General features: G+C 57.9%; 45 protein-coding genes, 4 tRNA genes and 1 pseudogene. 19 read left to right on the top strand and 31 right to left on the bottom strand.

Going from position 1 to position 57,671, the window contains the following annotated elements; translation table 11 throughout:
• Positions 1-251: 251 nt before the first annotated feature.
• The 3 genes from Ga0074115_RS10700 to Ga0074115_RS10710 all read left to right on the top strand — a co-directional run bounded on the left by Ga0074115_RS10700 (position 252) and on the right by Ga0074115_RS10710 (position 2,898).
• Positions 252-1,214 carry a hypothetical protein gene (locus tag Ga0074115_RS10700; protein WP_232433048.1) on the top strand — a complete coding sequence of 321 codons (963 nt, stop codon included), beginning with the start codon at positions 252-254 and terminating at the stop codon, positions 1,212-1,214.
• A 146-nt stretch (positions 1,215-1,360) separates the two neighbouring features.
• On the top strand, positions 1,361-2,161 hold the full coding sequence (locus Ga0074115_RS10705) for a CPBP family glutamic-type intramembrane protease (RefSeq protein ID WP_082626751.1): 801 nt from the start codon (positions 1,361-1,363) through the stop codon (positions 2,159-2,161).
• The gene (locus Ga0074115_RS10710) at positions 2,158-2,898 is read left to right on the top strand and encodes a lipoprotein intramolecular transacylase Lit (protein ID WP_232433049.1); all 741 of its coding nucleotides are present in this window, start codon (positions 2,158-2,160) and stop codon (positions 2,896-2,898) included. Before Ga0074115_RS10705 ends, Ga0074115_RS10710 begins: the two co-directional genes overlap by 4 nt.
• Before the next feature lie 15 nt (positions 2,899-2,913).
• Here the strand turns inward: Ga0074115_RS10710 and Ga0074115_RS10715 are convergent, their stop codons facing one another.
• The 3 genes from Ga0074115_RS10715 to Ga0074115_RS16310 all read right to left on the bottom strand — a co-directional run bounded on the left by Ga0074115_RS10715 (position 2,914) and on the right by Ga0074115_RS16310 (position 7,930).
• Positions 2,914-5,961 carry an efflux RND transporter permease subunit gene (locus Ga0074115_RS10715; RefSeq protein ID WP_060528506.1) on the bottom strand — a complete coding sequence of 1,016 codons (3,048 nt, stop codon included), beginning with the start codon at positions 5,959-5,961 and terminating at the stop codon, positions 2,914-2,916.
• Positions 5,962-6,003: 42 nt separating this feature from the next.
• Positions 6,004-7,026, bottom strand: a complete 1,023-nt coding sequence (locus tag Ga0074115_RS10720) for an efflux RND transporter periplasmic adaptor subunit (protein WP_057955532.1) — start codon at positions 7,024-7,026, stop codon at positions 6,004-6,006.
• Positions 7,027-7,669: 643 nt separating this feature from the next.
• A complete protein-coding gene (locus Ga0074115_RS16310) occupies positions 7,670-7,930 on the bottom strand; it encodes a hypothetical protein (protein ID WP_057955533.1) in 261 nt (86 codons plus the stop codon).
• 128 nt (positions 7,931-8,058) lie between these two features.
• Here Ga0074115_RS16310 and Ga0074115_RS10730 point away from each other — a divergent pair, with 128 nt between their 5' ends.
• Positions 8,059-8,502: a GspH/FimT family protein gene (locus Ga0074115_RS10730; RefSeq protein WP_057955534.1), complete on the top strand. Its 444-nt coding sequence runs from the start codon at positions 8,059-8,061 to the stop codon at positions 8,500-8,502.
• Positions 8,503-8,628: 126 nt separating this feature from the next.
• Here Ga0074115_RS10730 and Ga0074115_RS10735 read toward each other — a convergent pair whose 3' ends face one another.
• The gene (locus tag Ga0074115_RS10735) at positions 8,629-9,294 is read right to left on the bottom strand and encodes a peptidase M48 Ste24p (protein ID WP_082626756.1); all 666 of its coding nucleotides are present in this window, start codon (positions 9,292-9,294) and stop codon (positions 8,629-8,631) included.
• Positions 9,295-9,483: 189 nt separating this feature from the next.
• A tRNA-Leu gene (locus Ga0074115_RS10740) sits at positions 9,484-9,570 on the bottom strand.
• 418 nt (positions 9,571-9,988) lie between these two features.
• Here Ga0074115_RS10740 and Ga0074115_RS16825 point away from each other — a divergent pair.
• Positions 9,989-10,327 carry a hypothetical protein gene (locus Ga0074115_RS16825; protein ID WP_057955536.1) on the top strand — a complete coding sequence of 113 codons (339 nt, stop codon included), beginning with the start codon at positions 9,989-9,991 and terminating at the stop codon, positions 10,325-10,327.
• Positions 10,328-10,399: 72 nt separating this feature from the next.
• On the opposite strand, the gene Ga0074115_RS10750 is transcribed toward Ga0074115_RS16825, so the two are convergent.
• From Ga0074115_RS10750 to Ga0074115_RS10815, 14 genes are all read right to left on the bottom strand, one after another.
• A tRNA-Gly gene (locus tag Ga0074115_RS10750) sits at positions 10,400-10,475 on the bottom strand.
• 8 nt (positions 10,476-10,483) lie between these two features.
• Positions 10,484-10,557 (bottom strand) — tRNA-Cys (locus tag Ga0074115_RS10755).
• Positions 10,558-10,645: 88 nt separating this feature from the next.
• Positions 10,646-10,721 (bottom strand) — tRNA-Gly (locus Ga0074115_RS10760).
• 79 nt (positions 10,722-10,800) lie between these two features.
• Positions 10,801-11,385: a CDP-diacylglycerol--glycerol-3-phosphate 3-phosphatidyltransferase gene (gene pgsA / locus Ga0074115_RS10765; RefSeq protein WP_060528508.1), complete on the bottom strand. Its 585-nt coding sequence runs from the start codon at positions 11,383-11,385 to the stop codon at positions 10,801-10,803.
• 12 nt (positions 11,386-11,397) lie between these two features.
• Positions 11,398-13,230 (bottom strand): excinuclease ABC subunit UvrC, encoded by a 1,833-nt coding sequence (gene uvrC / locus Ga0074115_RS10770; protein WP_057955538.1) that lies wholly within the window; start codon positions 13,228-13,230, stop codon positions 11,398-11,400.
• 2 nt (positions 13,231-13,232) lie between these two features.
• Positions 13,233-13,862, bottom strand: a complete 630-nt coding sequence (locus Ga0074115_RS10775; protein ID WP_057955539.1) for a uracil-DNA glycosylase — start codon at positions 13,860-13,862, stop codon at positions 13,233-13,235.
• Positions 13,855-14,505, bottom strand: coding sequence for a response regulator (locus Ga0074115_RS10780; protein ID WP_060528509.1), 651 nt, complete (start codon positions 14,503-14,505; stop codon positions 13,855-13,857). The genes Ga0074115_RS10775 and Ga0074115_RS10780 overlap by 8 nt, the downstream gene beginning before the upstream one ends.
• 198 nt (positions 14,506-14,703) lie before the next feature.
• Complete coding sequence (locus tag Ga0074115_RS10785; RefSeq protein WP_005965270.1) at positions 14,704-15,195, bottom strand: DUF1249 domain-containing protein; 492 nt, start codon at positions 15,193-15,195, stop codon at positions 14,704-14,706.
• Between the two features lie 122 nt (positions 15,196-15,317).
• Positions 15,318-15,695: a thioredoxin gene (gene trxA / locus Ga0074115_RS10790; RefSeq protein WP_057955541.1), complete on the bottom strand. Its 378-nt coding sequence runs from the start codon at positions 15,693-15,695 to the stop codon at positions 15,318-15,320.
• 149 nt (positions 15,696-15,844) lie between these two features.
• Positions 15,845-16,489: an adenylate kinase gene (gene adk, locus Ga0074115_RS10795; RefSeq protein ID WP_060528513.1), complete on the bottom strand. Its 645-nt coding sequence runs from the start codon at positions 16,487-16,489 to the stop codon at positions 15,845-15,847.
• Positions 16,490-16,612: 123 nt separating this feature from the next.
• Positions 16,613-17,644: a M48 family metallopeptidase gene (locus tag Ga0074115_RS10800; protein WP_232433050.1), complete on the bottom strand. Its 1,032-nt coding sequence runs from the start codon at positions 17,642-17,644 to the stop codon at positions 16,613-16,615.
• A complete protein-coding gene (locus tag Ga0074115_RS10805; protein WP_057955542.1) occupies positions 17,641-18,702 on the bottom strand; it encodes a YjgN family protein in 1,062 nt (353 codons plus the stop codon). Before Ga0074115_RS10805 ends, Ga0074115_RS10800 begins: the two co-directional genes overlap by 4 nt.
• A gap of 43 nt (positions 18,703-18,745) precedes the next feature.
• The gene (locus Ga0074115_RS10810) at positions 18,746-19,054 is read right to left on the bottom strand and encodes a hypothetical protein (protein ID WP_057955543.1); all 309 of its coding nucleotides are present in this window, start codon (positions 19,052-19,054) and stop codon (positions 18,746-18,748) included.
• 234 nt (positions 19,055-19,288) lie between these two features.
• On the bottom strand, positions 19,289-19,933 hold the full coding sequence (locus Ga0074115_RS10815) for a PEP-CTERM sorting domain-containing protein (RefSeq protein WP_157292742.1): 645 nt from the start codon (positions 19,931-19,933) through the stop codon (positions 19,289-19,291).
• 558 nt (positions 19,934-20,491) lie between these two features.
• On the opposite strand from Ga0074115_RS10815, the gene Ga0074115_RS10820 reads away from it, so the two are divergent.
• The 5 genes from Ga0074115_RS10820 (at position 20,492) to Ga0074115_RS10845 (ending at position 27,933) form a co-directional block, all read left to right on the top strand.
• On the top strand, positions 20,492-21,298 hold the full coding sequence (locus Ga0074115_RS10820; protein WP_232433051.1) for a cupredoxin domain-containing protein: 807 nt from the start codon (positions 20,492-20,494) through the stop codon (positions 21,296-21,298).
• A gap of 351 nt (positions 21,299-21,649) precedes the next feature.
• Complete coding sequence (locus Ga0074115_RS10825; RefSeq protein ID WP_232433052.1) at positions 21,650-22,279, top strand: thiopurine S-methyltransferase; 630 nt, start codon at positions 21,650-21,652, stop codon at positions 22,277-22,279.
• A gap of 1 nt (position 22,280) precedes the next feature.
• Positions 22,281-22,811 (top strand): hypothetical protein, encoded by a 531-nt coding sequence (locus Ga0074115_RS10830; protein ID WP_057955546.1) that lies wholly within the window; start codon positions 22,281-22,283, stop codon positions 22,809-22,811.
• A 16-nt stretch (positions 22,812-22,827) separates the two neighbouring features.
• Positions 22,828-24,774, top strand: a complete 1,947-nt coding sequence (locus Ga0074115_RS16830; protein WP_232433053.1) for an efflux RND transporter periplasmic adaptor subunit — start codon at positions 22,828-22,830, stop codon at positions 24,772-24,774.
• Between the two features lie 237 nt (positions 24,775-25,011).
• Positions 25,012-27,933, top strand: a complete 2,922-nt coding sequence (locus Ga0074115_RS10845) for an efflux RND transporter permease subunit (protein ID WP_057955547.1) — start codon at positions 25,012-25,014, stop codon at positions 27,931-27,933.
• A 26-nt stretch (positions 27,934-27,959) separates the two neighbouring features.
• Here Ga0074115_RS10845 and Ga0074115_RS10850 read toward each other — a convergent pair whose 3' ends face one another.
• From Ga0074115_RS10850 to htpG, 12 genes are all read right to left on the bottom strand, one after another.
• A complete protein-coding gene (locus tag Ga0074115_RS10850) occupies positions 27,960-28,511 on the bottom strand; it encodes a type II secretion system protein N (RefSeq protein WP_232433054.1) in 552 nt (183 codons plus the stop codon).
• A gap of 2 nt (positions 28,512-28,513) precedes the next feature.
• Positions 28,514-29,104 carry a type II secretion system protein GspM gene (gspM, locus tag Ga0074115_RS10855; RefSeq protein WP_057955549.1) on the bottom strand — a complete coding sequence of 197 codons (591 nt, stop codon included), beginning with the start codon at positions 29,102-29,104 and terminating at the stop codon, positions 28,514-28,516.
• Positions 29,101-30,192 (bottom strand): PilN domain-containing protein, encoded by a 1,092-nt coding sequence (locus Ga0074115_RS10860; protein WP_232433055.1) that lies wholly within the window; start codon positions 30,190-30,192, stop codon positions 29,101-29,103. Before Ga0074115_RS10860 ends, gspM begins: the two co-directional genes overlap by 4 nt.
• Positions 30,185-30,964: a type II secretion system minor pseudopilin gene (locus Ga0074115_RS10865; protein WP_057955558.1), complete on the bottom strand. Its 780-nt coding sequence runs from the start codon at positions 30,962-30,964 to the stop codon at positions 30,185-30,187. The genes Ga0074115_RS10860 and Ga0074115_RS10865 overlap by 8 nt, the downstream gene beginning before the upstream one ends.
• Before the next feature lie 139 nt (positions 30,965-31,103).
• Positions 31,104-31,772, bottom strand: coding sequence for a prepilin-type N-terminal cleavage/methylation domain-containing protein (locus Ga0074115_RS10870; protein WP_157292744.1), 669 nt, complete (start codon positions 31,770-31,772; stop codon positions 31,104-31,106).
• A 14-nt stretch (positions 31,773-31,786) separates the two neighbouring features.
• On the bottom strand, positions 31,787-32,206 hold the full coding sequence (locus tag Ga0074115_RS10875) for a type IV pilus modification PilV family protein (RefSeq protein ID WP_232433056.1): 420 nt from the start codon (positions 32,204-32,206) through the stop codon (positions 31,787-31,789).
• Entirely contained in the window at positions 32,190-32,645 is a 456-nt protein-coding gene (locus Ga0074115_RS10880; RefSeq protein WP_057955551.1) for a prepilin-type N-terminal cleavage/methylation domain-containing protein, read from the bottom strand. The genes Ga0074115_RS10875 and Ga0074115_RS10880 overlap by 17 nt, the downstream gene beginning before the upstream one ends.
• A 10-nt stretch (positions 32,646-32,655) precedes the next feature.
• Complete coding sequence (gene gspG, locus Ga0074115_RS10885; RefSeq protein ID WP_087959765.1) at positions 32,656-33,093, bottom strand: type II secretion system major pseudopilin GspG; 438 nt, start codon at positions 33,091-33,093, stop codon at positions 32,656-32,658.
• A gap of 12 nt (positions 33,094-33,105) precedes the next feature.
• Positions 33,106-34,323 carry a type II secretion system F family protein gene (locus Ga0074115_RS10890; RefSeq protein WP_057955553.1) on the bottom strand — a complete coding sequence of 406 codons (1,218 nt, stop codon included), beginning with the start codon at positions 34,321-34,323 and terminating at the stop codon, positions 33,106-33,108.
• A 1-nt stretch (position 34,324) separates the two neighbouring features.
• Positions 34,325-36,079, bottom strand: coding sequence for a GspE/PulE family protein (locus Ga0074115_RS10895; RefSeq protein ID WP_057955554.1), 1,755 nt, complete (start codon positions 36,077-36,079; stop codon positions 34,325-34,327).
• Between the two features lie 83 nt (positions 36,080-36,162).
• A complete protein-coding gene (gene gspD / locus Ga0074115_RS10900; protein ID WP_232433057.1) occupies positions 36,163-38,211 on the bottom strand; it encodes a type II secretion system secretin GspD in 2,049 nt (682 codons plus the stop codon).
• A 1,072-nt stretch (positions 38,212-39,283) separates the two neighbouring features.
• On the bottom strand, positions 39,284-41,200 hold the full coding sequence (gene htpG / locus Ga0074115_RS10905) for a molecular chaperone HtpG (RefSeq protein WP_057955840.1): 1,917 nt from the start codon (positions 41,198-41,200) through the stop codon (positions 39,284-39,286).
• Positions 41,201-41,371: 171 nt separating this feature from the next.
• On the opposite strand from htpG, the gene Ga0074115_RS10910 reads away from it, so the two are divergent.
• The 9 genes and pseudogenes from Ga0074115_RS10910 to Ga0074115_RS10950 all read left to right on the top strand — a co-directional run bounded on the left by Ga0074115_RS10910 (position 41,372) and on the right by Ga0074115_RS10950 (position 57,601).
• Positions 41,372-43,006, top strand: a complete 1,635-nt coding sequence (locus Ga0074115_RS10910) for an alpha-D-glucose phosphate-specific phosphoglucomutase (RefSeq protein ID WP_057955841.1) — start codon at positions 41,372-41,374, stop codon at positions 43,004-43,006.
• 116 nt (positions 43,007-43,122) lie between these two features.
• The gene (locus Ga0074115_RS10915) at positions 43,123-44,865 is read left to right on the top strand and encodes a GTPase domain-containing protein (RefSeq protein WP_057955842.1); all 1,743 of its coding nucleotides are present in this window, start codon (positions 43,123-43,125) and stop codon (positions 44,863-44,865) included.
• On the top strand, positions 44,862-46,481 hold the full coding sequence (locus tag Ga0074115_RS10920; protein WP_057955843.1) for a GTPase: 1,620 nt from the start codon (positions 44,862-44,864) through the stop codon (positions 46,479-46,481). Before Ga0074115_RS10915 ends, Ga0074115_RS10920 begins: the two co-directional genes overlap by 4 nt.
• Before the next feature lie 106 nt (positions 46,482-46,587).
• A complete protein-coding gene (locus Ga0074115_RS10925) occupies positions 46,588-47,673 on the top strand; it encodes an HD-GYP domain-containing protein (protein ID WP_057955844.1) in 1,086 nt (361 codons plus the stop codon).
• 290 nt (positions 47,674-47,963) lie between these two features.
• On the top strand, positions 47,964-50,852 hold the full coding sequence (locus tag Ga0074115_RS10935; RefSeq protein WP_057955846.1) for a PAS domain S-box protein: 2,889 nt from the start codon (positions 47,964-47,966) through the stop codon (positions 50,850-50,852).
• Positions 50,853-50,856: 4 nt separating this feature from the next.
• Positions 50,857-51,252, top strand: coding sequence for a response regulator (locus Ga0074115_RS10940; protein ID WP_057955847.1), 396 nt, complete (start codon positions 50,857-50,859; stop codon positions 51,250-51,252).
• Between the two features lie 41 nt (positions 51,253-51,293).
• Positions 51,294-52,460 (top strand): annotated as a pseudogene (locus Ga0074115_RS10945) (GAF domain-containing protein); the annotation flags it as partial.
• Positions 52,461-52,530: 70 nt separating this feature from the next.
• A complete protein-coding gene (locus Ga0074115_RS16835; RefSeq protein ID WP_267887555.1) occupies positions 52,531-52,851 on the top strand; it encodes a PAS domain-containing protein in 321 nt (106 codons plus the stop codon).
• Between the two features lie 52 nt (positions 52,852-52,903).
• Positions 52,904-57,601, top strand: a complete 4,698-nt coding sequence (locus Ga0074115_RS10950; protein WP_087959766.1) for a PAS domain S-box protein — start codon at positions 52,904-52,906, stop codon at positions 57,599-57,601.
• Positions 57,602-57,671 lie beyond the last annotated feature (70 nt).

Raw genomic sequence — 57,671 nt, forward strand, 5'->3', positions numbered from 1 at the left:
TTCGCTGATTAAGAGTTTCTTCCGCATGTCAGATACAAAGTATATTTTGGCAAGTTCAAAAATAGACTGCCAATACTTTCGGAACGATTAATACCGCCGCCCAGCAAGAACTGCAGCAGAAGATCGACGCGGTCTCCCAATCCTCTCAGAAGCGCGACGACGTCCTCTCCCGCCGCACCGAAGAGGTCTCGAAGTATCTCAGCGACAGCCTTGAGCGGGTCACCGGCAAGCTCAAATCCTCGATGGAGAGCATGGGCGAGAAACTCTCGCAGCAGACCAGTGCCTTGGAACAGGGGCTGAAGCAGGCCGGCAAGCGTCTGACAAACCACGATCAGCAGATCGAGACCTTGCACACAGTGGATGAGGAGATAAAGCAGACCACCAGCAAGCTGGGACAGAAAACTCACCAGCTGAAGATCGCCACCGATAGCCTGGAGAACAAGAGCCAGGGCCTCTCACAGGCGGTCAACCAGCTGAATAGCGAGACCGACGCCCTTCAGGAGCGGAGCAATCAGCAGGAGCAGGGTATCTCCTCGGTCATCCAGGATGAGCGACACCACTTCAAGATGCTGGGGATCAGCCTGATCCTGGTGGTACTCGCGGTAGCCGTCTTCTCCAGCTACCAGCAATACCGCTGGCACCAGGAGAACAAACTGGATCAGCGCGTTGCTCAGCAGTTCGATCTGAATGCACAACAGCAGGTCGCCATGGCACAGCAGGTTGCCTCCCTACAGCAGCAGCTGAGCGCACAGCACGCCGCCGCCAGCGCCCATCAGCAAGATAGTGAGGCGATGGCCCAGCAGGTCAAGGTTCTGAAGCAGAAGATCACCCGCCTGAAAAGTGAGCTGGCCAACATGGGGGACAGCGTCGAGAGTCTGGATGGTCGGGTCGTCGCAATCGCACCGCTGCACCAATTCGGCAGCGACAATACCATCCACGGCCCCGAGTGGCTTGCCAGTCAGCCGTCAAACCACTATGCGATTCGTCTCACGAGTGTGGCCAGCAAGCAGCAGCTCTACAAGATCGCCGATCGCTACGGCCACTACCTGAAGCAGGATCTTGCCTATCTGAAGAGCGGCAACCACTATCAACTGATCTACGGCAGTTTCAACAGCTACCGGGCGGCCGCCAGCGCGATGCGCCGCATGCCCAGCCCTGACTACCGTAACCGTCCGCAGGTGGAACAATTGGCACGGATTCAGGCGAGGATCTGACCCGCAGGGTGCAGCCCACAAAGGATTGCGGACTGCATCCACCAGCACTGGGGACGACAGCTGATTGGAGTTATCATCAGCTCAATCTGCCGGATCCCGCCTCGGTTGTCGGCAGTAGATGACAACCAACCAAGGGGGAAGCCGGAATGCCGGAAAGCCGCTGGCGACAACGCATGCAAGTCGAGGCAACCAGGAGCGACAGATTCGACTGGCAGCCGGCGATCGCACTATCGACTGCGGCCTTCTGCCTGCTGCTGATCCACTACCTCAAATTCGACCATGTCTTTGTTACCGCCCTGCAGCAGTTGCGCGGCAGCGGTGAAGCCGGCCAGAGGCTGGCTGCCGCGCTTATCACCAGCCCGTTCTTGCCGCTCTTCAAGCAGCTCTGGTGGGGGTTCTGGCATCTGCTCGGCTATCTGCTGATCCCGTTGGCGGTGATCCACTGGTTGTTTCGCGAGCCGGTCGCCGAATATGGGCTGCAACTAGCCGAGACCCGCCGCTTCTGGCTCTGGTACCTCGCCCTGGCCACGCCGATTCTTCTGTTCGCCTGGTTCGCCAGTGCGCGTCCTGACTTCCTCGCCCACTACCCCTTCTATCGGCAGGCCTCACGCAGCGTTTTCGATCTGCTGGCGTGGGAGATCATCTACCTGTTGCAGTTCTTCTTTCTCGAGTTCTTTTTCCGCGGCTTTCTGCTGCACGCCTGCCAGCGCGCCTTCGGCCTGAATGCCCTGTTTGTGATGATGCTGCCCTATCTGATGATTCACTTCGCCAAACCCTGGCTGGAGGCGAGCGGGGCAATCTTTTTTGGCCTTCTGCTCGGGCTGCTGGCGCTGCGTTCCCGCTCGATCTGGGGTGGCGTGGCGGTCCACTCCAGCATCGCCCTGGGCATGGATCTGATGGCGCTCTACCGCAGCGGCACCCTACCCCAGCGCTGGTGGCCCGGATGAGTACGGGACACCCTGTGGCTGGGCGACTGCTGGGGATAGCGTTGGCACTGGCCCTGTTCCTGGTCGCCTCGCTGCTGGCATGGCGGGCGCTGGCGGCGGCCGACTTCCTGTTTCCGCTCTGGTACGACTGGATGGGGATCGATCAGACGATCCAGGTGTACGCCCCCCAGAACCATCTTCGCCCCGGCTTCGAGACGACAGGAAAGGCGGAGCGGTTACGCCTCTTCAGAGCTATCGTGACGGCCATCCACCGACAGGGCGCGGGGCTCGGCGCGCTGCGTTACCACGACCGAGACGGCCAGCCACTGGGGCACTTTCTCACCCCGCCAGAGCAGCAACATCTGGTGGATGTCGCCCGGCTGATCGATCGCTACCGGCAACTGGCCTGGGGCAGCGCCGGCCTCAGCCTGCTCCTGCTGTTGGCCCTGCGACGAGGCAGGTGGCGACTACCAGGGGGTCAGCAGCTGCTGCTCTGCTGGCTGACGCTCCTGTTAGCCCTGGCGCTGCTGATCCTGGGCATGGGGGCGGAACGGCTGTTCTATCTGCTGCACGAATGGGTCTTCCCGGCAGGCCATCAGTGGTTCTTCTACTACCAGGATTCGCTGATGAGCATGCTGATGCAGGCGCCGAATCTGTTCGCCTATATCGCTGTGGTCTGGCTCCTACTGAGCCTGCTGGCCTATCTGCTGTTGCTGTGGCTGGCACGACGCCTGCTCGCGCCAACCCAGACCGGATAGGGCCACAACCTGCGATCAGGCGTTTTCGGCATAGGGCACCCGGAACAGCAGCGCATAGAGCACCGGCACAAACAGCAGCGTCAACAGGGTAGCAAAGCCCAGGCCGGCCATGATGGTGATCGACATATTGACGAAGAAGACATCGGAGAGCAGCGGGATCAAGCCGAGAATCGTGGTGGCGGCGGCCATCGCCACCGGCCGCAACCGACTCACGGTGGCATCGAGGATCGCAGTCAGGGGCAGCTTACCCTCTTCGATCTGCTGGTCGATCTCCTCGATCAGCACGATGGCATTCTTGATCAGCAGCCCGATCAGACTCAGTGCACCCAGCAGTGCCATAAAATCGAACGCGCCGTTGAAGGCCAACAGACCCGCGGTGATGCCAACGATCGCCAATGGCACCGTGAGCCAGATGATCAGCGGCTGGCGCAGCCTGCCGAACAGCAGAATACTGACGAGGATCATCAACAGGAAGCCCACCGGCAGCACCGACAACAGTCCGTTCTGGGCATTCTTCGAGTCCTCATACTCACCGCCCCAAGAGAGGCTGTAGCCCGGTGGCAACTCGACCGCCTCAATCTGCGGCTTAAGACGGTTGAAGAGTGGTGTCGCCAGCTCCCCCGTTGGATTACAGGAGGTGATGATGGTCTGGATCCGGTCACGGCCACGGATCACAGTATTCTCAAACGCGGTTTCAAAACCACTCACCACCTGGGCCACCGGTACCGTCTTCTGTAACGCCGGGCTCCAGACGCGAATATCTTGGATATTCGCCACATCTTCCCGCTCATCCGCCGGTGGCCGCAGTTTGATCGGCAGCAGACGGATACCATCACGATAGACCCCCACATCCTTGCCCTCGAAGGCCGATTTCAAGGCGATCGCCAGATCTTTGCGGGTAATACCGAGTTGCCGTCCCACCTGCTCGTTGAACAACGGGCGAATAAACTGCACCGGACTGCGCCAATCGTCACGCACCTCTTTGGTCTCAGGATCGGCGCGCATGATCGCCTGGGCCTGCTCCGAGAGCCCGCGTAAAACTGCTGGATCTGGCCCCTGGAAGCGCGCCTCGATCTTGCCATCACGACCGGGGCCGATGCGCAGCGGTTTGATGATCGGATCGAGCTGCGGCAGATTGTTGCGCATGTAGTCGGCCACCGCCTCCCAGATTGGCCCGATCTGTTCCAGTTGCTCGGTCTGAATGATGATCTGCGCATAGGCGGAACTCGCCTCTTTGGGCTCATAGACCAGGGAGAAGCGGGCATCACCACCGCCGACGACGGAGGTGGTCTTCGTCACCCCAGACTGCTGGCGGACGAACTCGGCCACCTGCAGGGTATCATCGCGAGTCTTGCGGATATCTGTCCCCTCCGGCTCCCAGATATCGATAAAAAACATCGGTGTATTGGCGTTGGGAAAGAAGGCGTTTTTCACATAGCCGAAGCCCATGCCGGCAACCAGGAACAACCCGACCACCACCCCGACTGTGATCCAGCGAAACCGGATCACCTGTTTTAAGACCCCGCGAAAGGCACTGAAGAGGCCCTTGTCGTAGGGGTTGCCGGCACCGACTGCATCCGCTTTCGGCTGCATGAATAGTGCGCAGAGCAGCGGCGTGGTGCTGACTGCGGTGATCCAGGAGAGGGTCAAAGAGATCAGGATCACGTAGAACAGGGAGCTGGCAAACTCGCCGGTATTGTCGGTGGAGAGGCCAATCGCGGAGAAGGCGAGGATGCCGATAATAGTGCCGCCCAGCAGCGCCCAGATACTCTTACCCACCACCTCACCGGCGGCCTTCACCACATTCATGCCACCCTGGATGCGGATCAACATCCCCTCCGCCACCACGATGGCGTTATCCACCAACATCCCCAGCGCAATCACCATCGCACCCAGGGAGATACGCTGCAGTTCGATACCGTAGAGCTGCATGATAAAGAGGGTGCCCGCCACGGTAATCAGCAGCACCGCACCGATAATCAGGCCCGATGTTAGCCCCATGAAGAGCAGCAGCACAACGATGACAATGGCCAGAGCCTGACCAACACTGACGATAAAACTACTCACCGAGTTGTCGACCTCGGTTGGCTGGTTGTAGATCGCCTGCAACTCCATGCCCACCGGGATGATCGACTGCAGCTGATTGAAGCGTTTCTCCAACGCCTTGCCCACAGCCACCACGTTTTCCCCCTCGCGCATGGAGATGCCCAGGGTCAGGGTCGGCTTGCCATTGAAGTAGATCAGCCGTGACGGCACATCCTGGTAGGCGCGGCGGATGTCCGCGATATCTTTCAGATAGATCAGCCGCTTATCACTGGAACTGATCAGCAGGTCACCAATCGCCTTTACCGAGGCGAACTCACCGCTGGGGTGGATGCGGATATAGTCATCGCCGACCCGGACCTTGCCAGCATCTTCCACCAGGTTCTGCGAGGCGAGCACCTGGGTGATCTGCTCCATCGACAGCCCCAACTCGCCGAGCCGGGTACGCGAGATCTCCACGTAGACCAGCTCCGGCTGCTCGCCACCAATGACAATCTTCTTCACTCCCGGCACCAACACCAGCTGCTTCTTCAGCGCATCTGCAGTGTCTTTCAGATCGCGATAAGTGTAGCCCTCCCCCGTCAGAGCCAGGTAGACGCCGTAGACGTCACCGAAGTCATCGATGATCACCGGCCCCTGCACGCCCGGCGGCAGCTTCTGCTTCATGTCAGCGATCTTGCGTCGTAGCTCGTCGTAGATATCGGGGAAATCCTTGGCCTTGTATTCGTCCTTGAACTCAATGCTGAGGTCAGACATGCCGGGCCGGGAGATCGACATATTGATCCGCTTCAGCTGCCCCATCAGCTGCACCGCCTCTTCGATGTGGTAGGTCACCTCATCCTGCACCTCTTGGGCAGTGGCGCCGGGGTAGAGGGTGATGATCTTGGCCTGTTTGATGGTGAAATTGGGGTCTTCCAGCTTGCCCATCCGCTCGAAGCCGTAGACGCCGCCGGCCACCATGATGATGACCAGAAGCCAGGAGACAACCTTGTTGTTGACTGAATATTCGCCGATGTTCATTGCAGATTCCCGCGGGTCAGTTCGATTCGATCTGATTGCACCTTACTGTTTCTGCTGCATCAGCTGCAGGTCATCCGACCGAGGCTCAGCCTGCTCTGTCTCTTGCATCAAGCTGATCTTCATCCCCTCGGCAAGGTAGGCGGCCCCCACCGTCACGACCCGATCCCCCGGCTGTAGCCCTGAAATAACTTCAATATTCGCCCCCTTCATCACCCCCAATTCCACCCGCTTTTCATGTACCACCATCGCCTCTTCATCAACCACCCAGACGCGGGGATCGAGCTTCCGATCACCGCCGATGGCGCTCACCGGAACGAAGTAAACCACTTTCTCGTCCAGAGAGCGGGAGAGATCGACAGTGACGCTGACTGTCATACCTGGCAACACCACCAGGCCTTGCGGCGCCGGCATGGTATAGGTCGCCTCGAAGGTCTGGGTTTTGGGATCGGCTTTGGTCGCGATCTCTTTGAAGCTCAGCTCGAATCTTTTCCCCGGCACGCTATCGAACGAGGCCCAGGCGGGGATCTGTCCACTTTCATTCCGTTCAACCCGCTCCTGAGTAATCCGCAGAATAATATTTTCTGGTACATCGATCTTGACTTCGAGACTGCTGCTGTCCTGCAGTGAGAGCACCGGCTGTTTTGCCTGCACCTCTTCAAACTGCTCGACTTTGCGTTTCGCCACCACCCCGTCGAACGGAGCACGCAGGTCGGTGTAGCGCAGGTTCTGTTGTGCCTGCTCCAGCGCAGCCGATGCACTCTTGAATGTGGCTTCGAGCTTGTCGAAATCACGACGTGAGATATGCCCTTTCTCCACCAGATCCTTAGCTCGCTCAAAGTTGTTCTTCGCACTGTCAAAACTAGCCTGGCGATCCTTCAGAGTAATGCGGTAGTCGGTGGCATCCAGCTGGGCCAGAATCTGGCCTTTTTTCACCCGATCACCCTCGTTGAACTTGATTGCCACCACCTTGCCCGGCACCCGAAAAGAGAGTTCCGCCCGGTTAACTGCATCGATACGCCCAGGAAAGTTGCGGATGCCCCCTTGTTCAGGCGCTGCCACAACCATCGATTTGACTGGTCTAACCAGATCCGTCTCGGCAGTTGGCGGCGCTTCACTACAGCCTCCAATCAAAGCTGCAATAGCAAAGGCAAGAAAAAAAGGGAGTCGACCTAATGACAGATTCTTCGTATCCATTTTGGCTTCCAGATGCTGAGAGTGAAGTCGAAGACCGCCGAAGCCTAACACACTGCACTGAGAATTAAATGCCCTTATTAAGGTCGCCATGAAGAAGCAACAGCCCAAAACAAATGAAGTAACTTCCTTGCCACAAGAATCGTTCGACTTAAACCCCCGACAAAAGCGTATTACTAGGATTTTTATGAATTAACACACACCTATTGGCTTAAGAAGTCAGACCCCATCCCGATACCAAAATCAAGCAAAGGCTGATATCGAGCCTATTGGGGGTCAAAGCTATGAAATCAACCACATCTATCCAGCACTCCTTACGAAGCAAGGGGCGACTGCTCACCCACATCTTGTTAATCCTCTTCCTCAGCTTACTCGTCGTATCACCTAATACCTACGCGAGCAAACACAAGACCAATGACAAAGTAACAATCTGCCATATACCTTCTAGCAATCCAGGCAATGCTCATACCATCAGCGTTGCGAAATCTGCCGTTAAAGCTCACATGGATCACGGTGACTACAAGGGCCAGTGCCCGAGTAAAAACAGTGGCACAAAGGGCAGCAGTTCAGGCAAATCAAAGGGCTCTAGCGCAAGTTCAACCAATAATAAAGGCTCAAGTAAAAAGAAAGGTTCGAGTAAGAATAAAGGCTCGAGCAAGAAGAAAGGCTCGGGTAGTTCCAGCTCTGGCGGTTCCAGCTCTGGCGGTTCCAGCTCTGGCGGTTCCAGCTCTGGCGGTTCCAGCTCGACTAGTTCCACCCCTGCAGTCACGCCGACCATCGATTACAGCGAAGCCGACGCCGCTGTATTCACTCTGAGCAATGGCCGCGCCAAGAGCCGCAGTATTTCAGTCAGCGTAACCGGACGTGTAGCAACTTCGAATTAAGTAGGTAAAAAGGGAGAACGCCATGAAAAACAACTGTATCTATCAATCGTCAACGAGCACTAAAGGCATGCAGGGCTTTACGCTAGTTGAGCTGCTAACCACATTGACGGTCGCCCTGGTACTGCTGTTGGTTGGTGTCCCCGCTTACAACCAGCTGAGTGCAAACAATCAGATAACGGCAGAAAGCCACAATTTAGTTTCACATCTGCAATATGCCAGAACAGAATCGGTAAAGCGGGGACTGCCGGTCACCATCTGTGCGTCAGATGATGGGGCAACCTGTTCCGGTTCCGAGACATGGAATGTCGGCTGGATCGTATTTACCGATGGAACAGGCTCTAAGGGTGAAGCCGATGGTAGCGATACAGTGCTCCGCGCCTACCTGAGTGACAGTGACAATCTGACACTTAATGCCAATGTCGCTTACATTCAGTACCAACCTGATGGCACCATTGAGTTGAACTAGGCCTGTTAACACCCCCCGCCGGTTTATCGCCCCTCTTCAACGAGGGGGTTTTTCTGCGTCCTGGAACGACGACATGATCAGAAAAATAGTTTCTGACTTGCAACTCTACAACCAATCACAAAAAGATCAGTCAACCCGAAACTCGAGAGTAAATGCGCCAAGCCTTCTATTTATAAGGCCCGTTAGGGCATAGACAAACAGCACAATCCCTAACATCTCACAGAGCTCTTCAACCGTGTACAAAAAACTATAGAGAATAGTCGCTGTACCGTGCGCCTCGGCCTCCCTCGCTCCAATCAGTTCCAATCCAATCGCACCCAACAGAAATAATCCACCGGAAATAACAAATTGAATTCTTAGAAGCTTTGAAAGGGAAAATAGAAACTTTAGGTAGGAGATCAGAAAAACAAAAGCGGCAATTCCATAGGGTATTACCCAAGCAAAATAGAACACGCCTTCTGCTGGAACAATGTTAGAGACAAGATCACCAATCCCTTCATGAATCTGGGCACCCTCATCAAGCGAAAGAAACAGAAAAATCAACGCAAGCCCAAACCAATGATGGCGATATCGTTCCTTCTTCAGATAGTGATATCGGCTAATCACTGCAAGCAGGATTGCGGCAAACAGCAACGCAAAAGATGAGTACCAAGAGGGTAGATTCCCCTCATAATCGAAATCGAGCAACTCGATGAAATCAAACTGATCCGGATCATTGATCAGGAAATAGATAACCAACTGTCCAATGTGCAGCAATGCGAGCACAAAGATCGTGCCCAACATCAGCCGCATAACAACCTTTCTCGAGATAACGACATTCATGCGCAGTTTATAACTCGGATAATGTCTCTTTTCCAACGCTCAGCTGGTTAACAGGAAATCCGGCAACCCCGGCTCCATCCCTAATTCATCATAAACTCTTTACGTAGAGATAGGATCGCCAGTGTCAGTGATTCCTTCGCTGGAAGAGGGCGTTAATAGTGGTGCCCGGAGCCGGAATCGAACCGGCACGGGGTTGCCCCCGAGAGATTTTAAGTCTCTTGCGTCTACCAATTTCGCCATCCGGGCATGGACGAGCGACGCATTCTAGCGCATCGAACAGTCAAGGGAAATTTACATCGCACCAGCCCAGGGAAATTGCATCTGAGCCGCCATACCGTGTAGCTTTCCTCTGACGAGACCCCACCCAATTTGTCGCACTCGCCACACCAGGCAAGCCATGAGAACCCATGGGGCACTCACCACGACCAGAGAGACTACAGGGATGAAGCCACCATCAAGATCGCTTGGCGCCTGTCTGCTGATTGCATGCCTATGTATTACTGGCTGCCAGAGTACGCCACAAAAGCCGCCATCCGGAGCGACAGCCGAAGCAAGTCCGACACTGCCCCCGACTCAATCTCTTGCTACCCTCCCATCAGCGACAGAAAAACCGATCTCCCCCGCTGCTCACAAGATCCTCTCCATTGGCCAGGAGATGGCACTGGTGAAGCGGGAGATCATTCAGGGAAGTTGCTGGGACTATGCCAACGCGGTCTATAATCAGGCCGGTTACCCCAACCGAAACGGCCAGCGCATCACCATTTTTAAAGGTAAAAAGTCTGGCCCCTATGCCGCCATCGCCCTGATCGAGCCGGGCGACTTTCTCTACTACATCAACCACTCCAATTACGATGTAGAGCACAGCGCGATCTTTATCGAATGGATAGATATAAAGAGGAACAAGGCGCTGATGCTAAGCTATGGCGGTGAGCATCGCAAAGCGCCTGCGCGCTATCGCCTCTATGATCTCTCCAGCGTCTACCGGATCATCCGGGCCAATTAGCGCAAGCAGGACAGCGGCAAGCCAGGCCCGCAGGCACAAAAAAGCCCCGGATGTCCGGGGCTGATTGCCATTTGGAGCGGGAAACGAGACTCGAACTCGCGACCCCAACCTTGGCAAGGTTGTGCTCTACCAACTGAGCTATTCCCGCATTCTAGATGGAGGCTTGGGTCGGAATCGAACCGGCGTCCACGGCTTTGCAGGCCGCTGCATAACCACTCTGCCACCAAGCCTAAAACAGTTCCGGACGCTGCCTGAGTGGCGGCAGCAGCCGTGAATCTAACAAAAAAGCCCCGGTACTGCCGAGGCTCTTTCACAATTTGGAGCGGGAAACGAGACTCGAACTCGCGACCCCAACCTTGGCAAGGTTGTGCTCTACCAACTGAGCTATTCCCGCTGCGTCAGAACGAAGCGTATTGTAGCGGCGCGGATGTTGCTGTCAAGCATCAATCAACTGAAACAGCTGATTCCCCCTCCTACTTCTCCCTTGGCAACACCTCCACCACCGACTGCCCAGAGAGACTGGGCCAGGCCGCACGCAGATAGACCACCATCGACCAGAGCGTCAGAATAGCCGAAACATAGAGTAGCACAAAGCCGACCGTGAACACCGGGATCTCCCACAGTGGCTGCTTGATGATTAACAGCAGGATCGCCACCATCTGCACTGCGGTCTTGAACTTACCGATCATCGACACTGCCACCTGGGCGCGCGCGCCGATCTCGGCCATCCACTCGCGCAGCGCTGAGATGGTGATCTCGCGGCCAACGATGATCGCTGCCGCCAGCGCCAGCGCCGGGCTCGGCTCCGCCTCCACCAACAGCAGCAGCGCTGCCGCCACCATCAGCTTATCTGCAACCGGGTCGAGGAAGGCGCCAAACGGCGAAACCTGCTGCCAGCGCCGCGCCAGATAGCCATCCAACCAGTCAGTGACACTGGCCAGAGCAAACACCGCCGCAGAGAGCACCCTGGCCCCCTCGAACGGCAGGTAGAAGATCAACACAAACACCGGGATCAATAGGATCCTCAACAGCGTCAGGATATTCGGAATGGTCCACACAATAAGAATCCACTAACTCTCTTCATGAAAGGCCTGATAGATCAGTCGCGCCAGCTTCAGGCTAACCCCATCGACCCGTGCGATATCCTCGACCCCGGCCCGGGTCAGCTCCTGCAATCCACCAAACTGCTTCAACAGCCGCTGACGGCGCTTTGGACCGATCCCCGGCAACGCCTCCAGCACCGAGGTCTTACGACTGCGGGCACGGCGCTGGCGATGACCTGTGATCGCAAACCGATGTGCCTCATCACGGATCTGCTGCACCAGGTGCAGCGCCGGTGAATCCGCCGGCAGTATAATTGGCGTGCTATCGCCGAACAAGAAGAGCTGCTCCATGCCCGCCTTGCGGTCCGGCCCTTTCGCCACCCCCACCAGGGTCAGCCCGGCGATACCCAGCTCGACCAGAATCTCATGCGCCGTGCTCAGCTGCCCTTTGCCACCGTCAATGAAGAGGATATCAGGCAGCGCCACCTCCCCCTTCTTGATACGGGTATAGCGCCGCTCCAGCGCCTGGCGCATCGCCGCATAGTCATCGCCGGGTGTGATGCCATCGATATTGAAGCGGCGGTAATCCGATTTGAGCGGGCCCTCGGCATTGAACACCACGCAGGAGGCGACCGTTTTCTCTCCGCGAGTATGGCTGATATCAAAGCACTCCATACGCGACGGCGACTCATCCAGCCCCAGCGCCTGCTGCAGTCGCTCGAGCCGCCCCTGCATATCGATGCGGCTGGCGAGCCGCGCCTTCAGTGCCAGTTCAGCGTTGTTCAGCGCCATCTGCAGCCAACGCGCCCGCTCGCCGCGCAGCCGATGACTGATGCGCACTCGTCGCCCCGCCTGTTCACCGAGCACCTGCTCCAGCAGGGTCTGATCTTCACCAGCATGACTGAGGATGATCTCCGCCGGCACCGCCTTCTCCAGATAGTACTGGGCGACGAAAGCAGAGAGCACCGCCCCCGCCTCTGCGCCAGCGGGTATTGTGGGAAAGAAGGCCTTGTTACCCAGATTGCGACCGGCGCGGATAAAGAATACCTGGACGCAGGCGGTCCCCGCTTGCAGCGCCACCGCGACGATATCCAGATCGCCCCGTTCGCCGCTGACATACTGACGTTCCTGAATTCGGTTGAGAAGTTTGATCTGATCTCGGTAGAGCGCCGCCTGCTCGAACGCCAGCGCCGCAGAGGCCGCCTCCATGCGCGCCACCAGCGCATCCACCACCGTACTGGTCTTACCATCGAGAAACAGCTCGGCGTGGCGCACATCCTCGCGGTAGTCGGTCTCGCTGATCAGGCCGACACAAGGCGCGCTGCAGCGTTTGATCTGATACTGCAGGCAGGCTCGCGAGCGGTTGCGAAAGAAACCCTCCTCACACTGGCGCACCGGAAACAGCTTCTGCAACAGCTGCAAGGTCTCGCGGGTCGAACCGGCGCTCGGATAGGGGCCGAAGTAGCGTCCACCACCCTTGCGTGAGCCGCGTCGGAAACTGAGCGCCGGGAACGGCTGGTCGGTGGAGAGGTAGATGTAGGGGTAGCTCTTGTCGTCCCGCAGCAGCACATTGTAGCGCGGCTTGAGCGACTTGATCAGGTTGTTCTCCAGGATCAGCGCTTCGGCCTCGGTGTGGGTCACCGTCACCTCGATGCGTTCGATCTGGACGACCATGCGCTGGATGCGCAGATTGAGAGCGCGGGTGAAGTAGCTGCTCACCCGCCGCTTCAGATTCTTCGCCTTGCCGACATAGAGCACCTTGTCGTCGGTGCCGATCATACGATAGACCCCGGGCCTGGAGGTCAGCGTCTTGAGAAAGGCCTTAGCGTCGAAACAAGCTTTAGACGACGGTTCACTCATCGTCAGAGAGTCTGCAGCAGCTCTCTGGCACGCGCAAACACCTGCTCGAACATCGCTGTGGTGAGTCGTTTTGTCTGGGTGTTGTAGCGGCTGCAGTGGTAGGAGTCGAGCAGCCGGAGGCCATTCGGCAGGCGGTGTTCAGCCGCATGGCCGAAGGCAAACGCCTTCAGCTTCTGCCCGGATGCCTTGAGCACCGCGTTGTGGGCAATGCAACCCAACGCTAGCACCACAGCCCCCTTCTCCAGGCTTGCCAGCTCCTGGCTGAGGTAGTGGTTGCAGTTGTTAATCTCCACCCCCTGCGGTTTGTTCTGCGGTGGCAGGCACTTCACCGCGTTGGTGATGCGGCAGTCGAACAGCTGCAGGTCATCATCTGCCGCCACCGATTCGGCCCGGCTGGCAAAACCGTAGCGGTGCAGCGTCTGGTAGAGCAGGATGCCGGCGTGATCTCCGGTGAACGGGCGTCCGCTCGCGTTCGCCCCATGCATGCCCGGCGCCAGTCCCACCAGCAGCAGGCGAGCGGCAGGATCACCAAACGGCGCCACCGGACGACAGTGGTAATCGGGGTGGTCCTGCCGGGTCTGATCGAGGAACGCCGCCAGCCGATCACAACGGCAGCAGTGCAGATCAAACACTGTCGACCTTGTCGCTGAGAATGCCGTGGCGATAGGCGAGCCGCGTCAGCTCCACATCGTTGCGCACATCGAGCTTCTCATAGATACGCTGGCGGTAGGTGCTGACAGTCTTGGGGCTGAGGCTGAGACCATCGGAGATCTCCTGGTTGCGTTGCCCCTCCAGGATCATCAGCATCACTTGGGTCTCGCGGGAGGAGAGGCCTTGGAAGGGAGTGGCGGAGTGGCGCTTCCAATCGGTGAGGATATGTTTTCTTGCGACATCGGAGGAGACAAAGGGCTGACCGCGGAACACGCTGCGGATCGCCTGGATCATCTCATCTGCCGGGCAGCCTTTGGTCAGATAACCCATTGCGCCCACCTCGTTAAGACGAGCAGGGAAGGGCTCGTTATCCAGCATGGTCAAGGCCACCACCTTCAAATCGGGAGCAATCCTCAGCAGTCGGCGGGTCGCCTCGATGCCACCAATGCCAGGCATGTTCACATCCATCAGCACCACATCGGGCCGATCCTGCTGCACCATCTGGATCGCCGTTTCACCACTGCCCGCCTCGCCCACCACGCTGATGTCAGGCACCTGCGTCAAGATACTCTTGACGCCGGTACGCACCAGTTCGTGATCGTCAACCAACAACACTCTGATCATCTGATTCCTCGCTGTTCAGAGGTATCGCCCACACTGCTTGATATCGGCCTGCACGCAACTGACAGGCGCACATCGTCCCCAGCCTGGGGGGGGGTGCAAACTATTCCGCCGAAGAAGAGACCATCGAGTTTACAAGGGTGGCTTAGATTGAACAACGGAACCGCTCCCGAAGGCTTGTGGGCTGCAAAGCAGATCACATCAGGAGACCACCCAACGCTCTCGGCTGGATGCATACTCAGGCCCACCGGCGCCAAAGCCATGCCCCTGGATGACACAGAACGCCAGCCATTTGGAGAGGAACAGGTTCAACTTCCAACGCTGCTCCAGGGTCGGGTTATCGCCCCACTTTTTCAAGGGTAAGGCCGACTGGCGCAGGTCGACGATATCGACCTGTTTGGAGTCGTGATAGACACGCAGATTGGCGTCCGGATCAGGATAGTGGCCACCGGCATGGGGAAAGAAGTAGGTAAGATGGAGCAAGCTGGTGTAGGGGGTCTGTTCGAGCACCTCCAGATGGAGGTCCATACCATGATCGAGACAGGAGAGGGCCCGCCCCTGCATCAACCGAAGTTCTGGCGCAAGCCGCAGCAACAGCCGGTAGTTCTCCTCACTCAGATCGAGCAGCGCGCCCACATTCGGCCTGCCATTCAGCAGGCTCTTTAGACTCCAAGGGTAACAGGGGGCTCGCATCGCGTCGGTCCAGACCTCTCAATTCAACACAGGAGGCCATGATACAGCCACTTGCCCCTGCTGCGGACACAAAAAAACCCCGACAGGCCCTAACACCGCCGGGGTCTTTTCGGAATGACCGCTCAGGCGTCCTGGCCGCCCTTCTGCTCTGCTTCGATCTGCGCCCGCACCTCGTCCATATCGAGTTCACTGGCCTTGTCCAGCAGATCACGGAAGCCCGACTCCGGCAACGCACCCGCCTGGGAGAAAATGATGATGTTCTCACGGAAGATCATCAGGGTCGGGATCGAGCGCACCTGGAAGTGCATCGCCAGTTCCTGCTCGTCTTCGGTATTCACCTTGGCGAAGACCATATTCGGATTGTCTTCGGCAACCTTTTCATAGGTCGGGGCGAAGGAGCGACAGGGACCACACCAGGGCGCCCAGAAATCGATGATCACGAAATCGTTATTGGTGATGGTCTCTTCGAACGTGTCCTTGGTGAGTTCTACGACAGCCACAGCATGCCCCTTAACAATTTAGTAAAAAGTTGGCGGATTCTATCAGAATATTCTAATAAGTTCATCCAGCAAATTGCCCGCCATTCCCTCAACTGAATGCCATAAAAAAGCCGGGCTTAGCCCGGCTTTTCAGCATTCTTCAGTGAAGATCAGCCCAGTCCGCTGAAGATCTGGTCGCGGATCTCGTCCACCCCGCCAACACCGTTGATCTTAATGTATTTGCAACTACCGGCATCTGCCTCTTTGGTGTAGAAGGTGATCAGCGGCTCGGTCTGGTCATGGTAGACCTTGAGACGCGCCTTTACGGTCTCTTCCTGATCATCATCGCGCTGAATCAGATCCTCACCGGTCTCGTCATCCTTGCCCTCCACCTTGGGCGGATTGAAGGTGACGTGGTAGGTGCGACCGGAGGCGAGATGCACCCGACGACCGGACATGCGCTTGATGATCTCCTCATCGGGCACATCGATCTCCACCACTGCGTCGATCGGCACACCGGCCTCTTTCAGCGCTTCTGCCTGGGGAATGGTGCGGGGGAATCCGTCGAACAGGTAGCCGTTGGCGCAATCGTCCTGGGCAATGCGCTCTTTCACCATGCCCATGATGATATCGTCAGAGACCAGACCGCCCTCATCCATGATCTTCTTCGCCGCCTTGCCCAGGTCGGTGCCCTGTTTAACGTGAGCACGCAACATGTCACCAGTGGAGATCTGGGGAATGCTGTACTTCTCTTTGATGTAGTTTGCCTGGGTACCCTTGCCCGCACCGGGGCCGCCCAACAGAATCACGCGCATGTTCATCACTCCTTAATCTGGTGTAACACTCTTTTCATACCACTTGAGTCTGACACACTATGGCGCAAGCGGACTATTCGAGGCTATCAATGGGCGGATATAGCGACCTTATGCGTCACGTCACTAGCCTTCCCCTAGACCCCAGCGAGCGATCATCTCGATCCGCTCCTGGGTCATCGGATGAGTGGAGAGATAGCTCAGCGCTCCACTCTCCTCCCCCCCATGACTCTCCCCAAGGCGTTGGAGCATCCGACCCAGATGTTGCCGATCCAACCCGGCGCGCTGCATCAGCAAGACCGCATAGCGGTCCGCCTCGCTCTCGAACTCGCGAGAGTAGTGACTCTCGACCAGCAGCACCGGCAGTGCTGCCAACAGTGCCCCGCTGGAGGCGGCATCCCCCACAAATAGAGTGGTCAGCAGCACCAGCAGCGAATCCTGCAGCACATGGCGGACCCCGTGACGATACACCAGATGCCCGATCTCATGGGCAAACACCCCCATCACTTCTGCATCCGCCTGTGCTAGCTCGATCAGCTCATCGGTCACTACCACGATGCCCGAGGGCAGCGCGAAGGCGTTGGCGCCGATCGTGCCGCCAGCTCGGAACTGCAGCTGAAGCGGCGTCGCGGCATCGGCCTCCCGAACCATCCGCTGGAACAGTTGCCGATAGTGCTGCCGCTCTGTCTCTGACAGCTTAGAGGGTCCCAGCCAACGCTTGTCGAGCAGCGCCAGCACCTCCTCTCCCAGGATCAGGTCAAGCTGGAGCGGCGTGGCAAATGCGAGGTAACGTGACGCCAGCGGCACTCCCTGAGAGATCATCAACCAACCAAGCCCAAGTGCCAAAGACACGGCCAGAATCACATAGCGGTAGCGGCTCTCCAGATGGTGCAACCAGCGGCCTTCCCCTTTCCTATCAGTCAGCGCCTCCAGTTGCAGCATGAAGTCATGATTGGCCACTTCAAGCTTGCCGCCCTCGGGCAGAAAGACCCCCTGAGGCGCACTCCCCAGCTGAGGGGTGATACGCAGTTCCGAGGTCGGCCAGAAGCACTCGCCGGTGGCATACTCGATCCACAGGTCACGGCCATTCAGTGAGACACGAACCCGCCGTGCCTGTGACTGGCGACCATCGAAATAGAGCGCCTCGGTGGTGATCAAAGGCCAAGATCCACATCAAACACATCGCCGACACCCTCACCCGTGGCGGCCACCTGCTCTGCCTGATCGGCGAGAAAACCATCCAGGTCTCCCTGCGGAATAAACTGCAGCGTCTCCGCCCGGTAGCGGGCCATGCGGATCTTTGCCCAAGGGATCAGCAGACCCAGCGAGAGGATGATGGCCAGCGCATTGGTCAGCAACAACACAATCAACTTGCGTGCCTGCATATGGCTCTCAAAACGATGACCGTTAAGGTCGGTATGGTTCCAGATTAGGTTGGCGATGCGCGCCTTGATGAAACCATATACCAACAGATAGCCAACCAGGATTGGCAGCAGGCCCAGCGGGCTGCCACGCATCTCGACCGGCGGCTCACCGGCTGGCTGTGCCGACATCGTCATCACGCTTTCGAACAACCGGCTGCCGAGCATGCCACCCAGAAAAAATACCCCCAGCAACAGCAGTCCGGCCAGTAGATAGGTTTTATAGAACCTACCAAGCGGTGCCTCCATCGCAAATGCGCTCGTTCCATAGCGACTCTGGCCGAGGATGAAACGGCTGCGCCGCTGATCAAAAAATGGATAGAGCAGACCCAGACTGAGCGGCAGCAGAATCGGCAGACCGATAAACACTTTGATCGCCTTGGAGTAGTTCTGCTCGAAGCCAAAGCGGATGTTGCGATAGGCCGAGTTGTGCGCACGAAACGCCAGTGCCTTGTTGACGACCCAGGGCATCGCAATCAGAAACAGCAGCGAGGCAAGCAAATCAAACGGTGGTGCGATCGAGGTCAGGCCAAGATAGAGGATGAAAAAACCGACTGCGATCAGGCGCCCTTTGAGGATCATCATCGGCCCGGCCAGATAGTCGAAGGTCGCTCCCGCAAGCCGGGTATTGGCATAGAAATAACGCTGGGTACGCACCTTCGCCCACGCTGAATAGATGCCGAGGGTGAGGATCGTCAGCACCAGATTGACGATCCAGATACGAAAAAACTCTCCGAACTGGCCGGTAAATTCAAACGAAAGTGAAGAGGATGACTGCAGATCCTTTGTTTCCATGTCAGGTGGCTCTTTTGCTTTCTCCCTGTCTATAAAAATGCCTCTATTTCTTCTCCACTATCCGATCCAGTTTCGGCCGGGGGGAATCCGCCAGCCACTGATCAAGATGCGCCCCCTGCTCGTCCACCCGCATGGTGTAATCGAGACCGGGGCAAACATCCGGATACTGCTCATGGATCGCTTGACAAAGCTCCCACGCCTGCTGGTTACGCTGGAACAGTGCATTGTGCTGCGACACCTGACGCAACTGCTCCTTCACTTCCCGCCTGGTAGAGCGAATCTCCATCACTAGAAAAACCAGGATAACGACGAAAACCAGCAATGCCGAAAGTGTCGCAAAATCGAAAGACATGACTATTTTTCCTTGGGATATCAGAGCGGCATACACTAACCGATCAATTCCAGGGTGAGAACCTCAAACACCAACCAACCACGAAAAGTGGGGCCGATTGGCCCCACTTTCCACATACCATCTGACCTCCAGCCGCAGACAGAGGCCAGTAGAATGGCTGTTATTTTTCCGACAGATTCAACACCTTGATATTGAGCCGCCTTGTCCCTATGTCAAACACTCTGCTTGGCCCGTTCAGCTGGACTTTTTACGGAAGCCAAACAGACCACCCACCAAACCGATCCCGAGCAGAGTCAAGCTGCCAGGCTCCGGCACAGAGGCGTTCTCGGTCACCAAGTGAACATTGCTGACAGCGACAGCAGAATCGAGACCGCCATCACTCGGAAGGTTAGAGACAAGCTGAAACTCCATACCAAGCAGGGTCACGCCTGCATCAAGACCAGAGAGATCCCAACTGACGCTGCCAGCATCCGTCCAATTGACGGAAAAATCATCAATAAGAGCGCCTGTGTCCCCATTGAAGACGAATGCATAAAACTCATCATCATTGCCCGCAGGCTCAGAAAAAGAGAAGTCAAAGTCCAAGCTCAACAAACCAGTGGGAACATCGATACCAGGATCACCCATAAGAGGGTCGTTCGAAAGCAAGGTGATGCTGAAAGCTGGATTCTCCTCCATCAGAGCCGAGCCACCATCAACCGCCACGGATACGGTTGGGTCAGCATAAAAATCGTTCAGATCAAGTGGGATAACCGCGGCCTGAGCGGAGAAGGCCGCCATGGCTAAAGAGCAGAAGGCTAAAGTGATTTTAGTGATTTTTCTCATTTTTTTCGATCCCCATGCTTGATTTTTTTCATGATTGAAGTAGCGATTGGCCATGAGCATACTTCGTGCCAATTTTGTTTTTTTCTTGACTTCAAATACTTACAACAACCCTCTAAAAACCATACAAAAACTATGTAAATTTTACCGACACCACAAACACCCTTATTCAGGCACCTTGCTACGAGGCACGGCAAATACTTCTATTAGGCTGGACAACCACACAAATAGTAGGAATCCAAGTCCCGGTCGGTGGGAAAAAAAACCCATATCCAGGCCATTTCACAAGGGGAAATCAAACAAATCGCAGGCTCTGCTCCGTCATTTGTTGTAAAAATTTCCGACAATTGTCAATGCCATCCCGTTACTGTATAAACGCAAACGCAAACGCAAACGCCGCATGGGGTAGTAATTATTGCCAGGAACGGGTTCACAGATTCCATTGAACGACCTCAGAGTTTCCACAAAAAATCTCGAATTTTACTCAGGTTGGGGTATCTGTGCTGGTCGATGGGAACCTAAAGCATCCATCTTGGCAGCGGCGCCCGCACCGTTATTGGCCTTGCGTCAATACTTCGTTACTTATGCACTACATACAGGAAGGGGAAAACAACAATGAAAAAGCGAATGCTCGCACTTAGCCTTGCAATGACGATGCCACTCTTTTCCGGTCAGGCATCCGCACAGGTACGCCACCTCTATCTGGCGGCTACCGATGGCTATCACAACCTGCCCGACCACAACACTTATGGGATAACTCCCGCCACTCTCGCAGCCGCGCCGTACCGTAAGGTCTACATGCGCGGCTTCTGTGACGATGTCGATGGCACCCAGGCCGTACCCGGCTGTGCCAACATGCCGGCGCCGATCATCGACGTGACCCAGGGCGATGACGTCTTTGTCCATCTACGCAACATCGGCAATGCTAACCCCAACGCACCGGTCGATGCTCACTACAACGAACGCGTACTGATGCGCACAATAAACATTGGCTACGCCGAAGTGCCCTGGCACGCTCATGGCTGGCACTTCACCCGCGTCGGAAAGGACGCCAACCCCATCGCCCCCGCCAATCAAAAGCAGGAATACACCGTGCATATCGGCTCCGGTGAAACCCATGATTTGATAACTAAGTTCAAAGACCTACGTACAACTGGCAGCTACGCCAGTAACTCTATGATCTCCACTCAGGGTAGCGGTCTGAACGAAATTGCGGCTGCTTGGGGGGTCTATGGAGTTGATCCTGCAGCCCATGACAACAACCTGGATGTGCAGTGGTACCCCATACACAGCCATAACGACTACAACGTCACCAACAACGGCGCTTACCCTGGCGGGATGGCTGTACTGGTCCGCGCCTCAGTCGCACCACCACCAGCCGCATCGCCTGTCCGCCAGCGCGGTTCTGCCCCCCGTCGCTAGATTCGCCTTCAGCTAATCTATAGCCGTCGATACGGAGAGAGCGGCTTCGGCCGCTCTCTCCGCTTTCAATCGTGTTAGATCGAATTCCAGTGGGCCACACATTCCACCTGGCTATCGCGATGGAGCATTAATTATGCAACTACGATCATTTTTTTTAACTCTCCCCCTGCTCTCCCTCTACCAACCTGCCGCCATAGCGGACAGCGACCATGAGCCCCCTAAACACCAGCCTCCAGCCCGGCACGGTGCACCCAACCACACACAACGCCCCCCATCTTTGCGCAAGGCCCCCTCTTCGGGGCGACTCGCCGTTGAAAAGATCATCCTTTGCGGACGAGGACTACAATAGAGGTGCACTATCGCCTGATCGACGTGGAAGAGCTTCCCGCCCATCCGATGACCACATCAATCCTCGATGATCAGAGCAAACGCATCGTGCCGATCAGTAAACTGCCAATGCTGGTTGAACCAGTCTCTGCTGAAAAGGCCGCCTCGACTCCGCCCGGCAAGCTCTTTTTCTGGGACAAGGAGGGTCTGATCAAGCCAGGCAGCCAAGTTTCAGTCATGGTAGCGGGACTAGCCACCCTCCATCTCCCGGTCGAGGCCGGCCCTGACTACGACCCCACAGCCGCCGAAACAGTGGAGGCTGTGATTCAAAAACCACAGCTTCCACCAGACGCGACTTTGACGGTGCATCAAGCTAAAGACTCTGGCAACGGGCTACTCAACATCTGGTTCTCCACCACCGGGGTAAACGCCATCACCGCCGGTGCCGAACACACCTACGCAATCAATCAAAAGACCGGCGAGAAGCTGCCCGTTCTGCGCGTTCCCCGCATCGGGCTGCTGGCCCCCAAGCACTTGGGGCAAATGGAGGGCTCTTTTATGGTGGTCGACAATCAGCGCCAGCAGGTACAGCGCGGTGATCGCATCACTGTCGTCGTCGTTGGTCTCGAGCAACCTGATGTTCTGGTGGAATAAAATGCGGCCAACCAAACTGATACAGATACTCTGCGCCTTTACCCTGCTATCCAGTTACCTGCAAAACCCGCAGGCGGCGAAACTGGAGACGAACGTCAAGAACGATCCGCGGCTGCACGAAGGGGCTATCTACTACGGCAAGAACAATCAGATCGAGGATGTAGCCGTCCCTCTCGGGGGGCTTGTCGGTTCCGATACGGTGGACGGCGTCAGCGTCGGCCTCTATGTCTTCCAGGCCAGTTCCCCCGAACGCCATCAACCCGGTGCAAAGGGGCCAACTCACCTGTTCAACATCACCTTCACCGAAGAGGAAGATGGCAACCTCATCAACCAGGTACTCGGGGCGCTACTGATCCAGGGACCGGGGCCAAAAGCGGAGACCCGCTACCGCATCCACCCATTCAAGTCCCATCAGCAGGTGGCCGTGCGCCTCGACCATGAGGGTGAGTATCGACTCTCTGTCGAATACCTGGCTCGCAACCAGCAAGGAAAAACAAAAGCCTTTCCCTTCGTCTATATACGAAAAAAATAATAAGAGCAGAGCCAGCATGAAAACAATCAGAATCCGTCTTGCGCTCCTATTTCTATCACTAATCATCTCTTCGGCTAACGTTGCCCTGGCGCAGCAGATCGAAGACGCCAAGCAGCAGAAAATGGCGCATTCCACGACTACCATACCAGTACAGACGGCAACCCCACGGGCCGTCTATGTCTGCCCTATGCACCCGGATGAGACCAGCCGCGAGCCCGGTAACTGCAGCATCTGCGGCATGTTTTTGGTCGAAAAGCAGGCGAATAGCAAGACAAGTGGGATGTCCATGCAGCCGGGCAAAATTGACACTCAACACGCCCTAGACGCCGCCGCGGCAAAAAAGATGCCGAGTGAAATATGCGTATTCCCTGCGAAGAGACAAACCGGGGCTCCAGCAGATGGGATGGTGATGACCTCCGCTGCACAGCACAACCACTCTGATCATCAGCATGCAGCTGCCACCATGGTGGCGTCGATGTCCGCGCCGCAGGCCACCTACGTTTGCCCCATGCACCCGAATGAGACCAGCCACAAGCCCGGTAACTGCAGCATCTGCGGCATGTTTCTGGTCGAATCCACGGCAGCGGGTTCAGTAGAAGGGATGGAGATGGACCCGGCCATGGAGCATGATCATGCTGGTCACCAGCATGATCCGACGGCCATGCCGATGCCAGAGGCAGCACCACAGCCCAATCCTGCTGAACAACCCGCGCCCCAACTGCAGCCAAAGACGGCATCCAGCAGCCAAACCCTCTATGTCTGCCCCATGCACCCGAATGAGACCAGCCACGAGCCCGGTCGCTGCAGCATCTGCGGCATGTTTCTGGTCGAATCTACGGCAGAGGGTTCAGTAGAAGGGATGGAGATGGACCCGACCATGGAGCATGATCATGCTGGTCACCAGCATGCTCCGACGGCCATGCCGATACCAGAGGCAGCACCACAGCCCAATCCTGCTGAACACCCCGTTCCCCACCTGCGCCAGCAGACAACAGCCAGCGGCCAAACCCTCTATGTCTGCCCCATGCACCCGCAGATCGTTGCCAAAGACCCTGGTAGTTGCCCGATCTGCGGCATGGATCTGGAACCAGTTGAACGAGAAGCTGAGGCAGAGAGTGGCGCTCACATCAATGTCTCTGTCAGCCCGGAGATCATGCAGAGCCTCGGCATCCGTACCGCCAGGCTACAGCAAATGACCTTCAGCCGCACAGCTGAGACCATGGGATACATCGAGTATGACAAGACTCGCATGCGCCATGTCTACGCCCCTGCAAACGGTAATGTGGAAAATCTGAGTGTACGCTCTGAAGGCGAACGGGTGCAGAAAGGGCAGTTCCTATTCAAACTCTTCACCGCCGCCCTCTCCGACTACTACGATGATACCTTCGCTCAACTAGACGATATTGTGGTCGATCTGCCAATCATCGAGGGGCAGTATGTCATGCCCACCACCAAGGTGATGACATTGGCCGATCTCTCCAGCGTCTGGGTGCTGGCCGATGTGTTTGAATCCCAGGCAAGCTGGATCCGCCGCGGCCAACAGGCCGAGGTACGCACCCCCAACCATGCCGGTCGCGTCTGGAGGGGGGAGGTTGAATATATCTACCCCAGCCTGGACCCCGAGACCCGCACTCTGAAGGTGCGTATGCGTTTCGATAACCCCGACGAGGCGCTGATCCCAAACATGTTGGCCGAGATCACTATCCACGGTCCCCCGCAGCCCAACATCCTGGCCCTGCCCAAGGAGGCACTAATCCAGACCGGGCACCAGCAGCGTGTCATCCTGGCGTTGGGCGATGGCCACTTCCAGCCACATCCGGTCCAAACGGGCCAAGAGTTTGGGGATTGGATCGAGATCACTGCCGGCCTCACTCCCAGCGATGAAGTGGTCGTCTCAGGACAGTTTCTGATCGACTCCGAAGCCAGCCTCAAGGGCAGCCTCGCCCGCCTGCACACCCATTAATCAAACTAAAAACGAGGGCCGTCACGGATACCTGCTGTTTCTTTCGGAAGGGGCCATGAAGCGATTCCTGTGGACCTGGCCGCAGCCTATTAAGCAGGGAGCTATCGATGCCGCGATGAGGGGGCTCAGGGTAGCCCCGCCAGCGGCATTTTCTCTAGAGCCAGTCCATATCGGTGACTCAGTAACCAATCTGACATCGGGCTATATAACCACCTTAAAAACCAAACTGGAGCTAGCATGATTGCTGCAGTTATTCGTTGGTCCTTAGCGAACCGACCGCTCGTTCTTTTACTCACACTACTGTTGACTGGCTGGGGGCTGGTATCACTCCAAAAGACTCCGATCGACGCCCTGCCTGATCTCTCCGATGCCCAGGTCATCATCAAGACCAGCTACCCTGGCCAGGCCCCCGGGGTGGTAGAGGCGCAGGTTACCTACCCACTTACCACTGCCATGCTGTCGGTACCCGGCACTGTGGCAGTGCGTGGCTACTCCTACTTCGGCGACTCATTCGTCTACGTGGTATTCGAAGACGGCACCGATCTCTATTGGGCCCGCTCGCGGGTATTGGAGTACCTCTCACAGGTCAGCGCCAGATTACCCGATGGCGCCACCCCCGCACTCGGACCCGACGCCTCGGGTGTCGGCTGGATCTACCAATACGCCCTGGTGGACCGACAGCAGAAGCATGACCTGAGCCAACTCCGCTCGATCCAGGACTGGTTCCTCAAGTATGAGTTGCAGACTGTACCCGGGGTGGCCGAGGTGGCAACCGTGGGCGGCATGGTGCGCCAATATCAGGTGGTTCTTGAACCCAATCTACTGCGCCTCTATAACATCCCACTCTCCCAGGTAAAACAGGCAATCCAAGACGCCAACCGTGAGGTGGGCGGTTCAGTCATCGAGCAGGCAGAGGCAGAACAGATCGTCTACGCCACCGGCTATCTGCAGGGGGTGAAGGATCTGGCCCAGGTACCATTGGGACTCAGCTCCAAAGGCACTCCAATCTTACTGAAGGATGTGGCAAAGATCCGCCTCGGCCCACAGATGCGGCGCGGCATCGCCGAGCTGGATGGTCTGGGAGAGGTGGTTGGCGGCATCGTGGTGATGCGCTGGAAAGAGAATGCCCGCGCCACCATCGAAGCCGTAAAACAGAAGCTGGAGGGGCTCAAGGCGGGGCTGCCAGAGGGTGTGGAGATCGTCGAGACCTACGACCGTTCACGCTTGATCAACAGCTCGGTTGACAACCTGCAACAGCGGCTGATTGAGGAGTTTATCGTCGTCTCCCTGATCTGCATCCTGTTTCTGTTCCACCTGCGCACCTCGCTGATCATCATCACCAGCCTGCCCGTTGGCATCCTGGCCGCCTTCGGCATCATGCAGTGGCAGGGGATCAATGCCAATATCATGTCGCTCGGCGGCATTGCGATTGCCATCGGCACCATGGTAGACGCCGCCATCGTGATGTTGGAAAACGTTCATAAGCACGCGGAACGCAATGGCGGAATCTGCCGCTGGGAACAGATCGAGGCGGCGGCCATCGAGGTCGGATCACCGCTCTTCTTTTCACTGGTGATCATCACCCTCAGTTTTCTGCCGGTCTTCGTGCTGCAGGGCCAGGAGGGGCGGCTCTTCTCCCCCCTCGCCTACACCAAGACCTACGCCATGGCCGCCGCCGCCATCCTCTCAATCACCCTGGTGCCGGTGCTGATGGGCTACTTCATCCGCGGTCGGCTACCGCAGGAGGCAAGCAACCCGATCAACCGTTGGACCATCCGCGGCTATCTGCCGGTGATTCGGCTCACCCTGCGTCACCCTATCGCTGTACTCTCTATCAGTCTGCTGCTGACCCTCACTGCTATCTGGCCAATCAGCCAGATCGGCTCGGAGTTCATGCCTGAACTCGATGAGGGGGATCTGATGTACATGCCCACCACCTTCCCTGGGCTCTCAATCGGCAAGGCACAGGAGCTGTTGCAACAGACCGACCGACTGATCCGCACCGTACCAGAGGTCGAGCGGGTATTCGGCAAGATTGGACGCGCTGAAACCGCCACCGATCCAGCCCCCCTGACCATGATCGAGACCACCATCACTCTCAAACCAAAGTCTGAGTGGCGGGAGGGGATGACCCTGGAGAGACTCAAGCAGGTGCTAGACCAGCGGGTCGATGGCGGACGCTATCTAAAGATCAAGATCGATCGTTTGCGGGCGGCGCGCTTCGGCCTCAACATCAAAGATGTCCAGGAGATCATCAGCACCGCCATCGGTGGTGTGAATGTCACCGAGACTGTCGAAGGCCTCGAACGCTATCCGGTAAATATCCGTTATCCGCGCGCCATTCGCGATAGTGGGGAGAAGCTACGCACCCTCCCCATCATCACGCCAAACGGTCGCCACATCACCCTCGGTCAGATCACTCAGATCGAGGTGGAGGATGGTCCGCCAATGATCAAGAGCGAAAATGCCCGTCCCAACGGGTGGGTCTTTGTCGATATCCGTGGACGGGATCTCGGCTCCTACGTCGCTGAGGCGCGGCAGCGGGTCGACGCGGCGATCACCCTACCGCCGAACTATTCGATCACTTGGTCGGGACAGTACGAGCACTACCAGCGTGCCAATGCACGGCTGATCCAGGTCATCCCGCTGACCTTTATCATCATCCTGGTGCTGCTCTACCTGGCGTTTCGCAACCTCACTGAGGTTGGGATCATCATCGCCACCCTACCCTTCGCCCTGACCGGCGGCGCCTGGATGCTCTATCTGCTCGACTTCAATCTCTCGATCGCCGTCGGTATCGGTTTTATCGCCCTGGCCGGCATCGCCGTAGAGACCGCAGTGGTCATGATTGTTTACCTCAATCAGTCCTACCGGGCCGCACTAGAGGCGATAGAGCCGCACGATCGCCGGCTGACCCGGGAGGAGTTGAGCGAGTCGGTGATCGAGGGCGCGGTGATGCGGGTCCGACCCAAGATCATGACCGTGGCCAGCGTTATCTTTGGCCTGCTGCCAGTCCTGCTGGCAAGTGGTAGCGGATCGGATGTGATGCGCCCCATCGCGGCGCCGATGGTGGGGGGTATGTTGAGCGCTGCCCTGCTCACCCTAGTGGTGGTTCCTGCGGTCTTCTATCTATGGAAACAACGAGAGAGTGAGAGCTAATCAAGGCATGTTATGAGATGCAGCCTCTACTTCTGATCTGCAGATGACGGCTCAACACGTCGGATCGCGCTCCTGCCACCTTGATCAGCATCGAGCGCCAATTCGATATGGCTACCATTCTGTCTCATCACCACCCGATCCCTGGCGACCTCGGCAACCGACCAACCACTATAATTATCCCCAACCTGTAGACGGATCACCGAGTTACCCCGCACCTCTCTTACCACAGCGATGCGCCGCTGATTGACACTCACTATCCCCTCCAACTGTAGACTGGGGCGCACCTGTACCACCGGCTGAACCTGTCGGATCTTCGGCTGAGGCGCCACACGCCCTTCAATAAACAGAGGGCGCTCAAGCACCTCACGGAAGGCACTGCGGGGCGGGATGGCATAGGCGCCCCTGTCTGGCAATTTCAGCGTGTTAGCCACCCCATCCGCCTGGGTGGATACTGGCGGCGAGTCGTCCTGCTTCCGCTCCATATCTTCCCATTGCAGAAGCAGTAGCTTGCCAAGCCCCGCAAGGGCCAACAGCAACAACAGGCTGAGGATATTAATACGGCCACTGATGCTATTCACCCTCAGCCCCTGATGTAACCCGACAGAACAAAAGTACAAGCAAGCTCAGTCCCGGCCCTAGCCCACTGATTTCTGCCCGCTGCCCCATGGCGGCGGGATGTGCGTTTTCCTTGCAGCTGCAGATCAGAGATAAGCAGATAGGGCTCTCCCGATTCCAGTGCATAGAGAACACCAAATATCGACTCCATCGCCCCCTTCATACTAACCCGGATAGAGACCCTGCCGAAGCTGCCATCTTGTTCGATCGGTAGCACCCGTGTACTCAAGAGCTTGCCCCGGCTCGAGCGAACTACACGGGTCAATATACCTTGGAGCTCAGCACCGCCAAGAGACTCACTCTGTGCCTTCAGATAACGCTTGTCCCTCCGGTTAGCCATCTCTAGTTGCTGATACTGTTGTTGTAACGCTTCCGCTACAGCCACCGAACGTTGATAGATCTCAATGCGTTTGCGGACGCTGGAAATTTCATCATCGTAGGATTGCTTGATCGTCAAATACGGGATCAGCAGAGCCGCCGTGCCCCCGACAACAAGCAACAGCAGCAATAGCTGTGCTGCCAGCTTGCGCAGGCTGGGAGATACACCAAGCTTCATCGAGTCGCCTCCGTGACAAATTGCGCGGAGAGATGGAACCGCTCCATATCATTGATTGCGTTCTTGGTAATGGAGGAGCGAAAGCGTGCATCGCTAAAGCTATTCGATGACTCCAGCAACGAGATTAGCGTCGACGCCGACGCAGAAAAACCATGCACCTGCACATCTCCCGCATCAATCTCGAGTTGATCGAGCCAGGTATTATCCGGCAACAGATGCGTCAGTTCATTGATCACCTCCAACACCGGGGCGTGTTCCATTCTCTTTTCGAGGATAAATCCAGCCTCATTTTTAGCTGTATCGACCCGCTCCCGTAACTCACGTGCCTTCACCACCTGCTGCTTGAGCTGAGCTGCCTTGAGCTGCAAACGCTCCAACTCAACGCTCTTCTCCCAGAGCGGAAAGAGCAGATTGCTCAAACCAAGCAGCAGCACCAGACCTGCGAGCAGATAGTTGAAGCGCCTGGCAAAGGAGTAGCCCCTTCTCCGCTGCTCCCCCGGCATAAGATTCAGCTCGAGCGATTCGCCGGCAATCTCGCCATCCACCGTGACCGCATCCAATCGGATTGCGTGTTTGCTGAGCTGCTCCAAAAGCAGATCGACACGCCCCTTGGGGGCGACATAGAGATCAATCGTCAGGGTCTGGCTGCCCCGATTGCGGGCAACGCACAGGGAATCGAAGTAGACTTGCGACAACCTGAACGGCGTCTCCTGCTCCAGCTGAAAGGTGAGCACCTCCCGCAGATTGGATTCCGCAACCCTGGGTAGGATTAGCCGCTTTTTCAGATAGCCCTCTGGGGGCAGAATCAGCTCCACTCTTCTCGCATCCTGCAACAGGAGTCGCTCTCTACCCAGCCCTGACGGATCGATCAAGCCAACCATCACGGGCTCGCCCCCCTTCGTCCCTTTGACCACACGCCTGATAGCGAGGTCATCACCCTCTACGACAATCTGGTAGACCTGCCCTCCAAACAGAATTCGCTTAACAAACTCTGGCATCATTCCGGTCAGTTCAGCAATCCACCAGTGCCAAAATTGAGCGGCTAGATCCTGCATCCGGGCGAACGACATAGCACTCTGTTCAGCCATCCTTCACCTCTTGGTCTCCCGCCAGCTCCCGCCAGGCAAGGATGCGGTAACGCCGTTGCAGATTGCCGCTGATATCAACGACCGCCCTGACATGAGAACGGCCACCCTGCCCCGTCACTGCCCGCACATCAAGATGGTAGATCGGGTATGCCGGCAACTGCCGGGGGAGCGAGCCTGGCACTTGTGGCCTGTCTATCTGCCGGCCAGCCGAACCCCGCATCACAGCCGCCTCTTGCTGCTCCAGCTGGCGCAACAATGCAGCCGGGGCTTGTGCGCTGTCGAGGGCCCCACCTTTTGAATGCACGGTGATGAAGGGTACGATTGCACGGTAGGTCTCTGCCGTCATCCCCAGTACCATCTTCAGCTCCTGCTCACTCTTGAAGCGAGCGTTGGCAGGACGATAGGCCAGCCCGGCTGCTGCATACTGCCTGGCCTCCGCCCCCTGTAACCGAATCAGGTCATCAGCATCTCGCCAATCGAGGATGGCATCAACGAGGGAACGGGCCTGCTCCTTCTTCATACCAGTCGAGACAATCAGCGCTTCCAGGGTCGAGGACGTGGCCTGGTTGATATCGGTAAGTCCAGTCGCATTGATGATCGAAACGGTGAGCCGTGTTCCCTCAAACTCAACCTGATTCTCCACACCCCGCAATTGAAAACCGCCCTCTCTGGATGACACAAGCAGATCATCGATCGCCATATACAGACCTGCCTCTGCATGTAATCGGGCCTGCAGTGCCTCTCGTTGATTGGCGGCCAGATTCAGCTCCATTCTACCGTTTCTGGCGTGGCTGCCCCCAATCACACTGAGCAGGACAATCAGCCACAACACCAAGAGCAACGCAATACCCCGTTCACCCTTGCCAGCCCTGTGCATTTTTACTTCATACCTCTCTTCCCACACAACGCGACTATCGGCCCCTGCGTCTCGAACGCGATCTCGGCTTGATACTCACTGTTGCCTGCAGATCTGATCTGACCCGAATAATCTTCTCTCGCACTGGCGCCCCATCCTCAATGCTAAAGCTAAAACTGATTAGCTGGGGATAGGCTGACTCCTCCTGACGCCACCGCTCAACCCAGCCTAGATCTGTTGTCCGATGTTGCCCGTAATAAGCGATACGAAACTCGCTCAGTCCGTGCAACAACACTTGACTGGGGGCCTCCTCATCAATCCTTAAAGGATGATCACCCGGCAGCCGCGGAAGGTAGAAGAGCACCAGTTTCCCCCCACCATCCACGGAGGTGAATCTCAACAAGTACTCATAGTCTGCGAATCGCTCATCATACTCAGGCGCCGGCGCGATAAAGGCGAGCTGATTTGCCTCACCGTCAAACAAGAGATGCTCTTTTCCCCCGTCGCTATAACGCCCCATCTGCAGCTGCCGAATCATCTTTGCCAGCAGGCGCTCCGCAGCACGGCCGGCATCACCTGACCCCACGCGCCGGATCCCTGCTTCCCAGCTCCTGCTTGCGTAGTGGACCGAACTGAAGGCTGCGGTCATCAGCAGCGACAGCAGAGCCACGGCAACCAAGATCTCCAGCAGGGTAAACCCCTGTTGTCTATGGCGGTCATTCACCAGCGCCATCCATCTCACTTCACCGAAGGTGGCTTTAGCGGATCAAGCCTGAGGCTGCTCATATTCAACTCACGCTGGCGACCCAGCAACGACCAAGAAACCCGGACCTTAATTTGATAGAGCCCGCCCTCCTGAGTTCTGCCACCGGCATCGCTCCTTTCATAGGGCGCCACCGAGCGATTCCAGCGATAGCCACCAACGCTCTCGCCTCTCTCTACCCCCTCCAGCTCCCGCCAGTTCAGGTCCGTCCCTTCCAGCAAGTCCTGCACCAGCATCAGCGCTCCCATATGGCGCTGCGCAATCGAAATATTACTTAAACCACCGGAGAAAATGCGGTAGAGCACCGTCAGCGACATGGCAAGGATTGCGAAAGCAACCAGCACCTCAATCAGGGTAAATCCCCTCTGAGTCCCCCGCTTAATTGGGGATCTCACCAGAACGCTCCTCTACCTCCAGAACACCGCTGATCCAGTTCACCCGCAACAGGAAACGATGCCGTTCACTCCAGATCACTATCTGCCCCCCGCTAACCGTGCCATCTGGATAGGCGCTGAAGAGCACCACCTTATCCAACCCATCTCCTTTATCGAACTCGAGCCTCAGCCCATCCGGGATATCCAAGCTATTACGCCCAGCTTCGCTCAACAGGGCTCGCCTCTGCCGGTCGAAATAGATCTGCTGCTTCCGGTTGGAGACGATGGCCCGGCTGCGTGATTCTCTAACCATCAGCACCACATCGTTCACCAGACTCCTGGCGGAAACACCTGGCAAGGCTCGACTCAACAGCGGTGGAACCAACGCCACCATCATCGCCATCAGAGTCAGAACCAGCAGCAGCTCCAACAGCGTGAAACCGCCCGCGGTACGATACACTCCCCCCGCCTCACCAACTCACCACATCCTGGTCCTCTCCAGCACCACCTTCCGTGTTGTCCTGACCCAGCGAATAGAGGTCGTAGAGACCATTCTCTCCAGGAAATTGGTAGTGGTAGTCCCTACCCCAGGGGTCTTTGGGGATGCGCTTCTTTTTCAGGTAGGGGCCATGCCAGCCATCGACACCACCGGGCGCCTCCACCAGCGCCTGTAACCCCTCTGCCGTACTTGGATAACGCCCCACCTCTAAATGATAAAGGTCGAGGCCAGCACCAAACTCCTCAATCTGCAACTTCGCCGTGTCGGATTTGGCCCCGCCAAGATAACGCATCATCTGTGGCCCAACCAACCCCGCCAGCAGCCCCAGAATCACCAACACCACCAGCAACTCGATGAGTGTAAACCCCGTGGACTCGATCGAACGCGCCCCGCTAAAACCTCTTTTCATCACCTCTATCCTTCAGATAACCAGTTGATTAATACCCATGATCGCCACCAGAATGGACATGATCACCCCAGCAACGATCACACCCAGGAACAGAATCAGCATTGGCTCCAGGATCGCCAACGACTGCTTAATCGAACGGTTCACCTCTTTATCGTATATCTCCGCTATATGCAGCAGCATCTGCTCCAGCTCTCCGGATTCTTCACCCACACCGATCATCTGCACCGAAAACTCTGGAAAACAACCCGCCTTCTTCAGCTGCGTGGTCAATCGCGTCCCCTCTTTGAGCCCGTTGATCACCCCATCCATGCTGTCGGCGATCACCCGATTCTGTAACGTCTCACGCACAATCCCCATTGCCTTCACCATCGGGATACCATTCTGCAGCAAGGTGCCCAGGGTACGGGAGAAGACAGCAACCTCCATCTTGGTGATCAGTTCCCCCAGCAACGGCAGTGAGAGGACGCGCCGATGCCAGCGGTACTGTCCCTTTGGACGCTGCAGCTGATAGCGAATCCACAGCACGAACAGGACAATCAGCGAGACAAAGATCCAACCATAGGCCTTTAGCAGATCCCCTGCCTGCAACACGATGGCAGTGGAGAGCGGCAGTGCCGCCCCCATCCCCTCAAACAGCTCCTTGAACTGCGGAATGACGTAGGTCAGAAGGATGATGATCGACACGATAGCAACTATCACCAGGATGATCGGGTAGATCATGGCGGACTTCAACGAGCCCTTCAGTTCGCTACTGCGTTCCAGATGATCCGCCAAACGGGCCATGACCGATTCGAGGGTATCCCCCAACTCACCCGCCCTCGCCAGGCTGATGTAGATATCTGGGAAGATCCCCTGTTGCGCTGCCAGGGCATCGGCAAAGGAGTCCCCCCCCTTGATCTTTTCCTGCAGTGCCGACAGCACCTGAGAAAATGCCGGATCACTATTTACCGAGATCAGTAACGAGAGCGAGCGATCGAGTGATAAGCCCGCCTTGAGCAGCGTCGATAGTTCACGGGTAAACAGCAGCAGTTGGTCCTTGTTGCGCCTGAACAGGCCGACAGGCTTCAAGCGACTGGAACCTGCACTTGAGACACGGCTCAGTTCGACCCGAATCGGCACCCGCCCCTGCGCCTGGATCATCTTGACCACAGCCTCTCGGCTCGCACCCTCCGTCGTCCCCTCCGTAACCTCTCCGTCCAGTGATGCGGCCTTGAAAAAGTAGTTCGGCATATCAGTCCAGCCGCGTTACCCGCAATATCTCTTCGATCGTGGTCACACCCCTTGCCGCCTTTGCCATGCCATCCTCATACAGCGTGAGCATGTTAGCCGAGCGTGCCTGACGTGCGATGCTGAGTGAATCGGCGCGCGCCATGATCAGATCCCTGATCTTATCGTCGAGCAGGATGATCTCTATGATCGCCGCCCGCCCGACATAACCTGTACCACGGCACTGCTCACAACCGTGGGCGGTGTAGAACTGCGCCGTCTCCATCTCGACGCTCGCCGACAGGCGCAAGCGCTGGGCCAGCTCCTCGCCAACCCGATAGGGCTGCTTGCACGCATCACACAAGCGACGCACCAACCGCTGGGCCAATACCACCGTCAGTGTCGATTTCAGCAAAAAGTCATCCACCCCCATATCGAGCAAACGCGTGATGCTGCCAGCCGCATCATTGGTGTGCAGCGTAGAAAGCACCAGATGGCCAGTCAGGGCCGACTGTATAGCGATGGCTGCGGTCTCCTGATCACGCATCTCACCGATCATGATGACATCGGGATCCTGCCGCACGATCGAACGCAGGGCGTTGGAGAAGGTCAAGCCGATCTGTGGCTTAACCTGGATCTGGTTGATGCCGTCGATGTTATATTCGACCGGATCCTCCACGGAAAGGATCTTCCGTTCCGGGGTGTTCAGGTGATTCAGCGCCGCATAGAGGGTGGTGGTCTTACCGCTTCCAGTGGGGCCAGTCACCAGGATGATGCCATGCGGGATCGACAGGGCAGCACGCAGCTTCTCCTCCTGCTCACGGGTAAAGCCCAAGCACTTAAAGTCCCCCCCTGCGCCCTCACTGTGCAGCAACCGCAACACCACGCTCTCGCCATACACTGTCGGTACGGTCGATACCCGCAGATCGAGCCAGACGCCCTTGACCTTTATCTTGAAGCGACCGTCCTGTGGCAACCGCCGCTCGGCGATATTCAGATTCGCCAATATCTTGACCCGCGAAACGACCGCCGCAGCAACCTCGGCGGGAGCGTTTTCAATCTCTCGCATGATGCCATCGATGCGGTATCGAACCTTCAAGCTCTGCTCGAAAGGTTCGATATGGATATCCGACGCTTGTTGGTTTACTGCCTGCTGGATCAGTTGGTTCACCAGCTTGATGACCGGCGCCTCACTGGCCAACTCTTTGAGGTGCTCGATATCATCATCGCCAACTGCGCCGAGACGCCCCATCTCCCCCCTGGCAGCCGCCTCCTCATCGGTTTCGGTGTAGCGCTGCCGGAAGGCGGCCTCGATCTCCGACACCACCCCGATCCGCGGCACCACCTCACAACCCGAGACCATCCTCAGGGCCTCCAGCAGGTAGGGGTTATCTGGATCGACCATCGCCACCACCAGCCCCGCCTCGTCCTCCTGCACCGGCACGCACAGATTGCGATTCAGAAACGCCAACGAGATACGCGAGCCATAGGGCAATCTCTCCGGGAACTCGCTCTCGTCGATCAGCGGGATCCCATGAAACGCCGATTGGGCCTGTGCCAGTTCCTGGTCGGAGAGCATTCCCATCCGCACCAGCAGCACGGCGAAAGAGCTCTCGCTCTGCTGCTCGGAGAAGATTCTAAGGGCGTTTTCTGCCTCCTCCCTGCGCAGCCTGCCGGTCTGCACCAAATAACCACCAATCCCGCTATCGAGCAGACTGGCCTTCTGTTGTGGGCTGGCAGAGGGGGAATGCTGCCCCTTGATACTCACATCAGTGGTCATTCAGAATTTCTCGAAGAGGAGTGAAGAACAGCCAATGCGCCCCATCACTAGCCATCCTGTGCATCTAAGATTCCGCATGGGCGTTAATGTCTGATCGAGCGCTCCAGCGCACTCGCCTCTTTGAGACTCTTGCGCAGCTCGTCGGTCAGCACTTTGGCCTGCATTGGATTGGCCACCACCCGTGGCGTGATGGTGATAATCAGCTCGGTACGCGCAACATCTTTCGTCGTGTTGCTGAACATTTTTCCCACCCCGGGGAGATCCATCAAGATCGGGATCCCGTCCTTGGTGTCGTTACTGGTCTCACTGATAAGCCCACCCAGGATGATCGTCTGACCGCTGTTCACCACCACCGTGCTGTCCACGGTACGCTGCGCAATGGGGACATTCCCACCGCCGCCAACCGCTGGCGCCGAACCCGGTTTGCTCACCTCCTGGCTGATCTCTAAGGTCACCATTCCACCGACATTGACCCGGGGCGTGACGGTAAGCAGCGTACCGGTGTCACGGAACTGGACTTCGGTGACGATCGGGGCATCCGGATTGGTCGTGCTCTGGGAGGAACGCGTGATGATCGGGATCTGATCGCCGACCCTAAAGCTGGCCGACTGGTTATCGACCACCATGATCTGCGGCGCGGAGAGGAATTTGACCGAGGATTGAGCGTTCAACAGATTGAAGAAGAGCTTCAACTCATCCATACTGTTCAAAATCCCCAGCGAGAACCCGGAACCCGAGACCCCACTCGGCAGCGGCAGGTTCAGCCCACCCTGCCACTTATCGCTCCCCCCCATATTTCCCTGCAGGAACCAGCGCACGCCATAACTCAGATTATTGGTCAGAGAGACCTCAGCGATGGTCGCCTCTATCAACACCTGCATCGGCGGCACATCGAGCTTGCGGATGGTCGCCTCCACCAACTTGTAATCCCGCGCCGAAGCCAAAACCAGGATCGCATTACGATCTTGATCGGCGATGATCTTTACCTCACCTTGGCCTGCAATGCCCGGCGCCGGCTCGCTCGTCGGCTCCATCGTCGCCGCCCCCATCTGAACCGCCGGATCGAGTGGCTTATCGGTCGGCTGTGGCGGTGGTGTGATCGCACTCTGGGTCGGCGAACGCACATTGGAACGCTCCGCCGGGGGGGAGGCCTGATCCGAACTGGGGGCGTTTTTCCCTCCCCCGCCACCAAAGATCTCCTGCAGCAACCCAGCGATGCTCTCCGCCTTACCATACTTCAGGCGATAGACGTAGAGCCGCTGACCCGGCGAAGTCATGCCCCCCTGGTCGAACCGCTCCACCAGTTCCTTCACCGCGTCAAGGTAACCCGGCTGAGGGGTAATCACCATCACCGAATTGAGCCGTGCCACTGGCACCAGGCGGACCATGCCAGACAGGGGGCCTTCATCGGTAGCGACCAGCAGCTTGTTCAACTCATCGACCAGGGTGGCGGCATCCGCATACTCCAATGCAAACAGGCCGAAGGACATCCCCTTCAACCAGTCCACGTCGAACAACTTTACCGTCTCAAGGGCCTGATTGATCTGAAAACGCGAGCCACGTATCAGCAGCAGGTTACGCGCATCGTTAGTCGTGAAGGTCAGCTCAGCCGAGGATACCGAGCCGAGGATCTTCTTCATCTCCCTCGCTGCGATGTAGCGCAACGGCACAATCTGGGTACCAAAGCCCGCAATGCCTGCCGCCCCCACCTTGCCGACAACCGGAACACTGGACTGTTTAGCGGCATCCGCAAGGGGGATGATCCGATAGAGCCCACTGTCGTAGATCATCGCGGCGCCATAACTCTGCAGGAGCGACTCAAGAATCCCCATCACGCTGTCGATCGGCACAGGGTTATAGGTGCGCATGGTAACCACACCCTGCACCCGTGGATCGATGAGGTAGTTTTGTTTCAGGATCTCCTCGAATACGATCCGCACAACCTCATGCAGTTCGATGCCGTCGAAGTGGAGCGTAATCTCACCCGCCGAACCGCTCTCTTCACCCTGATCTGAGAGATTCAGAAATTTTCCACTGCCAACTTTGTAAAAAGGGGCTTTGGCTGATTGAACGGGCTCACTCCCCCGTCCTGAAGGGAGCGTGGTTGGAGCAACCGCGGCAGATTCCGGCATGCTCTCTTCCTGCATCCACTCTTGAGTGGATCCGTGCGCTACAACTGGCTCCTGCCGCGCTGGATCACTTTTTACGCCAGCCGCAGGCGTACACGCAGCCAGCACAGGCAGTAACAGGGACCACATAAATAGGTGGACAACTTTATTGGTCATGATGCTCTTCAAACCGCCGATTCAGGCCCGGCTTTCTCTTATTCTCTCTTTCACCGCTGGCTGCCGCCCCTGAAGCAGATGAAAACTGCGTCAGCATGGCGCAACATCCGACCGACCACCTGCCGGCTCCCTAAGCCGGGAAGGTTCTACTCAAGTCGACTGGAGTGTCTGCGATCCGAATGCAGCTGTTCAGGCTAGCTGGCTTGGGCAGGCAATCGCGCATTTAGCCCGGCAGATGCAATTGATGCAAGTCCACCAGACTCCTACTCCCCCTTGATTGGCTTCGCGACGGATGTTCTTAGCCCTCACCATTCGAAGCGCGGCCAAACCTTCCCATCATGCCCGAAAGGCCAGCAAACACCGACTTCAGGGCCAATCCCGCCCAAAAAACGTGGCGCCATCAACGCCGACCAATGGGACGATACTGCTTTCGCAGGAGACGGAGGGCGCCGAATAACGTGATATTTCGTCAAGGACTTACGAGTCTTCTTGGTCTCGGATCTCCAAACAATCTGCCAACCGAGGCGATCCTACCACACTTTTATTTCTTGCAGAGCGCAGCCTGCCTGAAGGCAGGCTGCGTAAACGCTACCCGAAAAGCTCCCCGCTCTTAAAACCGAACTAACGGCAGCGGGGCTAAGGAGCCTCTGATCAGGTCATGAACTCGTATCTTGTGCCTAAAACATCCAGCTTCTGCGTGGCAAATCTCGGCAACAGCTCCATGCGTGACTCTACCTCCTGCATCCATGCGGTCGTTCGCAATAGCCAGCTATCCCCGACAGGGATGTAGGGGAGGAGCGTGAGCAAGGAACGGTAGCTTTACGTGCGATTTGCGCCTTGAACCTGAATATTCTGAATCACGATCAACTTCGTTCAAACTTAATCAGAGGTTCCCTAAACGTCTCGCGCCGGCAGGCGCTCACTCTCCCGAAAGATTCAACATCAATGTATTGAGCCGCCGCACGAAGGCCGCCGGGTCATCCAGCTGACCACCCTCCGCCAGTTGGGCCTGGTCGAACAGGACCCGGGTCAGGTCGGCAAAGCGATCTTCGTCGGGTTCCTGATCGAGACGCCCCAGCAGGGGGTGTTGCATGTTGAGCTCCATGATCGGTGAGGTGCCAGGCGCGTCCTGGCCAACCGACTTCAGCACCCGCGCCAGGTTGGCACTCATGTCGTGCTCCTCCACCACCAGGCAGGCGGGGGAGTCGGTGAGACGGTGGCTGACGCGCACCTCTTTGACCGTCTCACCGAGCACCTTTTTGACCCGCTCCAGCAGCCCCTGGTGCTCCTCCGCCGACTTCTCCTGGGCCTCTTTCTCCTCCTTGTCTTCCAGCTCACCCAGATCGAGGGCGCCCTTGGCCACCGACTGCAGCGGCTTGCCGTCGAATTCGGTGAGGCTGGAGACCAGCCACTCGTCGACCCGATCGGAGAGCAGCAGCACCTCGATGCCCTTCTTCTTCAGCAGCTCTAGATGCGGGCTGAAGCGAGCGGCAGCGGCACTGTCGGCGGTGATGTAGTAAATCTTTTCCTGCCCCTCTTTCATACGCCCGATGTAGTCGGCCAGAGAGACATTCTGGGTGTCGTCATCGTTATGGGTGGAAGCGAAGCGCAGCAGCCCGGCGATCCGCTCCTTGTTACCGAACTCCTCCGCCGGCCCCTCTTTCATCACCTTGCCGAACTGGTCCCAGAAGGTTTGGTACTTCTCGGGCTCATTCTTCGCCATCTTCTCCAGCATGCCGAGTACGCGCTTGACGTTGGCCTGGCGGATGGTGTCGATCTTGCGATTGTGCTGCAGGATCTCACGGGAGACATTGAGCGGCAGGTCATCGGAGTCGACCACACCTTTGATGAAACGCAGGTAGCGCGGCATCAACTTTTCCGCCTCGTCCATGATGAAGACGCGGCGCACGAAGAGTTTTACGCCGTGTTTCTGATCCCGGTCCCACATATCGAACGGGGCGCGGCTGGGGATGTAGAGCAGCGCGGAGTATTCGTTGTTGCCCTCGACCCGATTGTGGGCCCAGGCGAGCGGCTCTTCAAAGTCATGGGAGACGTGTTTGTAGAACTCTTTATACTCCTCGTCGCTGATCTCCGACTTGGGCCGCATCCACAGCGCAGTACCCTTGTTGACCCGCTCAAACTCTGGCTGCTCCGGTTGCTCTTCCCCCTCCTCTGGTTCGCCGAACCGCTGCTTCTCCATCTCCACCGGCATCGCGATATGGTCGGAGAACTTAGAGATAATGGAACGCAGCCGGTAGTCCTCCAGGAACTCCTTCTCATCCTCACGCAGGTGCAGGATCACGTCGGTGCCGCGGCTGGGCTTATCCACGTTCTCGATGCTGTAGTCACCCTCGCCGGTGGACTCCCAGCGCACCCCATGCTCTTCGGCGAGGCCGGCGCGGCGGGTGATCAGGGTCACCTTGTCGGCAACGATAAAGGCGGAGTAGAAGCCGACACCAAACTGACCGATCAGCTCGCTATCCTTGGTCTGATCACCGCTCAACGCCTCAAAAAACTTCTTGGTGCCGGAGCTGGCGATGGTGCCGATGGTCTCGGTCACCTCCTGACGACTCATACCGATACCGTTGTCGGAGATGGTCAGGGTGCCCGCCTCCTTGTCCATCGTCACGCGGATCCGCAGTTCAGGGTCATCCTCAAACAGCGCCTCGTCGGTGAGCGCCTCAAAACGCAGCTTCTCTGCCGCATCAGATGCGTTGGAGACCAGCTCCCGCAGGAAGATCTCCTTATTGCTGTAAAGGGAACGAATCACCAGGTTCAACACCTGACTCACCTCGGCCTGGAACGCCAGGGTCTCCTTCTGGGCTTCAACACTCATGGGGAATATCAACCTCTATCAAATACATACACTTAAAAAATCGCGCGATTTCAGCGAATCGGCCAACAGATGGGGGCGGTGTCCCATCTTTTCAAGCAGGGGTTCGATTCCCATCACTCCTGTGCTTGAATAGGCCCGTTCTGCAGTCACCCAACGCACAGAAGAGGTCAAATGGAAATCTCCAGCATCACCAGCCATCCTTTCGACGACCAAAAACCAGGCACCTCGGGCTTGCGCAAGAAGGTCAAAGTATTTCAGGCCCCCAACTACCTGGAAAACTTTGTGCAGTCGATCTTCGACACCCAGGCCGACCTGAAGGGTGGCGTGATGGCGCTGGGTGGTGACGGCCGCTTCTACAACCGCCAGGCGATCCAGATTATCATTCGTCTCGCCGCCGCCAACGGTGTCGCCCGGGTGATTGTCGGCCAGGGCGGCATCCTCTCCACCCCCGCTGCCTCCTGCGTGATCCGCAAATACAAGACCAACGGTGGCATCATCCTCTCCGCCAGCCACAACCCCGGCGGCCCGGATGAGGACTTCGGCATCAAATTCAACACCGCCAACGGCGGCCCTGCTCCCGAGGGGGTCACCGAGGCGATCTTCGAGCGCACCAAGACGATCAGCGAATACCGCATCGTCGAGGCAACAGACATCGACCTGGACCAGCTCGGCATCCAGCAGCTCGGCGACACCAGCATCGAGGTGATCGACCCGGTGGCCGACTACGCCGAACTGATGAAGCAGCTGTTCGACTTCGAACGCATCCACCAGCTGTTCAACTCCGGCCTGTTCCAGATGCACTTCGACGCCATGCACGCAGTTACCGGTCCCTATGCCAAACGCATCATCGAGGGCATCCTCGGTGCCGAGCCTGGCACCGTGATCAATGGCGAGCCCAAGGAGGACTTCGGTGGCGGTCACCCCGATCCAAACCTGGCCCATGCCAAAGAGATCGTGAAGCTCACCAGCGGCATCAACGCCATCGACTTTGCCGCCGCCTCCGACGGTGACGGCGACCGCAACATGATCCTCGGCCGCAACTTCTTCGTCACCCCTAGCGACAGCCTGGCGGTGATGGCGGCCAACGCCCACCTGATCAAGGGTTACAAAAGCGGTATCAGCGGCGTCGCCCGCTCAATGCCCACCAGCCAGGCCGCCGACCGGGTCACCGACGCCCTCGGCCTGGAGTGCTACGAGACCCCCACCGGCTGGAAGTTCTTCGGCAACCTGCTCGACGCCCGTAAGATCACCCTGTGCGGCGAGGAGAGCTTCGGCACCGGCTCCGACCATGTGCGCGAGAAAGATGGCTTGTGGGCAGTGCTGTTTTGGCTCAACCTGCTGGCGGTGCGCCAGGAGTCAGTAGAGCAGATCGTGCGCGACCACTGGCGTAAGTTCGGCCGTAATTTCTACACCCGCTACGACTACGAGGCGGTGGACAAGGCCGCCGCCGAGGGGCTGATGGAGCACCTGCGCAGCCGCCTCAGCGCGCTGCCCGGCAGCCAGTTCGGCAACTACACAGTCAACTACGCCGACGACTTCGCCTACACCGATCCGATAGATGGCAGCATCTCGAAAAACCAGGGCATCCGCATCGGCTTCAGCGGTGGCTCACGTATCGTCTACCGCCTCTCCGGCACCGGCACCGTCGGCGCCACCCTGCGCGTATACCTGGAGGCCTACGAGCCCGATCCTGACAAGCACACCCTGGAGACCGCCGAGGTGATGCAACCGCTGGTGCAGATCGCCACCGAACTGGCCGAGATCGAGGCCCGTACCGGCCGCAGCGAACCAACCGTTATCACCTGATCCGATTCGCATCACCCACCCTGTAGGAGCGCTGCTCGCGGCGCGCAAAGATTGGCTCATCACCAATTCGCGCCGCAAGCGGCGCTCCTACGCCGAGATCTAGACAGAGCCGATTGATGAGCGACGAAACGGACACCCTGCTGCACTTTTTAGAACGGCTGCAGCGCCGTGCGGAGGGGGTGGCCGACAGCGATCCAGAGAGCCCCTTCGCCGATCCGCTCAACTTCGCCATCAGCCTGCTGCGGCGCAGCGGCAACCGCCCCACACTCACCGGCCTGCCGCCCCAGCTGGCGGTGATCGGGCCCACCCAGTCGGGCAAGAGCAGTCTGGTGAATCTGCTGCTCGATCAGAGCGCCGCTGAGGCGAGCCCGCTGGCGGGCTTCACCCAGCATCCGCAGGGCTTCAGCACTACCACGCTGAGCAGCGAGCAGCGCACCGCCATCACCGTCCAGTTCCCCGACTGGCGGCTGGCCGACAACCACCCCCCCGGCGAAGCGGACGACTACTCCCTGTGCCGGCTCGATTTCGGCTCCAGGCAACAAGCCGCCCCGCTGCTGATCTGGGACAGCCCCGACTTCGACTCGGTCAGCGCACGCCACTACCGCCACCGCATCCCCACCCTCTGCGCGATGGCGGATGCGATCCTGCTGGTGGTGAGCCGCGAGAAGTATGCTGATCAGTCAGTATGGCGGCTGCTGCGGCTGATCGCCCCGGTGGGCCTGCCGCTGGTGATCTGCCTCAACAAGACCAGCCACGAGGAGGCCAGGATCCTCACCCAGACCCTGGCAGAGCGGCTGCAGCAGGAGTCGATCACCTATCTCGGTATAGTCGCCCTCCCCTACCTCCCTGAGGGCGAGGCCACCCTCGCCGACACTCCCGAGGCGGGGGCGCTGCGCCGCACGGTGACAGCGGCCATCGAACAGCGCACTGGCACCATCCCTCAGGCGCGGCTCGCCGAGCTGCTGCAGCACTACTGGCCGGCCTGGAGCAAACCGCTGCAGGAAGAGCATAGCGCCGCTCAACAATGGGCAACGGCCATCGACAACGGCATCGCCGAGGCGTTGGCGATCTACCAGCGCGACTACCTGGAGCACTCCAACTACGAAGAGACCTTCCAGCGCGCCATCGCCGAGCTGCTGCAGCTGCTGGAAATCCCCGGCCTGGCCCCGGTTTTAAGCCGCGCCCGCCACTACCTGAGCTGGCCAGCACGCCAGTTGGGGAAGCTGATCCAGACAGACAAGGGCGACGGCAACGAAACTGGGCATGAGGCCCAGGTGCTGAACGACGCAGTCCGCCACCTGCTGCTCTCGCTGCAGCAACAGCTGGGCGAACAGGCCAGCCAGTCCGGCACTCCCAGCAATCTCTGGTGGAGCCAGCTCGGCGTCGCACTGCTACAACAACAGACAGCCCTCAGCCAACAGGCCGCCGACGCCATCCAGGCCCACCAGCACGCCTTCGAACCGGAGATCCGCCAGGCCGGTGAGCAGCTCTATCAGCATCTGCAACACCACCCCGGCAAGCTGCACAGCCTGCGCGCCACCCGCGCCACCCTGGATGCAGCGGGCATCGCCTTCGCGCTAAAGACCGGCGGTATCGGCATCAGTGACCTGCTATTCGCCCCGGCGATGCTCGCCTTCACCTCCAGCCTGGCGGAGAGCGCCGGCGGCCACTACATGCACACTATCCGTGAGCAGCTCAAGGCCCGCCAGCGGCTGGCAGTGGAGAGCCGGATTTTTGATCAGGCGCTGGGCAAGCAGCTACGGCAACTGGCCCAGCAGATGCCCTGTGAGGGCTTGTTTCAGATCAATGCCGGGGAGCTCGCCCAGGCAACCGACGCACTCGAAAAACTCACCTCATGAGCGACACATTTCAACAACAGTTTCAGGCCCTCAGTGAATGGACAGACAGCGCCAGGCAGAGCGGCTGGATCCCAGCCCAGGCGCAGCAACAGCTAGCGCAGATCGAACAGCAGCAGGCAGATGATCTGTTCACCAATAGCCGCGAACGGCCGCTGATCGTCGCTTTCTTCGGCGGCACCGGGGTCGGCAAGAGCAGTCTGCTAAACCGGCTGGCGCAGCAGCAGATCGCCCGGGTCGGGGTGCAGCGCCCCACCTCCCAGGAGGTCACCCTCTATCTGCATCAAGACTTCCCGCTGGCGCAGCTGCCCGCCGAGCTGCCTCTCGAAGAGACTGTCACCGCCTATCATCAGGACAACCTGCGCAGGTTGGTAGCCTGGCTCGACCTGCCCGATATCGACAGCATCGAGCAGCGTCACCGGGCGCTGGTGGAGGCCTGGCTTCCCTACGTCGATTGGATGGTCTATGTGGTCAGCCCGGATCGCTACCACGACGACCTGGGCTGGCGTTTCCTGCAGCAACGCGGCCAACACCACGCCTGGCTGTTTGTGATCAACCATTGGGATCAGGGCGCACCACAGCAGCTCGATGACTTCCGCCGGCGGCTGCAGCGCGAAGGCTTCAGCGATCCGGCCATCCTGCGCACCAGCTGCACTGTCACGGCAGGGGAGGATGACTTCCCGCAACTGGAAGCAACCATCAACCGTGCCATCGAAACCTACGGTCTAGAGCTGTTCAAACGCCTGGGCCTGCGGGCGCGGGAGGCGGAATTGCAGGCCTTCGCCGGGCAGATGCGCCAACAGCTCAGTCGCCACGACCTGGCGCAGATCCAGGCCGGCTTCCTCGCCATCAGCCAGCAGCGCCTTGAACAACTTACCCAGGAGATGGCGTTGAGTGCCGAGGCGCTGATCCGCCCGTTGCAGAGCGCCGAACAGCAAGAGCGCTTCTGGCGGCCCGACAGCGCGCCAGCCCCCATCCCCCCAGACCCTGCCGCCTGGCAGTCGGTAATCTGGTCGCAACACAATGAGCAGCGCTTCGCCGATCTGCTGTTGGAACTGGAGAACCATGCTGTCCTCCATCAGCTGCCTGTCAGACCGCTCAAACGTCACCTCAAACGGCTGCATGCGGAGCATCAACCACTGCTGCTGGGGCCGATCGAGCGAGCCGCAACTGAGGCGCTGGCCCGCCCCGGCCGCGCCGGGCAACGGCTACTCTACCGTGGTTTCCGCCTGCTCAGCGGGCTGCTGCCGCTGGCGGCAGCGGCCTGGGCCGGCTATCATGTAGTGGCCGATTTCTATGCCGGCACGCGGGGAGAACAGGCCTTCCTCGGTCTCGATTTCGCCATTCATACCACACTGCTGGTGCTGCTTGCCTGGCTGATCCCACAGCTGCTACAGCAACGCACAAAGCCCTCCGCCGCCGCCAGCCTGCGCCGAGCAATTGGACAGACACTGCGGCAAGGCATTGTCGCAATTCAGGCACGCTTCACTACACTCTATGGGGAGCTGGATGAGGAGCAGCAGGCGTTGATTGCCGCTCTGGATGCAATCACCCCGGAGCGGGGGGAACAACCCGGCCTGGCGCCACCCTACATCCAAGCCGGGGAACCGCTGGATTAATCCAACCCTATTCACGGTGACGGCTCTGACTACCACCGCAAACAAGGTGAGTGCAGCAGAGTTGCTCTAGAATTCCCTTGCAGCCGTTTTAAGAAATGGGAAGCCCATGAGCGAAGCAACACTACTCATTGTTGACGATGATCCAACAATTCTGTCGGCAATGAGCAAGGTACTTGAATCCACTTACAGGGTGCGAGCCGCCAACTCCGGGTTGCGGGCGTTGCAGGTAGCCACTACGGACCCACGCCCCGACCTGATACTACTCGACGTACTGATGTCCGGAATGGATGGCTACTCTGTATTGTCACGACTAAAAGAAAATCAGGCCACCCACGATATACCGGTGATTTTTGTCACTGCCATGGAAACGGCGGCAGACGAAGAGAAGGGGCTGAGACTGGGCGCGGTGGATTACATCACCAAGCCCATCAGACCAGCGATCCTGCTGGCCCGAGTCAAAGCCCATCTGACACTGAAGCAGGCCCGTGATTTTCTCCACGATAAGAACGCCTATCTCGAAGCCGAGGTCGCCCGGCGTATGGAAGAAAACCAGGCCATCCAGAATGTGAGCATACGCGCCCTGGCGCATCTGGCGGAAACCCGTGACTCGGAGACCGGCGACCATATCCTCCGCACCCAATCCTATGTCCAGGTCCTGGCGACACAGCTCCAGGATCACCCCCGCTTCAGCGACACCATCACGGATCACTACATCCCGCTGCTGAGCCGATCAGCGCCTTTGCACGACATCGGCAAGGTGGGTATTCCAGATAGCATCCTGCTCAAACCAGGTAAGCTCACAGACGATGAATGGGTAGTCATGAAGACGCACGCGGAGCTTGGCGCGCGGGCCATCGAGCAAGCCGAGAGGGATGTCGATCAGCCGGTGGATTTTTTCACCCTGGCCAAGCAGATCGCCCATTGGCACCACGAACGCTGGGACGGGAACGGTTACCCGGACGGCCTGGCCGGGGAGACCATTCCCGTCTCGGCCCGGCTCATGGCCCTGGCCGACGTCTTCGACGCCCTTATCTCGAAACGGGTATACAAGCCGCCCATGCCATTCGAAAAAGCCCGAGAGGTCATCGCCGCGGATCGCGGTCGCCAGTTCGATCCGGACGTCACCGATGCCTTCCTGACCAGCTTCGACGAGTTTGTGCATATCGCCCACAAGTACCGGGCTGGGGACTGAGGCAGGGCTCCCGCTATCTGAGGAACAAACAAGGTGAACACGTGGTTCATGAGCGGAAGCAAGAGGAGAGCATGAACGATAAAACACATGGCGAGAGCAACAGGCCCTCTCCGACCATGCCGACCTCTGAACGATTTTCGGGGGGTGTCTTCGGCAATACGTGGAGCATCATGGCACTGTCCCAGGGTATTGGCTTGCTCGCCTGGGAGGTCGATGCACTAATAGACCATTTCGCTATCAGATAAGCGGGGGTCATCAAGACAAGCATCCGGAGGCTAACGGGCAAAGCTATGGTTGAAAATTCGATAGTTTCCACCGAACTTGCCAAGGATGAATTCCGGCGCCGCTTTCGCGCCGGTCTCATTGCGGCCTGGTTGATCCCGCCAGCGACGGGTGAACTTGGCATGACCTTTTTGGGTTTCTGGAAGTTAGAGGAAGCGGGCTTGAGTCTGATCCGGTTTACCGGGGTTTATATCGCCGTTTTCACGCTCATCGCATTTTTCGTGTTCAAGTACCTGGTCATCGAACCGGTCGTGGCGCTCGGTGATCGTCAGCCTACACTCGTTCCAGAACATACCAGGAGACTGAAGATGTTTCCCTGGATATTCTGGGGCTTGTTGGGCCTGTACAGCGGTTTTGGGCCAGCGACTGTTTTGTTATCCAATGCCGTCTTTCAAGGCACGGAGTACACCTTAGGACAGTACGCATTTTCAGCATTCGGTGTCATCCCGTTCCTTCTAATCGCCGCCTTCCCGCTGTTTTTCTACCTTACCGATCTGCTGGGGCGCTTTCTGGCACCACGCGGGATCATGGTGATGGTCGCGCCCTTGTGGTTGAAAGTGATGGTGCTCGGGCTGTTCACTCCGGTCATGATCGATACCATATTGTTAACGTACTACTTCAATCGGACCGGATTCCTCGCGATCGAAACCATTGTGCTTTGGTTTGTGCTCATACTGATCGCTGGGGCAGGCACATGGGTCGCTCTGCGTAGTTTTCATCAGGGGATGCGTGCACTAAAGCAACCCTTAGGCGACGTTCTCGAAGAGGGTATCCCTACCTACCCGGTACCCAGTTCCTTAGACGAATTCGGGCTGCTGGCCCGTGGTTGGTCAGATCTATTGAAATCCCGCGATCACGCGGAGCGAACCGTCAGAGAGCGTGATAAACAAGTCCGGTATCTCATCGATAACACGGATGCGGTCATTTATATCAAGGACAAAGCCGGTCGCTTTTTGATGATCAATCGCCATTTTGAGCAGTTGTTCGGTATCTCGAATGATGACGCGGTCGGCAAGACTGACCATGACATCTTTCCAAAGGAGTACGCCGATATATTTTATAAGAATGACCTTAAAGTAATTCGAGATGAAAAGCATTTGGAAACTCAGGAGATCGCGCCTCATGAAGATGGACTGCATACCTACATCTCACAGAAGTTTCCCTTATATGATGCTGATCAGGTGCTCTATGGGGTTTGCGGCATCTCAACCGACATCACCGAGCGCCTACAAGCTGATGAGAAGTTGCGACAGAGCGAGGCGCGGTTGTCAGGAATTATTCAGGTAGCCAATGACGCTATCATTACGGTGGACCACTCGCAGAAGATTATTCTGTTTAATCCCGCTGCCGAGCGGGTTTTCGGTTATTCTCCAGACGAGGTGCTGGGTCATCCCCTGGATGTGTTGCTGCCGGAAAGATTTCGTCACAAGCATCAAGAAAACATCAAGCACTTTGAGGATGAAGAGGCACCGGCTCGCCAGATGAACGAGCGTTCCCTGCCATTGCTCGGATGCAGAAAAAACGGCGAGGAATTTCCAATTGAGGCTTCCATATCCAAGTTGGACCTAGGCGGTGAAATATTTTTTACCGTCGCCCTTCGCGATATCACTGAGCGTGTAGAGGTCGAAGAAACACGTCGCCGTCAAAATGAAGCCCTAATCATGCTCGACGAGTGGGTAAGTAAGTTGATCCAGCAGGAAGGCCCGGTCGAAGAATTTTATGACCTGGTCAACCAGGGCATCCTGGCACTCGTGAATGCGGACCTTGCCACCTTGCCGCTGCTCGATGAATCCGGAGAATCTTTCACCTACGTGGCTGCGGCGGGGGCCAAAGCGGAGCTATTAAAGGGCAAGACAATGCCGTTACAGGGTGGTGGGCTTTGCGGCTGGGTCACTGAGCACGGTGAGCCGGTCCACGTACCTAATCTGGCGGACGATTCCCGCGTCATCCCGGAATTCGGCCGGACACTGAACGTCAACACGGGTGTGCTCGCGCCACTCCGACACGAGGACAAGGTCATTGGTGGCTTGTCTGCTTTCCGTAACGGTGAGCCCTTTGATGAAGTGGACAAACAGAACCTTAATCTTTTTTCCCAGCAGGTCTCGACCGCGCTGATTAATCTTCGCCTGAGACTTTCGCTGGAGCAGCGCGTAGCGACGCGTACCCGCGAGTTGGCAGAGGCCAACGAAACATTAATGGAGTTAGATCAACTAAAGTCTATGTTCATCGCCTCCATGTCCCATGAACTGCGTACGCCGCTTAACTCGATCATCGGCTTCACGGGTATCATCCTGCAAGGCCTGGCCGGCCCCCTGTCCGAAGAACAGACCAAGCAACTCGGCATGGTGCAGGGCAGCGCCCGTCATCTGCTTGAACTTATCAATGATGTGCTGGATATCTCCAAGATCGAGGTGGGCGAGGTAGAGATCGTGCCGGAGGCTTTTAATATACGCGAAACGATTGAGAAAGCGGCACAAAAGGTGAGCTTGTTGGCCGAGAAGAAGGGACTGTCTCTGACCGTTGAGGTGGCGCCTGAAGCGGGTTGTATTACCAGTGACCGGCGGCGAGTCGAGCAGATTCTGATCAATCTGTTAAACAACGCGGTGAAATTCACCGAGCACGGGGAAGTGGGCATCAAATGTTGCCTCAGCGATGATCGGCTAGTGATCAGTGTGAAGGACACGGGTATCGGCATCAATGCCGAGGACGTGAGCAAAGTGTTCAAAGAGTTCCGCCAACTCGATACCGGGCTGAACCGCAAGCAGGAAGGTACCGGTCTCGGCCTGTCTATCTGCAAGAAACTGACTGCTCTTCTGGGCGGCGACATTCGAGTCGAGAGCAAGCCCGACGAGGGGAGTGTGTTCACATTCACACTGCCAATGAAAACAGGGGAATGATCGGATGGAAGCCAGGATACTTGTTATTGAAGACAATGAGCAAAACCTCTACATGGAAACTTTCCTTCTGGAAAAGCATGGATACGAGGTTGTTGGGGCACGGGATGGGCGTGAGGGACTCGAGTTGGCGAGCCGGATTGAGCCGGCGCTGATTGTCCTGGATATCCAGTTGCCGGCCATGGATGGCCATGAGGTCGCCCGGCGGCTCAAACAGCAGCCCGAAACCCACGATATCCCCATCGTGGCTGTGACCTCCTATGCCATGAACAAAGACCGGGAGCAAATTCTCGCCAGCGGCTGTGAGGGCTATATAGAAAAACCCATCAACCCAGCTTCATTCGCATCAGAATTGGAGCGGTATCTGCCAGCATCAGCAGCACCGAATGGACATGAACCATGAAAAGCGTGCTTATTGTTGATGACCGCGAGGATGACCTCTACATGCTGCGGGTGCTGCTGGAAGGTCATGGCCACGCCGTGGTCTCGGCGTCCAACGGAGAAGATGCCCTGAAGGCCGCCCGTAAGAGCCCGCCGGACATCATAATCTCCGACATCATGATGCCGGTTATGGATGGCTTCCGCCTTTGTTGTGAGTGGATGGCAGACGAGCGCCTGCAGAACATTCCCTTCGTCTTCTATTCCGCCACCTATACGGAAACCAAAGATGAGGAATTCGCGTTGAGCCTTGGTGCGGCCCGCTTCATCATCAAGCCTACCGAGCCGGATGAGTTCATGAAGATCATTCAGGGCGTAGTCAGGGATCTGGATGCAGGCAAGATAGAGCCCAGAACGCCGACACTTAGAACTGGCGAGGAGGTGCTAAGGCTCTATGACGAGCGTCTGATCAATAAGCTTGAGGAGAAGACGCTGGCATTGGAAAAAGAGATCACCGAGCGTAAACGAGCGGAAGAAAAACTACATAAAGCCAACCGACTATACGCCACGTTGAGTCAGGTCAACCAGGCCATTGTAAAGGAGCGGGATAAGCAAAAATTATTTCAGACCATCTGTAATATCGCCATCAAATTCGGCAAGTTCAGATTGGTATGGATAGGATTGCTTGATGAAGAAAACCAATTGGTCGACCCGGTTGCCTTTAGTGGTGAAGGCTCTGATTATCTGCAAAATATTAAAATTTCTCTCACCGACGATTTAACCGGAAAAGGACCTACCGGCAGGTCAATCCATGAGGGAAAGAGTGTTGTCTTCAATGACCTGGAAACCAACCCCGAATTTGCACCCTGGCGCGAGCGAGCCCTTGAAAAAGGCTACCGCTCATCAGGTGCTTTTCCCATACGATTAGATAACACCGTTATTGGCGCTTTAAATGTTTATGCCGTTGAACCCCATTTCTTTGATGCAGAGGAGATAAATCTGCTCGAAGAGACAGCCCGGGATATCTCCTTCGCGCTGGATAAATTTGAGGAAGAGACAAATCGTAGGCAGGCGATGGAGGCATTGCGGCAAGCCGGTCTGATTATCGAGAACAGTCCGGTAGTGCTCTTTCGATGGAAGGCAGCCGACGGCTGGCCGGTGGAACTGGTCTCCGATAATGTAACCCAGTTTGGCTACACGCCTGAGGAATTGCGCTCTGGCGAGACGCCCTTCGCCTCGATTGTGCATCCCGACGACCGGGAGCGGGTCACGCACAAGATGCAGGACTATTCCTGCCAGCGGTATGACCCACTTTCAACAGGAATATCGGATCGTCACACCAGATGGAGATGTTCACTGGATCGACGACCGCACCACGGCCGAGCAGGACGCCGATGGAAACATCACACACTATCAGGGCATTGTCATCGACATCACCGAGCGCAAACTGACCGAGGCCGAACTCGCCGCCCAGCTCGACGAGTTGCGCCGCTGGCACGACGCCACTCTGGGACGCGAGGGGCGTTCGCTGGAGCTGAAGCACGAGGTCAACGCCCTGCTTACCGAACTGGGTCTGCCGCCACGCTATTCCAGCGTGGAGGAAGAAGGGAAGAGCCGTGACTGAGCACGCGTCCGCACCTCCTCCGCATTGTTTGCGCCGGCCCGCGCCTTGGCTGATGCGCACGCTGTTCCTGCCCGCCGTGCTGGTACTAGTGCTGGTGCAGCAAACAGCGCCCGCCTGGGCGGCCGAGTTCCACATCGGCATACTGGCCCATCGCGGCCCGGAGAAGGCCCTAGCCGAGTGGCAGCCCACCGCCGACTACCTGGCCGAACGCCTGCCCCAGCACCGTTTCGTCATCCTGCCCCTGAGCCTGGAGGAGATGCGCCAAGCGGTGATGGACCAACGACTGGACTTCGTGGTCACCAACGGCGCCAACTATGTAGAGCTGGAAGCGCGCCACGGCGCGATCCGCACCGCCACCCTGGTCAACTCCGCCGGCGGCGATGCTGGCGCCCACTTCGGCGCGGTGATCTTCACCCGCGCCGACCGATCCGACATCACCCGTCTGGCCGATCTCAAGGGCAAGACTTTCATGGCCGTCAGCCCCCAGGCCTGGGGTGGCTGGTTGATGCCCCGGCATGAACTTGAACGCCAGGGTGTGCGGCCTGAGGACTTCGAGGCGCTGCGCTACAGCGGCTACCCCTTCGACCGCCTGGTGCAGTCGGTGCTGAGCGGCGAGGTAGACGCCGGTGCGGTGCGTACCGACACACTGGAGGTCTTGGCCGCCGAAGGCCGGCTGCGTCTTGCCGATGTGCGCGTACTCAACCCGCGCCAGGAGCCAGATTTTCCCTATCTGCTCAGCACACCGCTCTATCCCGAGCACAGCTTCGCCCGCCTGCCCCACGTGGACAACGAGGTGGCGCGCCAGGTTACGGCGCAACTTTTGCTCATGCCAGCCAACAGCCCGGCCGCGCAAACCGCCCGCGTCACCGGCTGGACCACTCCGCTGGACTACCAGCCCATCCACCGCGTGCTGCGAGACCTCAAGGCAGTGCCCTACGAACATTACGGAGAAGTGAGACTGCTGGAGGCCGTACGCCAGCACCGGTGGGTCAGCCTGACTATTGCCCTGTTGCTGCTGGTTTTGGCCGGCTCCACCTACGCCAACAGGCGCCTGGCGCGGCGACTGAGCGATCAGGCCGGAGACTTGGAGCGGCAGGTACAGGCACGTACCCAGGAACTGGCGACCAACGAGGAACGCCTCCGCCTGGTGGTCAATAAGGCACCGGCGGCGGTCTGGGATTGGGATATCGCTGACGATGTCACCGAGTGGAGTGGCGCCTTCACCCAGATGTTTGGCTGGCCCAGCGGGCGGATCGATGAAAACTCTGAACAGTGGTGGACCAACCGCATCCACCCGGACGACTGTGAGCAGGTGCTTGCCACGATCCGCAATGCCATCGAGCGGGGAAACAGCGGTTTCCACGCCGAGTACCGTTTTCAAACAAAGGATGGTCGCTGGGCCCATACCATCGATTGGGGGGAGATACTACGCGGCGCCAATGGCCAGGCGTACCGGGTAATCGGCGCCATGCTGGATACCAGCGAGCGCAAGCGAGCCGAGGCAGCGTTATACGAGACCCATCGCCGCCTGGAAACGCTGATGGCCAACCTGCCGGGCATGGTCTATCGCTGCCACAACGACCTGGAGTGGAACATGGATTTCGTCAGTGAGGGCTGCCTGGCCCTGACCGGCCACCCGGCGGCCGATCTGCTCGGGAACAAGCGGGTCAGCTACGCCCGACTGATCCACCCGGACGACCGGCAGCGGGTCTGGGATGAGGTACAGGCCGGGTTGGCGGCAGACGGCCGCTTCGAACTTGAATACCGCCTACTTACCGCGGAGGGGAAGGAAAAATGGGCCTGGGAGAGTGGGACGGGGATCTACGGGAAGGAAGGAGAACTGCTGGCCCTGGAGGGCCTGGTCATCGACACCGACGCGCGAAAACGCGCTGAGGAGACCAGCCGGGCCGCCCAGGCGGAAACCGAGCGCCTGCTGATCAAGGCCGACCAGGCGCGGCGCACCTTGCTGAGCGTGCTCGAGGACGAGCGGGAGGCTCAAGCTGCCCTACGCGAGAGTGAGTTTCTGTTCCGCTCCCAGTTCGACCTGGGTAACTTAGGTATTGCCATCACTTCGCCCGAGAAGGGATGGCTGCGGGTCAACCCCTACCTGTACGATCTGCTGGGCTACAGCGAGGACGAACTGAAGGGGATGACATGGGCTGAGATGACACACCCGGACGACCTGGCTGCCGACGAGGCCCAGTTCAATCGCATGCTGGCTGGCGAGATCGACGACTACGAGTTGGACAAGCGCCTCTATAACAAGGCCGGCAACAGCGTTTACACACATCTCACGATGGCCTGCTACCGCGACCACGGCGAAGTGAAGTTCGTCATCGCCACCTTGTTGGACATCACCGAGCGCAAGCAGATAGAGGAACGGCTGTGCAAGCTGGCCCTGGCGGTGGAGCAGAGCCCGGAGAACATCGTCATCACCAATCTTGATGCCGAGATCGAATACGTCAACGAGGCCTTTTTGCGTGTGACCGGTTACAGCCGGGAGGAGGTAATGGGCAAAAATCCGCGCATTCTGCAATCGGGCAAGACCCCGCCCGAGACCTACGCAGCCTTGTGGGATGCGTTGCACAACGGCCGACCCTGGAAGGGCGTGTTACACAACAGACGCAAGGGCGGCGGCGAATACATCGAATTCGCCCACATCGCACCGCTGCGCCAGCCCGACGGCACGATCACCCACTACGTCGCGGTCAAGGAAGACATCACCGAGAAGAAACGTCTGGGCCAAGAACTGGACAAGCACCGCCATCACCTCGAGGAACTGGTAGTGGAACGCACCACGCAGCTAGCCGAGGCACGGCAACGGGCGGAAGCCGCTAACCAGGCCAAAAGCGCCTTCATTGCCAACATGAGCCATGAGATCCGCACCCCGATGAATGCCATCCTTGGGCTCACCCATCTGCTGCAGCGCGCTGTTCCGACGCCAGAGCAATCGGAACGGCTCGACAAGATCGATGCCGCTGCCCGGCATCTGCTCTCCATCATCAATGACATCCTGGACATCTCCAAGATCGAGGCCGGAAAGCTGACCCTGGATCAGTCAGATTTCCACCTGGATGCGATCTTCGATCATATCCAGTCGCTGTTGAGAGAGCAGGCCATAGAGAAGGGATTGACCATCGAAGTGGATCGAAACACAGTGCCGCACTGGCTCCGGGGCGACCCGACCCGCCTTCGCCAGGCCTTGCTCAATTACGCCGGCAACGCTGTCAAATTCACCGAGCGGGGAACGATCTTTATACGTGCAAAGAAGCTGGAAGAACGAGGTGATGAGATCCTGGTGCGGTTCGAGGTGCAGGATACGGGCATCGGTATCGAGCCCGACAAGCTGTCCGGCCTGTTCGAGGCCTTTGAACAGGTCGATGCCTCCACCACGCGGAGATACGGCGGCACCGGCCTGGGTTTGGCCATCACCCGGCACCTGGCGCGGCTGATGGGCGGCGAGGTAGGGGCACAGAGTGAGCCGGGCCGGGGCAGTACCTTCTGGTTCACCGCCAGGCTTGGCCGTGGCCACGGCATCCAGCCGGCTGCACCTTTCACCGAGGTGGTGGCGGACGCCGAGACGGCGCTACGCACCTATCATGCTGGTTCGCGCATCTTGCTGGTCGAGGACAATGCCATTAACCGCGAAGTGGCGATGGAGTTGCTGAGTGGCGCGGGGTTGGCCGTGGATACGGCGAAAAATGGCCGGGAAGCAGTGACAATGGTTCGCGCCACCGCTTATGACCTGGTTCTGATGGACATCCAGATGCCGGAGATGGATGGCCGAGAGGCGACACGCCTGATCCGCTCCATGGCCAGTAAAGAGGCGCTCCCTATCCTGGCGATGACCGCCAATGTCTTCGAAGAAGATCGCCAGGCCTGCCTGAAGGCCGGCATGAACGATTTCATCGCCAAACCGGTCGATCCGGAAAGTCTCTTCTCGACCATCGCCAAATGGCTGCCGAAGCGTGTAATGACGGGGTCGGAGTCAAATTATGCCGAGAAATCGAATTCAAACATTCAAGCTTTAAATAATTTGACTCCGACCCCTTATGAAATAGCCCCATCCACTCCCGTCACGGCAGAGGATACTGTCCTGCGCGCGCAGCTTGCGGCTATCGAAGGGCTGGACGCGCAGACAGGACTGCGCAACCTACGTGGCGACGTAGCAGCTTATCTGCGCCTGCTACGCCAGCTCGACACTACCCATGGTGAAGACATGCGCAAACTGAGCAGACACCTCGCGGACGGGAAGATCGACGAAGCACGGCATCTGGCCCATGCCCTCAAAGGTGCAGCAGGCACCTTGAGCCTGACACATCTGCAGGAAACCGCCAGGGCACTGGAAGAGTATTTGCACAGCCTTAAAGGTAAGGGAGGCGGTGAAGAGGCTACCCGGCTCATGAATGCCGTCATTATTGACCAAACTAATCTCCACGATGCACTGGCCCACATAGCGGAGCAGATGGTTCAAGAGCCATTGGCCGAGGCAAATCCTGTGGAGGCACAGAAAATACTGGAGCGACTCAGCTCGTTATTGTCGATTGACGATACGACTGCCAACAGATTGTTCTCAGAATCCAAAGCACTATTGAAGAACACGTTCGGATCGGGAGTAGAGCAGCTCGGGCAGCAGATAGCGGCTTTCGATTATCCGGCAGCTCTGGTGATCCTCAAATCCATCTCCAACTCCCCTGCCCTCATCCAAAAGCGGCAGCCAGCAAAAGGCATGGACCAAGATGTCCGGTAAAGCTCAGGCTGCAGCTTGGGATGGAGATCCGCACATCCCCACACTAGCACGCCCCAAAAGGTGCGCGCTT

Source organism: endosymbiont of Ridgeia piscesae (assembly GCF_001443665.1).
Taxonomy (GTDB): domain Bacteria; phylum Pseudomonadota; class Gammaproteobacteria; order Chromatiales; family Chromatiaceae; genus Endoriftia; species Endoriftia persephonae.

Excerpts from the sequence above, each read along its gene's own strand:
- Ga0074115_RS10700 (WP_232433048.1), top strand. The coding sequence starts at position 252 with ATGGGCGAGAAACTCTCGCAGCAGACCAGTGCCTTGGAACAGGGGCTG.
- Ga0074115_RS10705 (WP_082626751.1), top strand. The coding sequence starts at position 1,361 with ATGCCGGAAAGCCGCTGGCGACAACGCATGCAAGTCGAGGCAACCAGG.
- Ga0074115_RS10710 (WP_232433049.1), top strand. The coding sequence starts at position 2,158 with ATGAGTACGGGACACCCTGTGGCTGGGCGACTGCTGGGGATAGCGTTG.
- Ga0074115_RS10715 (WP_060528506.1), bottom strand. The coding sequence starts at position 5,961 with ATGAACATCGGCGAATATTCAGTCAACAACAAGGTTGTCTCCTGGCTT.
- Ga0074115_RS10720 (WP_057955532.1), bottom strand. The coding sequence starts at position 7,026 with ATGGTTGTGGCAGCGCCTGAACAAGGGGGCATCCGCAACTTTCCTGGG.
- Ga0074115_RS16310 (WP_057955533.1), bottom strand. The coding sequence starts at position 7,930 with ATGGTCGGCGTGACTGCAGGGGTGGAACTAGTCGAGCTGGAACCGCCA.
- Ga0074115_RS10730 (WP_057955534.1), top strand. The coding sequence starts at position 8,059 with ATGAAAAACAACTGTATCTATCAATCGTCAACGAGCACTAAAGGCATG.
- Ga0074115_RS10735 (WP_082626756.1), bottom strand. The coding sequence starts at position 9,294 with ATGCGGCTGATGTTGGGCACGATCTTTGTGCTCGCATTGCTGCACATT.
- uvrC (WP_057955538.1), bottom strand. The coding sequence starts at position 13,230 with ATGAGTGAACCGTCGTCTAAAGCTTGTTTCGACGCTAAGGCCTTTCTC.
- Ga0074115_RS10780 (WP_060528509.1), bottom strand. The coding sequence starts at position 14,505 with ATGATCAGAGTGTTGTTGGTTGACGATCACGAACTGGTGCGTACCGGC.
- Ga0074115_RS10785 (WP_005965270.1), bottom strand. The coding sequence starts at position 15,195 with ATGCGAGCCCCCTGTTACCCTTGGAGTCTAAAGAGCCTGCTGAATGGC.
- adk (WP_060528513.1), bottom strand. The coding sequence starts at position 16,489 with ATGCGCGTGATTCTGTTGGGCGGCCCCGGTGCGGGCAAGGGTACCCAG.
- Ga0074115_RS10805 (WP_057955542.1), bottom strand. The coding sequence starts at position 18,702 with ATGGAAACAAAGGATCTGCAGTCATCCTCTTCACTTTCGTTTGAATTT.
- Ga0074115_RS10810 (WP_057955543.1), bottom strand. The coding sequence starts at position 19,054 with ATGTCTTTCGATTTTGCGACACTTTCGGCATTGCTGGTTTTCGTCGTT.
- Ga0074115_RS10815 (WP_157292742.1), bottom strand. The coding sequence starts at position 19,933 with ATGGCCAATCGCTACTTCAATCATGAAAAAAATCAAGCATGGGGATCG.
- Ga0074115_RS10820 (WP_232433051.1), top strand. The coding sequence starts at position 20,492 with ATGAAAAAGCGAATGCTCGCACTTAGCCTTGCAATGACGATGCCACTC.
- Ga0074115_RS10830 (WP_057955546.1), top strand. The coding sequence starts at position 22,281 with ATGCGGCCAACCAAACTGATACAGATACTCTGCGCCTTTACCCTGCTA.
- Ga0074115_RS16830 (WP_232433053.1), top strand. The coding sequence starts at position 22,828 with ATGAAAACAATCAGAATCCGTCTTGCGCTCCTATTTCTATCACTAATC.
- Ga0074115_RS10845 (WP_057955547.1), top strand. The coding sequence starts at position 25,012 with ATGATTGCTGCAGTTATTCGTTGGTCCTTAGCGAACCGACCGCTCGTT.
- gspM (WP_057955549.1), bottom strand. The coding sequence starts at position 29,104 with ATGAAGCTTGGTGTATCTCCCAGCCTGCGCAAGCTGGCAGCACAGCTA.
- Ga0074115_RS10860 (WP_232433055.1), bottom strand. The coding sequence starts at position 30,192 with ATGGCTGAACAGAGTGCTATGTCGTTCGCCCGGATGCAGGATCTAGCC.
- Ga0074115_RS10865 (WP_057955558.1), bottom strand. The coding sequence starts at position 30,964 with ATGGAGCTGAATCTGGCCGCCAATCAACGAGAGGCACTGCAGGCCCGA.
- gspG (WP_087959765.1), bottom strand. The coding sequence starts at position 33,093 with ATGAAAAGAGGTTTTAGCGGGGCGCGTTCGATCGAGTCCACGGGGTTT.
- Ga0074115_RS10890 (WP_057955553.1), bottom strand. The coding sequence starts at position 34,323 with ATGCCGAACTACTTTTTCAAGGCCGCATCACTGGACGGAGAGGTTACG.
- Ga0074115_RS10895 (WP_057955554.1), bottom strand. The coding sequence starts at position 36,079 with ATGACCACTGATGTGAGTATCAAGGGGCAGCATTCCCCCTCTGCCAGC.
- gspD (WP_232433057.1), bottom strand. The coding sequence starts at position 38,211 with ATGCCGGAATCTGCCGCGGTTGCTCCAACCACGCTCCCTTCAGGACGG.
- htpG (WP_057955840.1), bottom strand. The coding sequence starts at position 41,200 with ATGAGTGTTGAAGCCCAGAAGGAGACCCTGGCGTTCCAGGCCGAGGTG.
- Ga0074115_RS10910 (WP_057955841.1), top strand. The coding sequence starts at position 41,372 with ATGGAAATCTCCAGCATCACCAGCCATCCTTTCGACGACCAAAAACCA.
- Ga0074115_RS10915 (WP_057955842.1), top strand. The coding sequence starts at position 43,123 with ATGAGCGACGAAACGGACACCCTGCTGCACTTTTTAGAACGGCTGCAG.
- Ga0074115_RS10920 (WP_057955843.1), top strand. The coding sequence starts at position 44,862 with ATGAGCGACACATTTCAACAACAGTTTCAGGCCCTCAGTGAATGGACA.
- Ga0074115_RS10925 (WP_057955844.1), top strand. The coding sequence starts at position 46,588 with ATGAGCGAAGCAACACTACTCATTGTTGACGATGATCCAACAATTCTG.
- Ga0074115_RS10935 (WP_057955846.1), top strand. The coding sequence starts at position 47,964 with ATGGTTGAAAATTCGATAGTTTCCACCGAACTTGCCAAGGATGAATTC.
- Ga0074115_RS10940 (WP_057955847.1), top strand. The coding sequence starts at position 50,857 with ATGGAAGCCAGGATACTTGTTATTGAAGACAATGAGCAAAACCTCTAC.
- Ga0074115_RS16835 (WP_267887555.1), top strand. The coding sequence starts at position 52,531 with ATGACCCACTTTCAACAGGAATATCGGATCGTCACACCAGATGGAGAT.
- Ga0074115_RS10950 (WP_087959766.1), top strand. The coding sequence starts at position 52,904 with ATGCGCACGCTGTTCCTGCCCGCCGTGCTGGTACTAGTGCTGGTGCAG.